A 57,671-nucleotide genomic window follows, 5' to 3' on the forward strand; every position below is an offset into this window, starting at 1 on the left:
TGGCACCGATGGAAAGGTCGTTTTGTTTCCAAAACTGTTTTTCCTGATTACATAGTATGCAAGAATTTCAGTTTAGTTCCTAAATTATTCAATAAAAAACTAAAAATTTAATATATAACTTTTGGTTTTTTATTTCTGATCAAAGGAAAATATTTCGGTTTCAGCTCCTCTTAATGCTACTCCTATAAACGTGTTTCTGTACCTAGCTGTGGCGCTATGCGTGTAGGGAATCCTTCGTCAAATATTGGTTTTCCAAGACTTTCATGCATTCCATCCATTACTTTCGCTAAATTCATTTCTTGTTCTTACTGCGTTACGTTATCAAAAAGAGAAACTTGTTCCTCCCCTTCCTGGATTAAATTCGTTAGAGAAATGTGTATGCTGAAACTGGATGGGCCAGTCTATTTTTGACGTAAAAAAATAGAAAACTGTCTCATATTCGAAATTTGGTCCATTATTATCAAATTCTCCCTTTAGTAAGTCCCCCCAATTTAAACCCCATTTAAATTTAGACAAGTACCTAACTAACCTTGTTTACCATATATTACTTTCAAAAATAGAATTATAGGAGGAATTATCATGCTAATTAAAACATATAGCTCATATATAATTCCGTGTGGTCAATTTAGTAATTACTCTCCACAATATTTATCTAGATTCCCCCCTTTGTATCCATTATCTTATCCAGAGTGTCATTATGGTTATTATAGTAATTGGAATTACGAATACACTGGAACGTTAATACATGATATTCATAATTCTGAATTGGAACGAATGAGTTTGCTGAGCAGTGGATTAGAACATTTAGGGCATGAGATAGATCATACAATGCATCATCCTCCTGTGTGCCACGGTCATACTGGATACCTGACAAATAAGTTTGACTTAGAACTCAAAATTGAAAATGGCGGTTGGGTTACAGCTTGGGCAAATGACATTGCAGAAAAAGATGTATTACAGGGAGTATCCGTATTTAGTGCTAATCCAAGTGCCTTCTTGTACTGGATAAATAACTTAGTAAAGCGTACTATTTCATCATTACAAATTGATGAACAACACAAGTTCACGGCTGAGATGAGGAGAGTAGCTAATGAAATAGCTGCAGATGTTATTAGACGAGCAATTCAAGGGAAAAGTCCATTAGAAACCTTTAAACAATTTGATACATTTGACTTTAAAGCAGGGGCAATAAGATATTCTGGTAGAAATATGTTATGTGGTAATACAGTATCTACTACTTGGGGAATGAAGCCTTATATTGCTCTTAGAGTGCGCTAAATTTATAAGCCTGAAGATAAAAAAAGGGAGAATTGATTCTAACAGTGGAAGCAATGAATGTGTTTGTTCCTATAAACAATATAGAGAATTGATGTTTATATAACTGAAGAAAGAAGGGGCTCAAATTGAGTAACCCCTTCTTTTCTATTTGAATTCTACATGAAATTTAGTGTCAATGATTCCAAAAGCAACTTTACATGGGAACGGATTTTTTTCTGCTGAAGCAGCACGCATACAAGAAAGTGCTCAATATTCCAGTTCTAAAGGTAAGCGGTATACTTGAATACCACCATCATTGTTTTTTACAGATACGATCGGTGTATTTACCCTAGTTGTAGCGAAACCGTCAGTTGTTATCATTGCTACTGCATCATCAGTATGAAAACCGGCACTTAAAACTTCGTAAATCTTTCCATCTTTCTCATTGATAATCATAGGTATATTTAAATAGGGATAGTTATTTATATCATTATGAATAACTTTTCTTGCTGAATTCTTTCTTATCCGATTCCCTTGCATTTTATACACTCCTTTATAGCAATCCAAACGTGATTACTTAAATCTATTCTATTTTACGTCTATTATGTTAGAAAATTGTAATGTCATCTTATTATAAAAAGTATAGGTACATATGACAGCGCTATTTAGCGGATCAATATCAACAACAGTCATATAACTAGAGAGTAAATAACCGTCTTCATAATATGTAATTAATATTTCTTCTTTCCATTCATTTCTTAAAAGCATGTTTAGTTCAGTCATATCTCGTCCTATGTATATAATTTCATCTCTATAATATGTAGTCTGAATGAATATTGAAATAATATGCGGAAATTTAAAAATAAAATTAAGAATAGCTTTTAAATGGGTTGGTTACATTATTGATTGTGGAGGTGAGAAAGATGAACAAAAAACAACAAGGTTACAATAAGGCAACTTCTGGTGCTAGCATCCAAAGCACAAATGCTAGCTATGGTACAGAATTCGCAACTGAAACAAATGTACAAGCAGTAAAACAAGCGAATGCACAAGCAGAGGCAAAGAAAGCACAAGCTTCAGGTGCACAAAGCGCAAATGCTAGTTACGGTACAGAATTTGCAACTGAAACGGATGTGCATGCAGTGAAAAAACAAAATGCACAATCAGCTGCAAAAAAATCACAATCTTCTAGCTCTAATCAATAATGAAGGGAAAACACGTCTCTATCTTAAGAGAAGTGTTTTCTCAGGCTGTGGAGAAAGTCTTCTCTACAGCCTATTTTTGTGTCTGAACAAATACATAATGTATCACTAGCAACTTTAGATGATGAGTTTGCCACAGTTTTAAAAACTGAAGAATTGATTAAAAGTTGTAGTTAGTTGAAACAATACAATCTTAAGGTGTTTGTTTTAATAGTATATGATATACACAGCTAGGAATACTGTCTTACGCCCATCAAACTAAAACGAAAAAAAGCTATTTTTTTGTGGAATATACAGAAAGAATAGATTTTTTCATTTTAGGGGAATTTTGTTTTTTTAGCTTAATAGCGATGTGGTGCTATCCTATATCCATCAAGTTAAGGAAAATGTTATAAAAGTCCCTTCAGATTTTCTGAAGGGGCTTTTATAGATTTCTAGATAGATTGACTACTGATAAGTGTTGTTATGTTAACTTGATGGGCATGTATGGTAACCCCAATAGCAATTATCGTAGGTGCTGCCTTGATCTGGGTGACGTCTTGTTTGTTGTTAATGAAAATAGATAAAGAAGATAGACTAGTAAACAAGCTGTTTTCTACTTTTAAACATAGAATATAATAAATTCTATTTAATATGAGGGGGGAACTTATATTTATGAGAGATGATTGTCGTTTTGAGAACTTCAGAGATTTTGATGATCGTCGTTGTAGACGTGACCGTGACTGCGATTGTGATGAATGTCGTCGCAGACGTAACCGTGACTTCGATTTTGATGATCGTCGTTGTACACGTGACCGTGACTGCGATTGTGATGAATGTCGTCACAGATGTAACCGTGACCGTGACTTCGATTTTGATGATCGTCGTTGTAGACGTGATCTTGACTGCGATTGTGATGAATGTCGTCGCAGACGTAACCGTGATCGTGACTTCGATCGCGATGACCGTTGGGATTGGTAAATCCCTTTGGAAGAGTGCTTTGAGGAAAAGCACTTTTTTTTGTTCAAGAATTTTCTGGTCTTATTTGTTAAGGGAAGATAAGGATAAATAAAAAAAGAGAGCAGAAGCCCTCTTTTGGAATTGGAATTGGTTAATTAAGAGCAAACTGGAATTCCTAATGCTATTAAGGTCAATGCTACCTCAAGAGAAATCTCAAGTCTAGCAACTTCGATTCCAGCTACTGAGAGAACTAAAAAAGGTTGGCCATTTACGAATAGAACACAGTTTAAGTTTTATTGAACAATCAATTGAACTAACAGAAGTTGTAGCTGGAACATATTTTTCCGAAATACGACTAAAGTCAATTCCATTGCCATGTAAATGTAATACATCGTTTGGGATTTTGGAGCTTTTAATGATTGTTTTGTTTTTTGAGTTTTTGGGGATCGCGATGATTTTATTGGTTTTTGAACTTTCGAAAATACCGATAAGTCGATATGTGGGAGATAAGGTGAGCTTATATTAATGAAATCTTTCTTATGATGTGAATTCATATACGTTTCCTCACTTTTTGATAACATATAGTGTAGAATATGTTTTCTACACTATATATGCTTGTTTTTGACAAGGAATTTTAAAAAATGAGTCGTTGTCATATATTTCACGTTTAAATTGCATAGCGAATTCGTATGGATCTTGAGTGAATAAATGGATACTATCCGTAATGTCCATGAAAAATTCATCGATGCTGTATTGGTGGAAATCCTCAAAAGGAGCGTATTGTAAAGTTAATTTTTATAAGTCGTATATATACAATTTATGTGCAATGTTCTTCTAGTGTAAATACCATTAGGGAGGAACTGTGGTAGTAAAATATATGTTACCTATATCCGTAATATATATTATTTCGAATTGGTTATGTTACTATCATATATTCCGACAAAAGAAAGCAAAGACCGTGCGAGCTTCGTCGATGAATTTTAAGAGGTATTAGCCCTTTGATATGGAATTTTCCTTATAGGAGGTGGCATAGCGCTATGTCAGAAGCAGAGATAGTATATACCAGCAGTGAGGTCTATAGTCGTTTAGGAGTAAGTAGTAGCACACTTAGAAAGTATTCGGATGTTTTTGAACGTGAAGGATATGATGTGAGAAAGAATAGTCGAGGGAGAAGGGAATATACAGAGTTTGATGTTGTACTTATTGAACAGTTAGTAGAGTTGAGTAAGCAAGATGGTATGACTTTAGAAAAAGCTGCGAAAATGATTGCAAAGCAGTTTGGAATCCATAATAAGAAAGAGGAATCCCAGGGATCAGATCCAGTTCCTTATCAAATGCAGTATCAATTCCAACAACAATATAGCGCTATGATAGAAGAAATTAATAAGGTGCAGCAAGCAAACCTTTTAGAAATGGAAAAGAGGCTGGGTGATCGTATAGATCAAAAGAACAAATTAATTGAAGAGGATATTAAAGAAAGAAATAAATTAATAAAGGAAGATATGAAAGATCGCAAGGAACGTGAAGAAAGGATAAAAAAGAGGTTAGAGCTAAGAGATGATAATCTTATGAAGATGGTCAGAGAGATTCAAGATGCTAAACGTACTATTGTATCAGCCCAGGAAGAAATAGCGGCGGCAAAAAAGAAACCTTGGTGGAAGTTCTGGGTTTAAGTTTAAATCGATTGTTTTTTATAAAAGTATAACTTTATAAAAATATAAAATTATACTTTTATAAAGTGCAACTATACTGTAACCATTGAATTCCAAGATCTTATATCTTACGTTTAAAGTATTCATTCAATGGTATATCTGCTATATGTGATGTAATTGAAATAGGAAGTAAGGTGAATTTCACCAGTAGATAGGGGTGTTTTTATGGTGATGGACAAAAAAGAGGAAGCGTTAAAAAGAGCGAGAAAAATTCTTAATAATGAAAACTTATTTTAAGAGGAAAAAAGTGACGTGATAATCACACCTTTTTATCAGTGTTTATTTATAATTTCACATACCGTATTAGGAATAGAAGTAACACCTTATGAATGATTTACACTCTATTCCTAAAAATGCTAACTTTTTTAAAGGCAAAGTAATTAGAGGTTTATTGTTTAGATAAAACATATATTTAGAAACAAAATTGCTGAAAACTTTTAAAGAAGTAGATAATGTAGCAATAATTGAAAAGATTGAAGATAAAATTTTTGAAAAAGATAATATGAAAACCCATTTAGCGGAGATTACTATTAATGTTACAGGAAAGAATATCGGATATAGATCAGTTTCAGCTAGTATATTCATTGTTCTAGAAAGTTTATCAATAAAGCTATTCAATATTAATATTAGTATACTTTAAGCATCCAAAACGGGTGCTTTTTCTTTGTTATATAATTACACATTAAACCAGTGAACATTCTAATAAGACAAGCATACGATGGATCGTGATATCGTGGAGGAGTTATCATATGAGGTGAAACTTGGAGTGCCATACTTACTTGTTGAAGAGTACCTAATGGCGGGTACTCTTTTTATTGCACCTTTTGACAAGGACAAGAATATATTGAATTATGGGACAAGTTCTTCGTGTCTCATTCAATACTCATAGGAACCCCCCTTATCACATTAAGAGCATCCTGTGCCGTTGGTGCTCTTTTTTATTGAACAAAATGGACATTTGAATAGATAATGTCTTCCTTAAAATAACCTTAATTAAAACATAGTTTTGATAATATATGGAAAATAAATGGTACAATTTTCTGGTATAACCTAAATAAAATTTATTTTAGAAAAGGGGTAGAAGGGAAATGTTCCAGAAGTTCAAGTTTTATTTAATGAGCATTTTAATTAGTTCAATGTTAGGCGGAATTATTATAGGTGCTAATTTCTTGGTCCATAACATATATAATTTAGTTGCAGGTAAAGAATATCATTTTAATATGTGGTCTTCTATTATTATATTTAGTGTTGTATTTATTTCGGGTTTCTCGTACGCGCTGAAGAAGGGGCCAGATATATTTGTTAATGATTAAACCAATAGCAATTATCGTAGGCGCTGCCGTGATCTGGGTGGCGTCTTGTTTGTTGTTAAGGGATGATAATTGGTGAAATAGACTTGCAATTTGAAGAGTAACTACGAGTATTATTATTCTAAAATGCAAAATATAGACTAGTAAACAAGCTGTTTTTGTTTTTTAGCATAGAATATGATGAATCCTAGAGTTGAGAGGAGGTAATCATATTTATGGGATGTAATTGTAATTTCAGACATTGCAGAGATTGTAATAGATTTTGGGATGATTTAATGTTTTGCAGACGCAGACATAGAGATTGTGATGACCGTCGTTGTAGACGTGACCGTGACTGCGATTGTGATGAATGTCGTCGCAGACGTAATCATGATCGTGACTGTGATCGCGATAATCGTCGAGATTGGTAAAGTCCTTTGAATGAGTGCGTTTCTTTACAGCGCTCTTTTTTTTGTTTATGGGTTTTCTAAATTAATACTTATTAAATAAGAAGAATGTAGTTGCAATTCGATTTAAGGTCTAACAAAACAAACGAACACAGCGAACGAAAATAAAGGTACGCATTAGCTAGGAGGCCAATGCGTAAATAAGTGTATGAGCATGTCCACATACCTTATGGAATGGTAGCCTAGCTCTTTACTTCTGTTGATGCTTCTAAACAGATACATAACTGAGTTAAAGAGGTTTTAGCGACATTTTGGTTCATCCATACACATAAAGCGACTAAATCTTTTGCTTGGTATTTACTGGTTCGTTGCACAAAACCAACATCTCTAGCAAGAGTTTGTAAGATATTTGGGGATAAAAAGCTTTGAATTTCTTGAGCAAATAATTGTAATTCATCAGATACAGAAATAGACATACAAAAACGCCATCCTTTCCTATGATTCTACAGAAAGCATAGCGTATTTTTATATTTGTGAGATAGTTTTAGAGACAAAAATAATAGAAATGGAAAAAAAGAAAGGACAAACGCAATCTATATACGTCTTAATGCAAAATATATATTTCGTTAATATTGCTTATAATTTAATATATAGAATATAAGATGAAAAGTATAAAGATTATCTTTACAAACGGGGTGTATTTAATGTCAGTAAGCAAAATAAAAATTGCAAGAACAGAAAAGGGGCTAACTCAACAAGAATTAGCTGTGCTTGTAAATGTTACTCGACAAACCATTGGTCTTATTGAACTTAATAAATATAATCCATCTTTAAAGCTTTGCATTGATATAGCTAAATCACTCGATAAAACTTTAGATGAATTATTTTGGGAGGGAAAATAGAATGGAAAAACTAAAAAATTTGTTTTCACTCAGTACACATTCAGATGAAAGAATTCAGCAAATTGAAATGAAAATTTGGGCCCAATCTGGAATTGTGGTTTTATTGCTAGCCTTCATAGATTTAATAATAAGGGGCGTATACTTACAAAGACCGTTTCTAGAATGGGCTACAGCTCTTGGTATAATTATCTGTTATATGGTATTCTTCTTTATTAGATCCATTTTAGCTGGTGTTTACGAACTAGAAATCGATAACAAAGAAAAATTAAAACAAACATTAAAAGATAAATTATCTTATACCCTTATTTTATCTTTTACTGGTGTAGCCTACACTACATATAATAATCAATTACCTCAAGACATTGTTGGATGGATGTTAGTATGTTTAAAGTTCATTTTACTTGTTACTATCTTGTTTGGTATTCAATATTTTCTTACTAAATTAGTATGGAATAAATCCAATAAAATTCAATAAGTATAGAAAAAAAGCTTATCTTTTAGCACTTAATGATAAGTTTTTTTATTGTTTTCTCCATCTCTTTTTCGTTTTAGGGGGTATTTTGTTTTGATAGCTTGATAGCGATGTGGCGGGACCCCGTTTATAACTATGTGTTAGTTCTATTCTAGTATTAGGCTCAAAACGTATAAAAAGACACTACTTAAAGTGTCTTTTTATACGTTGACATGTTATTTAAGAAAATGTAGTGATTAATCAGATGCTTCTCGATTAATATTAGTATAACATCAATATAGAAGATTTTAAATGCAATTATACATATATCTTGATTTTTATATATTTATTAGTCTGCTCTAAAACTCAATTACTAAAATTTTCGGTTACCTTATTTTTGTATTTATACTATAATTTAACCGATAAATAGTATTAAAGGAGCTTTTAAAGATATGGAGATGGCAAATTGACATAAACTAATTGAAGAAAAGAAACAAGAACTAATTAAACTTGTAGAGAAGTATGGTTTTACTCATAAGCAAGTTTTGTATTTAAGTCAAGACATTGATATATTAATTAATAATTTTATATAAACAATAAATGCGAATGAAATTACAGTTTATATAGGGGTCTCACCACATGCCCATCAAGCTAAAATTTCGTTTTGGGGTAATTCTGAATTCTTAAGTTGATGGGCATGTATAGTGACCCCTATTACAAAAAAATAAGTAACAATTAATAATCCAATAATCCCACTTATGTAAAAAAAATCCTTTCAGGTTTCCTGGAAGGATTTTTTTTTACACTACACACAAAAAATGAGCTGAATTGTAGATAGGTAAAAATTTTCGTTTAGGGGGGACTTCATAACCTTAGCTTGATAGCGATGTGGCGGTACCCCTATTCTTGCAGGAGTAGAAGCCATGCATATGATAAAAAAAGAACAGATTGATTTACAGAATCAGTCTGTTCAAAATCAAAAACAATTCATTCATCAATTATTTGGATTAACAGCATAAAAAGGATTCCACTAGGAATCCCCATTGTTATTTGGAACGTATCTTTTATTTGCACCAAAACCTCCTTTTTAGATGAAGTTACTTTTTATTTGTTTATGAACTACTTTATTATAAATACAAAATTATTTAGTTTATGTAATAATTATTTACTATATTATTAACTTACTTATCTTACAAAAATGTAAGGTTTTTTTGATTGACACTCGTATATACAAGTAACTATACTTGTTACACAATGTTGTTAAATATATTAAATAGTTTCTTACAATAAGTGTATGACCGTGGATTCTTTTCGAAACAATAGTTTAATTTAGTAAACTATTATTTTTTTGCAATATAGTAACAATACCAACTCAATGTATTACCCTTTAAACTAGGTCATATTTCTTAGAACTTAACTACTCAAATAACATATCTACCAACTTGCAATAAATTTTTAGATTTCAGAATTACCCCAAAACGAAATTTCAGCTTGATGGGCATGTGGTGGGACCCCCATATGAAATGAAAAATCAAGCCGTTATTTTTTGGGTTCAGGCTACCAGTATTTAAACTATTATTCACACTAAAAGAAGTACAAGGAGGAAGGTGTATCTATTAAAATAGTGAGATATACCAAATTAGAAATGAATATTAAATTTAATAAAAAAGTAGTAGCATTCACGGCAGGATTAACGGTATTATCTTCACCATTGGTATCGTTCGCAGAGGAACAACAATCAGTAAACAATAAGCATCCTACAAGCGTTCAAGAACAAGGTAAAACAGACCAACTTCAAACAACAGATGAACAGGCTTTAAAAAGTATTGAAGCTAGTTTTGAAGAGGTAGACGGACGTGGTGGAGGTACTGTCGACAATAAGAAAGTAGACAGTCTTCAACGTTCAGAAGGCATTCATGAAGAAACAGGTACATTAACTGTTCCTAGCAATTCAAACAGAACAAAACGTAGTCTGTCTTCCGCATCACCTAGCACCTCTAGTACAATAAACGGTGTTCCATTCACTGAATGGATTGTTCCAGTAGGTAACGATAATATTCGTCCTCAAAACTACATGAGTCCAAAGTACATTACAATTCATGAGACTGATAATACAAGTGTAGGAGCAGGTGCTAGAAACCACGCTCAATACCTATATAACCAAGCAGTAGGGAATACAGACCGAGCTGCATCATGGCATTTTACAGTAGATGATAAAGAGATTTATCAACACCTACCATTAAACGAGAACGGATGGCACGCTGGAGACGGTGATGGTTCAGGTAATAGGGAATCCATTGCAATTGAAATTGCAGTTAACAGGGATGGTGACTACAATAAGGCAGTAGATAACGCTAAGAAACTTGTAGCGTATTTAATGAAAGAAACGGGTGTACCATTAAATAACATCGTAAAACACCAAAGATGGAGTGGTAAAAACTGTCCTGCTATTATGATAAACAATGGACAATGGGTTCCATTCATAAATGGTGTTGAAGGTTATTATAATAAATTTAATCAACCAACAGACGATATAACAGGAGGTTGGTATGAGTCAGCTATTCGTGATTTGAATAGAAGAGGTATTATGGTAGGAGAAGGAAACGGGGTTTTCGCACCTAATAGAGCGATAACAAGAGCCGAATTTGCTCAATTAATCTCTAAATCTCTAAACTTGCCAGCTGGAGATACTTCATTTAAAGACATAAACGATGCAAACTCAACTTTACGAGAGGGTATTAAACGTACTGCAAGTGCAGGTATCATTGTAGGTAGAGGTGACGGTTATTTTGACCCAAACACACCTATTACAAGAGAAGAATCAGCAATTATTGTAAACAAGGCTTTACAGTATAAAGGTATACGGGGGCCAGTTGCAAACTTACCATTCTCAGACAAAGACCAAATTAGCTATAAAGAAGACGTACAAAGATTGTATGGCTTAGGTATTGTAAAAGGTAAGGGTGACAATCAATACGACCCTAAAGGAACAACAACTCGTGGTGAAACAGCAACATTCATTCTAAACATGCTTCAAGTAATTGAAAATGGTAGTGTTCAAAATGTAATTGGAACGGCTCAAATCAATGGTATTGGGGTAAATGTTCGAAGCGGATCAGGTACAAACTATTCTATTGTTAGAAAGACAAGTAAAGGCGAACAAGTTACAGTATATGAAGAAAAGAACGGCTGGCTAAAAATTGGAACAGGTCAGTGGATTTATTATGACTCTAGTTATATCGACTATAACAGATTATAAAAAACTAATTAGTTAAAAGAACAGGTCATATTTGGATATATAACTTGTTCTCAGGTTGTGAGGAAGACTTTCTTCACAGCCTGTTTTTGTGTCTGGCCCCTTTTTTACCTGCCAATACTGATAAAAAGTGGCAAAGGAGAGATTCATTATGATGGATGCATCGAAAAATCACCGTGATCAGCGTGTATACAATTTAAAAACTAATGTTTTTCTAATAATTAAGTAGGGGTCACCATACATGCCCATCCAACTCATATTTTGAAATACCCCAAAACGAAAAAATGAGCTTTTTTGTTACAAGTTAGCACAAAATTTCGTTCTGGGGGTACTTCAAAACCTTAGCTTGATGGCGATGGGGTAGTACCAACAAAACACAAATTTCGTACGCTATGACAACTTAAAGATTTTATGCTACCCGTAAAAAAATGATTAGTGAGAGCTCATAATCCGTGGGGGAGGGACACCCCCGCGAATTTAAGTTTCACTTTATAAAAAAAGTAAGGATCGACCGGTACCGCTCGTTATTTGACTATTACTTTCCCATCCATTCCTTTCAAGTAGTGGAACCTACATATTAGTTCATATGTACCGGGAGTTTCAGGTTTTACGGTAATTGTTATTTCTTTTCCTGACGGGACTTCGGCGTCAATTCCGAGTTTTTTCACCGTAAAGGTATGTTCTCTATTCCCTTTGTTTTTCAATAGCAACGTTGTCGTTTTCCCAACCGGAACTGTGATGATACTCGGATTAAAGTAATCATCATTCAATTCAACCTCAATAGGCTGTCTCACAGCGTCGGATTCGGCAAATACACGGAGTGAACCTAAAGTAGTCATCACTACAATCATCGCAAGTGAAATGATTAATCCAGTTAATAGCTTTTTCACAGACATTCGTAATCCCTCCTTTCCTAAGCACTAGTGTTTTCAAATTACTAAAATATTATCAATATAAATGGGGTTTAGGCGTGGTTCAAATAGTAATTCTTTCGGCAACTCCTACTAACTAAGTACTAACTGGAATAGGATTTGGGTAAATAAAAAAAGCCTCCACTACTGTGGAAGCTTCTCCAAATGATGTGCAATATCAATATACATATCGGAATAAACCGAATGGATTTCATTACTAGGCGCAGCGTTAGAAGAGAAGTGGACGATTACCATATTTGCTGTCGGATCGATGTAAAGCGTTTGTCCGTAACTGCCTAACACTTCGAAAGCGCCTTGTTCATTATGCGGAATCCACCATTGATTATGATAAGAAATTGAAGCGCCGCTGCCAATTGCGAGCTCGTCTTCTTGTACATTTTTTACACTTTCTGTAATAGAAGAAGGGACGATTTGTTCTCCATTATATTGACCATTATTTAAAAGTAATTGCCCGAATCTCGCCATATCCCTAGCAGTTGCATTTAAACCAGCACTTGCTTGTTCTACTTTTTTTTCATCTGTAACGTAATAAGCGTCTTCTTCCATACCAATTTGAGACCAAATTCTCTCGCTTACATTTTCAGCTAATGATTTGTCAGTGATTGTTCGGATAATCCAAGCGAGTGTTTCACTTGAGCCATTATTGTAAGAAAAAGCGGAACCAGGCGGTGCAGTTTCTTCGGCTTCTAGTAACATATCATAAATTTTCATAGGCCCCTCGTAATTTTTACCTCGGGGCAAGATATTACTAGCTAAATATAGTTGTGCATCTTGATTTTCTAGTCCTAGCTGCATATATCCGTGAGTAGGGTATTCAGCGGAAACTTGCATGTCCAGTAATTGCTGAAGTGTTGCTTTACCAAACGGTGTATTTTTTAATTCTTTTATGTAAGTGTCAGCTGTTTTCTCTACATCAATAAGATTTTCTTCAGCGAGAGATTGTATGATTGCACCAGTAAACACCTTTGCTAATGATGCCATTCCATGAGGATCACTCTCGTTATATCCATTGAAATATCGCTCATAAACAAGTTGGCCATTATGTACAACGACAAAAGCGTCTGTTTTGTTTTCGTCTAAAAGTTTTTTTAGAGGAGTTGTATTTCCAAATCCACGTTGGACAGCAAAATCGTCTAAGTTTTGTAACGCGGTAGGGAAGGGAGCAACTTGGTCAGGATTGTTTTTTACTTCATTAATTAAAGTGAATTCTTTCATATGTGTATACGACCAGCGTAAGTAAGGATCGTCTAACCAGTTTTCTTTTGTGACATTATCTTTAGTGGGGGTCGTTTTATTATTTTTAAAAAAAGTAAACCCAAGTCCTGTAACTACGAATAGTAATACTAGTAACAGTAATAGCAGGGGAGATTTCTTTACATTCATGTATGTACCTCCTTTAGTTTCTATTATAAGTATACGCTCGTCTTGAAAGAAATACAAAATAAGGAAAGTAAACGGGTAAGTTTACTTTCCTTATGAACGTTAAGCAGATATTTGTCTGTCTGTACTTTGTTTCTTGAATTTTTGTTTTCGTCCGTGTAATACATAATAAAGTAATAAAGTGAACGCAACGATAATAGCTGCGATAAAATACATATTATGATAACTTGATTTGGCAGCGACTATACCTAAAATGAAAGAACCAAAGCCAATGCCGCTATCAAAGAACGAGAAGTAAGTAGCTGTCGCAGAACCACGTCGATGGTTTGGAGCGGCAGAAATTGCAATCGTTTGGAAACTTGGAATTAATGTCCCGTATCCTAAACCGATTAACATACCTGAGCCAAGGAACCAAAATGAAGTTTGCGCTTGGCTTAAAATGAACATCCCAATTGTGAAAATAATGATAGCTGGATAAATAAGTACATTTTCACCGAAACGATCAAATATTTTTCCTGTAAATGGACGAGAAATTACAACAACAAGTGCGTATAAAATAAAGAAGTAACTTGCAATTTCGCTTAAACCGAGTTCTTTCGCATAAATAGGAATAAAGGATAAAATGCCACTATAAGAAAAGGCTAAAACAAATCCTGTAAGAGCGATTGGAATAGAAGATGGTTCAATTAAGTCTTTCCATTTCATTTTTTCTCGTTTTTGTTTACTTACTGGTTTTTCATGTGGAATATCGACTAGTAATCCTAATAAAAATGCGAGTAATGAAAATACTGAACAAACGATAAATAGTACAGTAAATGAAAAATGGGAAATAATTGTTAAACCTAAAAAAGGACCAATTACCATCGGTAGACTCATAAATACGCCGTAATAAGCAAGTGCTTCACCGCGTCTATGAGCTGGTGCTACATCAGTTACAATTGTTCCAGTTGCTGTTGTTGCCATTCCGAATCCAATACCATGTAAGAAGCGAAGGGCAAGTAATAAAAATAAACTTTGCGTACCGAAATACATAACAGTAGCGGCTAAAAATAGTGAAAGTGAAATAAATAATATTTTCTTTCTTCCTAAATCATCGAGCCATTTTCCTGTGAATGGTCTACATAAAACAGATGAAATAAGAAAAACAGTTGCAACTAAACCAATTTCCTCAGGTTTTCCTTTTAGGCTGTCTATAACATAGACAGGCAGAGTAGTCATAAGCATGTAAAATGTTAAAAAGAGAAACAGACTACTAAAACAAGTTCCGAGGAAATCCTTCGTCCAAAGTTTTTCACTTTGCATCGTCATCCCTCCATATTAATGATCTAAATTTTTGATAATTTGTTGTAACAATTGAAAAGCCGCATGTAAGTCTTCTTCTTTAATACCTTCTAGCGTCTTTTCTTCAAAAGAATCAACTTCTTCTTGCCATACTGGAATCATTTCTATTGCTGTTTCCGATAAGGAAATGAGCTTCTCACGGCGATCTTTTCCTTCCGTACGAATAATCCAGCCCATCGTTTCCATACGTGTTAACGTACGAGTCATCGTTGGTGATTCAACATTTAAATACTGACATAATTCTGTTTGGGTACAAGATCCACTTTGATTAATGCGGAAAATAACAGCCCATTGCGCACTAAATAATCCTGTTGGAGATACACGTTCATTAAATCTCTTCGTAAACTTACGAGAAGTTTGACTGACAATGTGGAAAAAATGTTGTTTTTCGTCCATGTATTTGGATCCTTTCAAATTAGTTACCTAGCTAACTATATACCTTTTTATTTTAATTGTCTAGTAATAGACATGTTGTTTTATGTGGAAATTTCGTATAGATTTTGTATTGAGAACGTATATTCTACATGATATTCTTTAATTAAGTAAAGAATTTTCTTTCTATTAAAAGAATGGGGGAACTTGTAATGATTAAGCCTGCAACAATGGAGTTTGTTTCACTAGCGAACGGAGAAACGATTGCATATCAAGAAGTTGGAAGGCAAAATGAAGAAATGCTCGTACTCATTCATGGGAATATGACATCGTCACAACACTTTGATTTAGTTATTGAGAAACTACAAAAGCAATATCATATTTACGCAATTGATTTAAGAGGATTTGGACAATCAACGTATAATAAGCCGATTGATTCTTTACAAGACTTTGCAGAAGATGTGAAACTTTTTATAGATAAATTAAATTTGAAGAAATTTTCATTAATGGGATGGTCAATGGGCGGCGGTGTTGCGATGGAGTTTACAGCGAGCCATCCAACTTTTGTAGAAAAGCTAATATTAGTAGAATCGGTAGGGATGAAAGGATACCCGATATTTAAAAAAGATATTAACGGGCAACCAATCGTATCGAGTTTATTAAAAACGAAAGAAGAAATTGCACAAGACCCAGTGCAAATTGCACCCGTACTAGATGCAATAAAAAATATGAATAAATTATATTACCGTACAGTATGGAATCTATTAATATATACACATAATCAACCTGAACCGGATCGTTATGAAAAGTATTTAGATGATATGTTAACGCAGCGCAATTTCGTTGATGTGAACTATTCATTAGTTACATTTAATATTTCAGATGAACATAATGGTGTTGTACGAGGAAATGGACATATTCACCGTATTCAAGCTCCGACACTCGTCATACAAGGTGACCGCGATTATGTCGTACCACAAGTAGTTGGCGAGGAATTAGCGAAACATTTGCCAAATGCGGAGTTGAAGGTGTTAGAAGATTGCGGGCATTCGCCGTTTATTGATTGTTTAGATGTGTTTATACAGCATGTAGAGGATTGGTTAGACAATAAATAATTCTCGAAATATAAAACTTGCATATACTATAGCATTTGTATGTATAAGGGGAGAGAGTCAATGCATAATCCATTTTTAATATATCATTCTCCATATAATCATCACCAATATATAAAATTTATTATTGATCCGATGTATATGCAAGTTTCGCCAGTTGCAGTTCCTTTGCAAGTGCAGCAGTCAACAATAGCTCATTCACATCAATGCTTATATGGGCCTTCATTTTATCCCGCATTAACGGGCAGTAAGACTCCCACCTGAAAAATTTTGGTGTAAAGCAAAGGAGTTAGGCGGGAGATCAACTGCCCGTAAAAGCCCGATTGGTGTGGGCTAATAATCAGTGGGGGATGGAGAAACTCCCCACTGATTAAAGTTTCACTTTATGAAAATCCATATTTTAAGCACTTTCATTACCATGTGAAAGCACAAGTTTGGGAAGGATAAGAAGCTAAAAAGTATATTCTTTTTAGCTTCTTTTTTTATTGGTAATATTCGTACACGCATGTAAAGAAACAGTTTATAATGAAAGTTGGAAAGCGTGAGAAGGAGAGGGAAAAGGATGTCGATGCGTTTTACTTTTTGGATTATGGTTGGGATTGTGGCAATTTCAGGTTTGTCACAAGGCATGCTCTTACCGACCATTGCAATGATTTTTGAACAAGAAGGGGTTAGTTCAAGTATTAACGGTATTCATGCGACGGCATTATACATCGGGATATTATTTATTTCACCGTTTCTTGAAAAACCGATGCAAAAGTTTGGAATGAAACCAATTATCGTAATTGGTGGGTTTCTCGTTATTATTTCATTATTCTTTTTTACACAAACATTTTCATTCTGGGTATGGTTTATTCTTAGATTTCTAGTTGGAGTCGGAGATCATATGCTCCATGTAGGAACGCAAACGTGGATTACGACAACGTCAGATCCTAGTAAAATAGGTAGACAAGTATCTATATACGGTGTATTCTTCGGAATTGGTTTCGCAGTTGGCCCGTATTTAGCAAGCACTGTTCAGTACGGTCTTGCAACACCATTTATCGTATCTACTATACTTTGCTTAATAGGGTGGCTTTTACTACTACCAACGAAAAATGCATTTCCAGCACAAGATGAGGCGAAAACTGAAAGTGAATCATCCTTTTCTCGTTATAAACAAGTCGTTGGATTAGCGTGGATTGCGTTAATTGGTCCGCTTGCATACGGTGTACTTGAAGCGATGTTAAATAGTAATTTGCCAGTATACGCACTTCGCAAAGGATGGTCTGTAGCGGAAGTTTCCTTCTTATTACCAGCATTCGCAGTTGGAGGTATTATTACACAAATCCCGCTCGGTATGTTAAGTGATAAATACGGAAGAGATCGTATTTTAACGTGGATGTTCAGCGTAAGTACTGGCATTTTCCTACTTGCAGCAGTATTTGATCAATATTACTGGATCGTATTTGCCTGTATGCTTATAGCGGGTATGGTCATTGGCTCGTGCTTCTCATTAGGTCTTGGATTCATGACAGATTTATTACCGAGACACTTACTACCAGCAGGTAATATATTATCCGGAATCGCCTTTAGTATAGGAAGTATTATGGGACCTGTATTAGGAGGCGTATTTATAGAAAAAATACAGTATACAAGCTTTTTTATTGCGGTTATGATTATAATGGGTATTCTCGCACTGGTATATATTATTCACATGAAAAATCAATTTGCATCAAGAAAAATAGAAAGTAGGTTAGGGCATGACAAAACAACCTAATAAGAAGAAATTTGAAGTACTAGAAAACGAATCAATTACAGACTGCTTAGCACGTATGGAGCAAGAAGGATACGCACCGTCTCGTCGCATGGAAGAGCCAATCTTTCATGAAGTGAAGAAAGACGGGAAAACAGAAGTTGAACCGTGTGGTAGGAAAATTGTTTTTGAGGGGAAATTGAAATAATCAAATAACAGATTTTCTTTTTGATACAGAACAAGCCATCCAATTCATCCTTTATGAATTGGATGGCTTGTTTTTTTACAATTGATCAGTGAAGGAAAATATATTTTCTGGGAAGAACGAAAAGACATGCCCAATTCTCCTAGATCCTGTTTTCTAGAGTGTAGCTTCATGTAGAAAACTTTGCAACAGAGCCTTTATTTATTGTTTTTGCTAAAACTTATGTACAATTCACAGTGCGAAACAACACATATAAAATGCCACTTCCTTTTTCATTTCTCCTAATTGGCTTCTTTATATGGAGCGCAGAAAATATTGCTACTTTTTTCGTATATTGGTAAAATAAGTTCTTGGGTCTTACTTGTTGTTATCAGTATAATGATTGTCGCTCAACTTAAAGAAATTAGTTACAAAGATTTCGCAATATCTAAAGGGGGTACGGCAACGATTCCCTCTTTTTGGAGCCACTCACAAACGTAAAACAAGAGAGGAGGCTTCTCCTCTCTTGTTTAGATTAACCAGCTACTACAATTGGAACAGGTATATCAAATTCAGTATCTGGAGGATGTTGATTAGAATCTAGTCATAATGTTTTTCTAGCAATCTATCAATTCTGATGGAATCGATAGATTGTTAGAAGGTGGAAAACGATTTTCAGCATATTCCGAAGCAGATGTAATCCTTCCATAATTAAGTGTAAAAACCACAATACACTGTTTTAAAAAATTATTTGTTAGAACTGGTTATAAGTAATAAAACAGAAAAGAGGATCACATGTTAGATAATTTACAGAGAAGTAAAAAGTTTTTTTTATTATGTCTTATTTTTTTAGTGCTTTTAACCGCTTGCGGTAATACAGATGTTAAGACATCTAAAGCTTCAGTAGCACCTGCTCAATCAAATACAGATAAATTATTAAAAGCACCAAATTGGGTAGATAAAAGTCCTATTCAACAGTCTCCTAATTTTAGTGAAGATAAAAAAGTAAAATCGGTTGTGAATTTAATGGCAACGGGTGATAATTTATATCATGACGCAGTAATTAAAGATGGCAAACAAAAAGACGGTTCATATGATTATCACTATATTTATGAAAATATAAAAAAAGCTGTTCAATCAAGTGATCTTGCTATAGTGAATCAGGAGACTCCAATTGCAGGAAATAATCTAAAAGTACAGGGATATCCAACTTTCAATACACCTGAAGAAGTAGGTCAATCTTTAGTGGACACTGGATTCAATATAGTGACGCAAGCGACAAATCATGCTATGGATATGGGTATTAAAGGTGTTATGAATACAAGAGAATACTGGAAGAAATATCCGGATGTTATCCCGTTAGGCATTAATGAGAGTCAAAATGAACGCAATGAAATAAAAACGATTACAAAAAATGGTATTCGTTTTGCGCTACTTAATTATACATACGGTACGAATGGAATTAAAGTTGCAGCAGATAAGTCTTGGGCATTAAATTTAATTGATAAAAAGGCGATCCAAAATGATGTGGAAAAGGCAAAGAATAGCTCTGATATGGTGATTGTTATGGTGCATTGGGGAGTAGAATATACCACTACACCTTCAAAGCAACAAAAAGAAGTTGCTCAATATTTAACAGATTTAGGTGTAGATGTAGTAATTGGAAATCATCCACATGTAATTCAACCAATTGAGTGGAAACAAAATAAAGATGGACATGAAACGCTAATCTATTATTCTCTTGGAAATCTTATTTCTGCTCAAGAAAAATTAGAAACATTGGTTGGAGGACTATCTTATATACAATTCGTCAAGTATGAAGATAAAACTTTTGGTATACGACAAGCGGCACTCGTACCGACAGTAACCGACTATGCTGATGGTAAGAAACAATTTAAAATTCAATTTTTAAAAGATTATTCGGATGAAGATTCTAAAAATCATGGGATTAAAAAATTTGTCGGCCCCGTTTCTTTGAAGGATTTCAAGGAGATTCCTAGAGATGTGTTGGGAAATTGGTATAAAGACTAATAAACAAAAAGGGAATGAGAGATAATTAAAAAATTTATAATTTTAGCATTGGTATTGGCAATGGGATGGAGCCTTGCTGCTTGTAGTGGAAAGCAAACATCTCAGGAAACTACTAATAATAACGATAAAAATAAAAATGAGATAAATGCGAATAAAAAAGATGTTTTACCTATCTCTGATCTTAATGATTGGAGAATTATCCTTGTAAATAGAGAGCATATGTTATCAAAGGAACTAGGAATTGAATTAACAAGTATCACTCAAAATGCTAAGCCAAATATGAAAATCGATAGCAGAATTGCAACTTCCTATCAGGATATGGTAACAGCTGCAAAAAAAGAGGGAATCAACCTTTATTTAAGATCAGGCTATCGAGCTATAAAATTACAACAAACTTATTATGATGCTTCAGTTAAAAGCTATAAATCTCAAGGTTTGTCGGATAAAGAGGCTAGTGCTAAGGCATTGGAATATCTTCAATATCCTGGTGCAAGTGAACATCACACTGGATTAGCGTTAGACATTATTTCAGTTGAATGGCAGAATACGGTGGAAGATTTAAATGCAAAATTTGATACTACCGATGCATTCAAATGGTTAGATAAGAATGCTGCAGAGTATGGGTTTACTCTCCGCTATCCAAAAGATAAAGAGAATATTACTGGCATAAAGTATGAGCCATGGCACTATCGTTATGTTGGAAAAGAAGTTGCTATTTATCTAAAAGAAAATGGGTTAACTTTAGAAGAGTATTGCGAAAAAATTAAGCCTGGCAAGTAAAAATACAATTTGATTCTATTAAAAAGCCAGTGGACATTATTCCCTTCCTCAAAGGAAATAAATTATGCACTGCTACGGGAAAAGGCGGATCTGGAGGATGTGTTAACATTCCTCCTAGTATTGTAAAAACTGTGTATGATAATTTAAGCACGTATGAACCGGTTATCGTGTACTAGTAAATAGCAACCTCGTGTGAAGCGATGTATGTATGAAGAACTTAAATTTATAAAAGAAGCAGTGAAAAAGGATCTGATATTCATATCAGATCCTTTTTCATTCGTAACATATAATACTTGCTTACATCTGCTTAACTAGGCTTTAGAGACTGCCTGCTTTCCAAATGCTACAATATTAACCTCGCCATCTTTTTTTGTTTTGGATGTTCGCTTTTCTTAGCTTGATAGACATGTGCAGAAATACATAGTCATATTAATCCCAGTGATTAAAGTTTCATTTATTGAAGAAAAATGCGAAAGCTTTTTATCCCGCATTAACGGGCAGTAAAACCCCCACCTCAAAACTCAGCAGGAGCAAAGGAGTTAGGAACTGCCCATAAACGCCCAATTGGTGAAGGCTAATAATCAGTGGGGGTGAACAAAACCCCCACTGATTAAAGTTTCACTTTATAAAATATGGAAATGTTAAAACCCCTTTGATAAAATAGCAATATGTAAAAATAATTATTTATTAATTCTTAATGTAATGAATATTCATGTTTAAATATACGAATTTAACTACATGGTTATTGTAATAAAGGGGGAGAAAGATGTTAGATGAATTGTATAATGCTTTTTTAAATGCATCGGGTTTTACAGAAAGCGCGAGGAAACGAGATCAGTATGATAAATTACATGATTATTTAAAAGATCAAGAAAGAGAGTTAAAACGATTCATTCAAGATGTTGAATCAGCGAAGAGAGATTATGAGAGTAAAAGTAATGGCTTAGAAGCTAATAAAATTCCGGCAGTTGAATTTGAACAAAAACGTCATGAAAAGGATGAAGAATTAAATACAGTACTATCCTATTTTAAGAGTGCATTAAGCGATGTTGAATCTGCGATAGGTACAGCTTATGCAAAGTATTTGGAATATAAAGCGAAAGCAGAAGCGGAGAAAGCGTCAGCATACGCTGCAGCGACCAAGGCTTTTGAAGAAAAGAAAAAGGAAATTGAAAATCTTATCCATTAAGCATACAAAGAATGGGGGAATCAACATGAGTGGTAAAGAGGTTGAAATTATAGGAAGTAACACTGCAAGTGCCATTTCTTACGCGCAAAATATTGAAAATGGTATGAAGGATTCTTTAAACCAAGCGAAAAACTTAAAAGCATATGTTACATGTGCGAACTGGAATGGAAAAACGAGAGATGCCTTTTTAAGTTATCTAGATTTAATCATTCAATATAATTCAGAAATGGTAGAGGCATTTGAAGGACATACGAAAGCTTTGAAAGAGTTAGATAAAAGTATTCAAACGTACGGAGATAGACCGGAAGTAAGGACGATAAAACAGTTGTGATGGAGAAATGAGGGATAAAAGAATGGGAAAAGAAATGAATTTTGCACCTGCTGAATTATATGTTCTCGCAGGTGCAGCTGGGGTTACGGATATATTTGGATTGCCAAACCGTGACGTAATTATTTTACTTGATGAAGAATGTGTCACAAAAGCAACTACGAGTTTAAAAGAAAAAGGCTTACTTACAAATGAAAACGGAATAACCCCTGCAGCTTTTCAAATTATTGAACTATTAAAGGAATATGAAAATTGTCATGAATACACGAGAATTAATAATGTATTAATTGGTTTTTTGAGACATGATAAAGATCGAGTGGCTGTATTAACAGAAGTAGAGCCAAATAAAAAATACGAGATCGACTACATACCAAAGCCAGACGTATATTTTTCCTTATTAACGCACATCCCTTTCTTGTTGAGAGAACCGAGGGAAATAGAAGGTACATTTTTCTCAAAGAGAATGACAGAAACAGAACAACAAACATTTGAGGAAAAAGATTTATCAAATAAAGACGTTATAGCGATGGAAACGTATACGAGGCCTCGGAGTAATAGAGGAGGAAAATGGGAATGTTTCTTATATTTCACTGAAGGAGAAGATTTCGTTCAAATAGATGTAGATCGTAATCGATATGACTGGGTGAGCCTCTATGCGGTTAATAAGAAATTGTATGACGTGTTAAAAATGCCGTATAAAAAATTAATTGACCCGAGACAATTCTCGTTAGGAGGTATTGAATAATGCAAGTATCAATGGGAGATGGCGGTTCTAGTGGTGGAGAAGAAGTATTAGTTAATTTTCAAGAACTACTTGATATAGTAATGAAGTTAGAAAACATATATACAATCCATGTAGACGTCATTGGAACGAATATTGAGAGTTTACTAAGCAGTAATTTTTATCAAAAAGGTGAAGCGATGAGAGTAATTGAAAAATATCCTGATATATTACACAAAACACTTGAATTGGCTGAACACTATTCTAGATCGGCGAAAGTTGTAGGAAATGTATGTGTAGAAATGCTTGAAAAGGACGAACAATTACGTGAAAGATTAAGTAAGTTGTAGAAATCACCATACGGCTGGGGGATGAAAACAAAATGGATGTGAAATATAGACCTGAACCATGGCAAGACATGGGAGATGGTATGAATCGAATTACAAAAGATGCACTCATGAAATTACGGGACGCAAATGAATTATTAAAAAGAATTGATGGAAGAATACGAGAATTAGACTCAGATGGTAGTATACATTTTAATCATAGAGATCAATCGCAAAAAATCGGGGAATTACTTGATAGCTATTCGACATTACAAAAATATTGCGGAGAAGCAGGGCGAGTGGTCTCTGAACATATAGATAAACCTTTTTTAATAGAAATGGATAAATTCACTCAAAAAATGAGGGATACATCTATTCTCAGTTTCACAACAAATAACCGAATTGGCTCTACAACAACGACAGTATTACCAGATGCGCACGCGGGTTACGGAAGTGTACCACAAACAATACAGACGAAGAAAGATAAAATAACAGTAGAAGATATTTTTAAAGATTCACCTGCATTTGATAACGTACTTAGAGCGGAATACAAAGAACTAAAAAAACAAAATCCAGATGCAAAACTAGATTATGAAGAATACAAGAAAGTAGTCCCATCCACACGAGGATTTGAATACAAATCGATAGAAGATGAACAGAAAAAACTAGAAATGATACGTGACATAGCAATAGGCGGAGGAATCATCATCGCAACAATCCTTTGCCCACCACTCGGCGCCGCTGCCGCAGTTGTATACGGCGCTGTACAAATAAAAAGTGGTATCGACGGAGAAGACTGGGGAACACACAGGAAATTGAGCCAAGAAGAGCGGGTAGGAAACATCATTTTTGGCGGATTAGATGCAATCCCAGTTGTTGGAGCGGTAGGAAAAGGAGTAAAAGCATTCAAAGGCACGAATGAATTAGCTGATTTAGCAAAATTATTAAAATTCAAAGAAGGAATCCCTGGTTTCAATCCGAATTTGGGTAAAAATGTGGTACAATCGCTTAAGGAAAATAATCTATTAAAAAATTTAAAAATACAAGTTTGGAAAACCGTAGATAAGATTAATGATGCAGACTATTTCATTAAAGGTCTAGTGGCAAAAGGTGTGGACTCCGTATCCCCATTCGTTAAAGGTGTAGAAATACTGCCAGATGGAAGTGTCGTTAGAACTGGAACGAACTATAGCGGAAAATTCCAAGAAGCCCATGATGCCTCTAAGGCGAGTATTCAGAGTAGGATCTCGAATTTGGAGAGTGGTGGGGTTAAGGGTACGGAAAAACTAAAACCTAGACCATTAAAGCCGACTAAAGATAGAGTTTCTTCTAGTAATAAGCAATCAAAGTTATATAAGGGACCAAAACGGTTAACTAACGCACAGCGTGCAAAGTTAATTAAAGATAATTTTGTTAAAGAAACCTCAAGAACAAGAACTTTTACGCCTCAAGATATGCCCGGCAATAAAGAATTTGCGAAGTGGTTTAATAATTTAACATTGGACGAATTTGAATTAGCGTGGGCTGATCAGAAGCTAAGGAGTATTATTGAAAGTAGAATTCGTTATCCGGGAGGGCTACATGAATGGCATTTAGTATCACGAGCACCTACTTTTAAATTGTGGGGAGTAAAAGCGGAAGATATTGCAGAGATGAGAACAATTATAGAAGACGTTCATTTTGTTAATCCAATAGGTAAACATGGTGATATAGGTTCTACTACAGCACATAATGAGTTGTTAAAAATTATTGATAGTTCTCTAGATTATAGTACATTTAAAAGAAGATTAAAAAATTGGGCACATTATAGATTGAAAGGTGGAATAAATTCATTACCTGAAGGCTTAAGATAAGTGATGTTACTATAATTTATATATAGGGGGATTCATTATGGAAAATCCAGGCGTAATGTCTTTATGGATAGGTAATTTTAGAACTAAGCAAAGTCTAAAAGAATATGTTGAAATTAAGTTTGATGAAGTTGGGGACAGAATTCAATCTAAATTCATGAGAGACTTTAATATTGATTTTATTGATTATAACCAAGATTTATTAGAGAGTACCTTGATAGAGGGTTCAACTACATCGTTGACTACCCTTTTAAGTGGTTCCTCTTACGAAGCGGAAATTTTATCACAATTTGTGGAACATTATGGGGAAGAATTGCCAGAAACCTATGATTCTGTTATTAGATTATATGATTTTGAGTACGATGGAGATATAGATGAAGTTAAATTTAAAAGTGGGAATTTAATTTATATGGGGTCAGTTGTATATGAGGAATGGGATGAATAGTTTGTGATTTAGTGAAGGAAACCAATACAATTAGCTATAGTAACTGCCTAAGTATTTATTACTGGACTTATAGGTTATATACTAGAGTGATAAAGCATGTGGTACTAAAATTGTATACACAGTCAGGTAAGGCATGAGAACGAAAAAGAATAGGCTGTTAAAAAGTAAAGACCTCATGATGGTTGTACCATCATAGAGTATTATGTGCAATGATAGAATAGAAAACGAAATACGAGTTTAGGCGAGATGACATTTTACTGTGCGACGAATACAAAGACATGGAATGGGCATAAAACTAACGAACTCGTACAAACTCGTAATTTTTAACGTAGTAGTTGTCACGACATATAAAAGGTGTCATACTGTTTCCATAAAACTTACAAATTTAATGCTACTTAAAAACATATGAACTTAAAGCACTTGATTGTCTATGAAAGGCAACAAGTGCTTTTTTGCGTTTTAGCGTAGAAATTTAACAGAGCACTATAATTTTATTATGTAAACTTTTTCTGTTTTTTCACATAGTGTATACAACTAACAAGGAGGGAAATGTTCACTATTATTTTCATTTCTATTATAACGAATTCTACAATAGAAGACAGAACGTATATTTGGTATAATTGAAACATACTATATGGAATTACGGACATGAGTTTGAAATTCATGTAATAAGGTAAGTACTACATAACAATAAATAATATTTAAAGTTCCAGTACATATAGGATTCAGTTCATGTTATATAAATCAATTGTGAGAAAGGAACAGATGTAATGAATCAAATTTCATTTGAAGATTTATTTGAAGAAGAAAAAGAAAAGGTGGAGGTAGCCGAGATACCCGTACCGTTATCGCCATTGCAAAAAGCTATTTTGGAATTACTTAATTCTGAAGAAATAAGTGCACTTGAGCTATGTGAACGATTAATACGATCTGGTAAAATACCCGATGAAAGATTCACTACGAATAAGCCGAAAGCATATGGGCAAGTATGCTTAATATTAGAGGGTTTTGTTACGGAAGGAAAGCTTATTTTTATCAAAAATGATGAGAAAAGAGATAGGGTATATAAATTGAAAGAAGAAGTTTCTAACGGATAAGATGTACAGTGGGAAATGAATGATTGGTTCCCCGTAACTTTTAATATCTACAAAAAGGGTGTCAATCTTGCTTAGATTGACACCTTTATACTTTTAACATCTTACATATTTACGTTTGAAACCAAGTCTTCCTCTATCAAGTTCTTTCTGAATACTTTCGTGAGCATTTAGCAAACTACTTTTTTGTTGTCACGTTTTACTTCAACTATACCAACTTCTTTTGCAGTCTCGACTGCCTTTTCGTGTAGTGGCACATATGAAATTGCCACAGTGTTTAGAAAATTATTCATAGAGGATTTTGCTTGTTATGGCGAATCATGAATTGTATTTTTCAACATTTCAAGCATATCGGAAATTTTGCTTTCGGAAAATTCATTGTCTTTGCGATTCCCTAAAAGCCAGCAGTAGCAACTCCAGCCTGCAGACATTCTAAGCTCGTCCCCACTTGCAATCCATTTATCAGCAACGTCTTGTGCAATATTTGATTCTGATAAAGTTATTGCTACTACATAATCAGACAGCATATAAAAATACGCCCCATCCATCCAACGATTAAAATCCGATTCACTCATAGCTTTTGGATTTGCAATAATGCCTGCAAAGTACATTGCATCGTAGTTACCTGTGGAATAAAGTTCCTCAGCTAACTCTTTCCATCTAGTTATAATCATGAGAATATTACATTAAGATAAACGGGAAAGAGACAAAATAGATGTATAACTTTCTGCATAGGTTTTTAAAGTGGGAGAATGTAAATAATATTTTATCTTTGGCACTTTCTCTGTAGTGTTATGTTATTATTTGGTAAGGGGATAAATGGAATTTAAAGTTAAACATGTGAGGTTGGTTACAAATGATAAAGAAATTTACTAGAGTAGTATTAACGGCGGTTATGCCAATCGGTCTTATTGCGGGGTGTGGAACTGCTGAAAAAACTGAAGCAGAAGAGCCGAAAGCGGTACAAGCGGAGAAAAAGGATTATACGGATTACTCATATGGTAGCAAAGGTATATTAGTAAGCGGAAAAACGAAAGAACGTCTACAATACGAGGTTGGGTATAGGGATGATAACAAGTTAATTGGGATTGATGAAAATATTGAGGACTGTATTATTTTAGATAATAAAGATGAAGCAGGTTACATTTGGAAACAAATAGAGCGCGGATCTATTATTGAAGTGCAATATGGTAAGGACCGCAAAGACATCGTAGGGGTACAATTAGTAGGAGATCGTAAGCCATACGAAATTAGTGATAAGTTTGATCGAAATACGATAAATGAGATTGTTGGACAAGTTAAAGGTAATTTGTAATAGATGTATTTCGCTAGTATATGATCTATTATTATGAAATGGCGAATCGCATACATAAAAGTTTGGAATCAACGGCATTTTTAATATGAAAATGCCGTTGATTTATTTTGAAAAGTAAATGCTATTCTATAGTCTTGTAGAAAAACACGTATTAAAAAATACACAAATGAATTATTCTTCTTTTAGTTTTGATGATCGCCGTAAGGTCATTGTCCAGAATAAAAGAGCACAAGCACTAACGGATGCACCTAATATACATACTCCGTTCCATCCGTAGCTTGCATAAATGTTTGTGGAAAGAATTGCACCTGTAGCACTGCCGATAGAATAGAAAACCATATAACTAGCAGTGAGCCGACTTCTCGCTTCAGGACGCACTGTGAAAAGTATACTTTGGTTCGTGACATGTACAGCTTGCACAGCTAAATCTAAAAGGATAACACCGGTAACTAGTAGGAATAGAGAATGGTTCATTAATTTAATGAGGAGCCATGAAAGTAATAATAAGGATAAGGCTATGCCGGTAGTTCTTTCTCCCAATCCGCGATCAGCGAGTTGTCCGGCCTTAGTGGCAGCTAATGCACCAGCAACTCCAGCAAGACCAAATGCTCCGATAGCTGTATGTGATAGATTATATGGTGCAGCACTTAGAGGTAAAACTAATGAAGTCCATAAAATACTGAAGGAAGTAAAAATAAGCAATGCTAATATTCCGCGAATACGTAAGATCCTTTCTTCTACAAATAATAAGAGAACAGAACGTAATAATTTACGATAGGTCATAGCTGCTTTTTTATGTTCAAGATTAGGTAAATTACGATATAACAAACCAATTACGAAGAGCATAAGTACAGCAGAGGTAAGATAAACGGAACGCCATCCCGCTAAATCTGTTAATGTTCCGGCAAATGTACGTGCAAGTAGAATTCCTATTACGACACCACTCGTAACGAAACCTACTATTCGCCCACGGTCTTTTGGGTTAGCTAAAATGGATGCGTATGCGACGAGTGTCTGCGTAACAGTCGCAAGAATTCCGACTAAGGCCATACCTATAAAAAGTACGGTACTTGAAGGAGCGACTCCAACCACAATTAAAGCGAAAACGGATAAAAGCATTTGAACAATAATAAGTCTTTTTTGGTTTAACAAATCACCAAGTGGAACTAATAAAAGTAATCCGAGTGCATAACAAACTTGAGTAATCGTAATAACGACACCAATAGTTGAATGGTTGATCTTAAACTCAGCTGATAAAGAATCAAGTAGAGGATGAGCGAAGTATATATTCGCCACAGCCATCCCGCAAGCTATTGAAAATAATAGAGTTATATAGCGGGGCATGATTGTATTGATAGGTAATTGGAACTGATCATTATTCTGAGTAAGAGCAGTTGTCATTTTTTCTTTAACATCCATAATATCATCTCCTTTTGTTTTTAAAATAATGTACCAAACGGTATGTTATTTTGTAAGTAAAATATAATCAAGGATAAGTTAATATGTCAAGTGAATTGTAAAGTGATTTCAGTTTCTTTTGACATATAATTTATAATTTAATCCGATATATAATATACTGATTAGTACATAAAAACGTGATTTATAATTTAGAAAACAGATGAAGAAAGAGGAGGGGTTAGATGGATCGACTACGTGAATTTGATAAAGAAAAAGCTTTGGATGCTGCTATGCAACTTTTTTGGGAGAAAGGATACGCTACTACTTCATTAAGTGATCTAACTGCTAGAATGGAAATACAAAGACCGAGTTAATATGCAGCATTTGGTGATAAAGAAGGGCTGTTTGAAGCTGCACTACGGAGATACACAAATATACATGCGACTAGCATTCGAACAAAACTTCAAAAAGAACAATCTGTAAAAAAGGCCATTCGTACATTTTTTGAAGATATGGTGGAAGAGGAATATAAAAGAGAATCAAATAAAGGCTGTTTTTGTATTAACACAATGGTGGAGCTTTCTCCTCATAATGAAAAATTTGAAGTGTTGACTAGAGAACATCAAATGTATCTTTCAGTTATATTTCAAGAATTGATCGCCAAAGGTATTCAGTCTGGAGAACTGCAAAGTGATGTGAATGCTAAAGCATTAGCACAAACGCTAGTCACTTCATTAATTGGATTAACAGTGTTAATGAAATCTCGTCCAGAACGTTCAGTTGTAGATAATTCGGTATGTATCATATTATCGTTACTAAAATAAATGTAACAGAATTGTATTTCAATCAACTATGTCGATTATAGAAAATTTTATTTATAAACTTTCAACCTTAAAGCACTGAATTGTCTACGAAGGCAACAAGTGCTTTTTGTTTTCGGGTAAATATGAGCAGGTAAATCATAATGGTTGTCTGCAATGTATGAAGATTGTTGGAGACATTTGTAATTAGACATCAGATAAGAGGGGAATGAAAATACTATATAAGCCCCTTCAAAGCCCCTCATAAGCACCTATCAAGTAATAAATCACTAAGAAAAAACAAAACAAAAACAACTACAAGAACAAAAAAGCGCGAAAAAATAAAACCGGGGTAGTAGTAGTAAAAAAAATTGAAATTCGAATGCCAAAACCGTTACCTCATTCTTATATTTATATTGAAGGATTGGAATTTTCCTATTTGCTAGTAAAGAGTGGAGGGAAAACTGATGGCGGTGTACCGTAATGTGCAGGTGAATTTTTGGTAAGATGAATTCATTTTAGATTTAACGCCAGAAGAGCGTTATTTTTACATATATTTGTTAACTGGTACGAAAACGAAGCAATGTGGTATTTACATATTGCCAAAGCGTTTAGCAGAGCTTGAAACTGGTTACAGTATGGAAACTGTTGAGAAGTTATTGAACCGGTTTGTGGAATACGGGAAGATTTTATATGATACGGAAACGAAAGAGTTATTCATTATAAATTGGTTACACTATAATCCTATTTTTAATGCGAACATAGAGAAATGTGTATTACGTGAGCTGAAAACGGTGAAAAGTAAAGAGTTCCTACATAAGTTTTTACGTAAATGTCTTGAAGCAGAATGCAAGATTCCATTATTACTTCAGTATTTTGGTATGCCGGCAGAAGAGGATAATAGTAGTTTACAAGTAGTTGCTGAGGAGGAAGATATAGAAAAGGATACTTCGCATAGTGAAGTTTATAAATTTTACGAACAAAATATAAGTAGTCTATCTCTATATATCGTGAAGGAATTGAAAGAGTGGATACAAAAAGTTTCAGGAGAGACAGTACTAGAGGCACTTAAAATTGCGTTTGAGAATAATAAGGGGACGTTCGCTTATGTGCAGGGGATTTTGAGGAATTGGTGTAGAAAAAAGTGGGGGAATTCTAGTGAAGAAAAGTGTGTAATGGGAAGTTTAGAGAGAAGGAGAAGTGTTTTGAGTAGTGTGTTTTAATTTACATTAATTTAACATAGAATGTATGTTCGTTTTTATTAGTTTTATGCTATACTACAATTAAATAAGGGTATTTTTATAGTAGATAAAAAGATGCGGGGGAACAAAGTTTGACTACAAATACAGCTCAGTTGTTTCAATATATTCATATGACAGAAGAACAGGAACAATTATCATTACGTTATTTAAAAACGAGAGAAGAAGCGATTTTAAATAATATTGAACTAACGACAATTAGAGATCAAAAAAGAAGCGATTTTGCAAATCAGTTTATAAATGATTTTAGGAAAGTATATAAACAAGATCCGGCTTTCTTTCGGTTATTTTATTATTTGTTAGGGGAGCAATTGTTAAATGTTCTTATAATAAGGTTTAAATATGTGGATTTTGCTAATATGAAGATTTATTTAGAAAAAAGTGCACTTCCATTGGATAAACTTGTAGTAATTGCGTGTAAATATTTAACTAATATTTCAAGTTATGTGAATGAGGCGTATGGTTTTCTTAAAGGGCTAACAAAAGAGAACCCGAACTATATAGAGGAACAATTACACACTTTGCCAAATCAGCAGCAATTATCGTTACTTCTCGTAATGTTTGAAGTAGATTATGAGAGATTCCGTACATACAGTTTTTTATTGGACGAGAGATTAGAAGAACATGCTGAATTTATATTGAATTTGAATGGAGAAAAGGAAAAGATTGAAGCAGTTGAAAGATATATAAAAGGTGAAAGTGATAGGGAATTATTTTTAGGTGGAAATTTACCAGAATATATTTGGCGACTATTATTTAGTATTCATCAGTATTCAAATATTGCGAGGCGGTATGTTGAAATATTAGCGAAGAAAAACGTTTGGGGTTTTATGAATCATGCTACGCGTTACGTGTGTCAAGCTCTCAATCAGCCTCAAAACTATAAAAGAACTGGCAGTGTAAATAAGAAAACGTATGATGAAATTCAAAGTTTTTGTAAACAGTTCTGGATTTCTGAGGAAAGATTTTTTGCGCATCGTCTGAGGCAACATGATTTAAATAATGAGGAATTTTGTAAGACGTATGAATATGAAATGCTATGCTTCATGGCGGAAGAAAACTCTGAATTTGTTCAACGTACTTTGCAATATGTAAGTAAAATTAATTATCTCATTATCGCACGAACGTTAACTGAAAAAGGACATGAGTTAAATAGAGGGAAAATGCGAGAAGAATTTTTTGTCGCTGCTTTGCAAATTAAATTGTCTACAATACGTGACACATATCGTGATTATTTATTAGGGAAAGTGTCACTTGATGATATGAAGCAAATACTTAAAAATCTGAAATTTAGAAGTATGTATTGGGGTATGCCAGTGTTAGAGGTTGTACTCCTTTGGGATATAGATGATGTAGCGAAGAGGGAAGCTGTACTTACACTACAATTCGGAGATGATGATAGTGTTAATTTATACGAACTTCTTTACGAATGTTCTGTCAGAGGGATAGAACCGAAACAAGTATTAGAAGATCTTCTTTCGTATGGGTTAAGTAAGGAAAAGCTTATCGCTTATGCAGTTGAACAAGCTGCATGCTACAGTGAAGAGAGAAATAAGGAGAAGGAAGCGCTTGTTCATGTCATTGTAAAAGAACAAGCGTACATCATTGAACGATTTGATGAGTATTCTGCTGTGGCCAAAGCGTATATTTTAGAAGAGTTAGCAAGGGATAATATGATTAAAATGCGTCCAATTTTAATCAAAAACTTAGGGGATTCATCTAAAAAAATGCGTGAGTCTGTAGTGAAAATTCTTTCAAAAGATGTAGGAGCTGCGGCAGATGTAGCAGCTGAACTTCATAATAAAAAGAAAATTGTTCGTGAAAATGTGATGAAAATACTAATAGAGTATAAGATTGAAAAATATATACAACTTGTACAGGAAGCTTTACAAGAAAAGAAGAATGCTTCTTTTGTTGAGAAATTTGCTCCGTTACTTGAAGTGGATGGAGATTCAGAAAATATAGAAGAACTTTGCAGTCGTATAGTAACGGAACAAAAAAGAAATTCATTTGTGCAATGGATTGGGAACGAACCACAAATTCGTCTTCGTAATTTAGATGAAATAGCAGATGCAACAATTCCGTTAGCCTATTTACAACAGTATATTTCAGATTCTGTCATTGAGAAGAAAGATGCGGCTGAAGTAATTAGTACTATTTTGAATGAACAAGACTTGAAGGAATATGTACAAGAAATATATCAAGTATGGATTTCTCAAGATGCAGATGTGAAGAAACGTGGTATTCTTTCGTTATATGGCATGTATAGTGATGATAAAATGGTCGGTATACTTAAAAAGAAAATTGATGAATGGGTGCTTGATATGAGAGGAAAGATTGCAGCAGATGCTGTTCGGGCTCTAGGGTTGTCCTCATCTAAGCTTGCACTTGTGTCTATTCATGCGATGGCATTTAAATATAAGCATAAGTTAGTGCGTAATGCGGCAAAAGAAGCACTAAGTCTTGCTGCGAAAACACGTGGTATAACAGAAGAAGAGTTGGAAGATCAACTGGCACCAGATCTTGGCTTCAATATAAGTGGTGAGAAGGAGATTGATTTTGGGAATAGATGTTTTACTGCTATTTTAACTTCTGAGTCAAAAATTGAATTAGAGACAGAAGAAGGAAAACGTATGAAGTCACTTCCAAAGCCGAATGCAAAAGATGATATAGAAAAAGCTGAAGAGGCTAAGAAAGAGTTAGCCGTATTAAAGAAAGAACTTCGAAGTGCCCTTTCCATGCAGAAACAACGTTTGGAAGACGCTCTATCACGAAAACGCTACTGGTCATATGATACGTGGAAATCGGTATTTTTGGAAAATCCAATTATGAAGCAATTTGCTATTTCGCTTGTTTGGGGTGAATATACGGAAGGAACGTTGCGGAAAATGTTCCGTTACGTGGAGGATGGTTCGTTTTATTCAATGATAGGAGAGAATCATGAACTTTCACCTGGAAATGTTATTGGTTTAATTCATCCGTTAGAATTATCAGGAGCGGAAAAGGAGCTATGGAAAAAGAAACTGACAAATTCCGGAATTGTGCAGCCATTTCTACAAATTGAACGGCCAGTGTTTGTAGTAGAGGAAAATGATAAGATTGATGTTGAGAGATTTGGCGGTATTTTATTAAATGGTCGCTCGTTATTTGGTAAGATGACCAAACTTGGATGGACTCGCGGATCGGTTCAAGATGGCGGTGTTTATTATACATTTTATAAAGAAGATACTCGCACTGGATTAGGGGCGCAACTATCATTTAGCGGGGCGCCGATTGGATATGAAGGTGAAGAAGATGTATGTGTATTTGAGATTCAATTTTATAAAGCGGGTACAGTGAACCGTGGTTCATATGAATATGACGAAATTGATGATGAGAGACGCATTGTACCAAAACAAGTAGATAAGCGCTTCTTTAGTGAAGTATTATATGATGTGCAATTAGCGACCGAGTCAAATCTTGGTCATAATGAAAGCTGGCGTAACAAACGTTAAGAATTCCCCCTTCATTTGTAGGAAAATGAAGGGGGTTTTTCAAGTTTTTAAAAGGTTCTTCCTTAAATAGAAGCGAATAGTTTGAGAAAGGAGGGGTTATATGGAAGTCGTTATAAAGAAGAAACGAACTAGAGGTAAGAAAATTTTTATTTGGTCTAGTAGTATCGTTCTTTTGTTAGTTATTTGTACAGTGATTTTTTTGAACATATATACGCTTAGATCTGTGCCAAAGATAGATGGAACGATAAAGCTAGAGGATTTACAACATGCTGTTACGGTAAAGCGAGATAGTAAAGGGGTACCGCATATTAAAGCGGAAAATGCACATGATTTATATTTTTCACAAGGGTATGTACAAGCGCAAGATCGTTTGTTTCAAATGGATTTAAGTAGAAGGCAAGCTTCTGGGATGTTGAGTGAAGTTGTAGGGGAAGCAGCTGTTGATCGAGATAAGTTGTTTCGAACGCTCGGTTTACGGCGAGCGGCCGAAGCGTCCGTTAGTCAATATGATGGGGAAGCGAAATATGCCCTGCAGTCATTTGCTGATGGGGTGAACGCTTTTATACGCGAGGCAAAAGAGGAAAAGAGATTGCCGGTTGAGTTTACTATATTAGGTTATGAGCCTACTGAGTGGTCAATCGTGGATTCTTTAACGATTGGAAAGTATATGGCGTTTGATTTAGGCGGACATTGGCACGGACAGGCGTTTCGATATTGGGCACTGAAAAATCTACCTAAAGAGCAAGCAAATGAGCTATTTCCTACATATCCGAAAGATGCGCCTAGATTGCTAGCTGAACTGAAAAATACAAATGTGAATGTAGCACAAAGTTTTGCAAAAGCGATCATTCCACCAGAGTTTAATGGTAGTAATAACTGGGTCATAAGCGGTGAGAAGAGTGCGTCTGGTAAGCCGATTTTAGCGGATGATCCTCATTTATCTCTTGCGACGCCTTCTATTTGGTATCAATCACAACTTGAAATGAAAGATTTACATGTGAGTGGCGTTATTTTTGCGGGAGTGCCAGGTGTTATATTAGGTCACAATGACAAAATAGCATGGGGCGTTACGAATACAGGTCCTGATGTGCAAGATTTATATATTGAGAAGAAAAATCCTAATAATGAAAATGAATTTTTGTATAACGATAAGTGGGAAAAAGCTACAGTTGTTGATGAATCTATTAAAGTAAAAGGCGGGAAAACAATTCCGTATAACGTTACAGTTACGAGGCATGGTCCAGTCATTTCAGAGTTTGCGGATAAAGGAAAAGAGAAAACGAAAACAGTATTCGCTTTGAAATGGACTGCTTTGGAACCTTCCGCTGAATTAAAGGCTGTATTAAATATGAATAAAGCGAAAGATTGGAATGAGTTTGAAACTGCACTTCAAGATTTTCATACACCAACTCAAAACTTTGTGTTTGCATCAAACGACGGCACAATTGCTTATAAAGCGAATGGAAATATACCGATACGTAAAAAAGGTGATGGTAGTTTGCCAGTGCCAGGATGGACAGATGAATATGAATGGGAAGGGTATATCCCATTTGATCAGCTTCCGAAAGTAATAAATCCAAAACAAGGGTTTATTTCAACTGCAAATAATAAAATTGTTGATGATAATTATCCGTACCATATTAGTAATACGTGGGCGCAACCGTACAGGCAAATGCGTATTCAAGAGTTTTTGCAAGAGAAGGATAAGTATACGGTAAAAGATTTAGAAGAGTTACAGATGGATCAAAAAAATTTATACGGGAAAGAGTTTACTCCTATATTTTTAAAGGAGTTAAATAAGACATCTTTATCAGATGTAGAGAAAGAGGGAGTAAAAGAATTATCGAAGTGGAATTTTTACGATAGTAAAGATGAAGCGGCACCATTAATTTTCCATTTGTTAATGAAAGAGATTTCGAATACGTTATTTTCAAAAGAAATACCGAAAGATGTGATGGAGTTATTTGAAGGGAAGTCACAAGTTGTTGATGAATTGATTCGAAAAGAAGCAGCAGGAGAAAATAGCGCTTGGTTTACGAAGTACGGAGGCTTCACAAAAGTTGTGCATACATCGTATGAGAATGTAATGAAGAAATTACAGAAGGAATATGGACCAGATGTTGCGGAGTGGAAGTGGGGCGATTACCATCAACTTGCTTTTACACACCCAATTTCAAAATCGTCTAGTATGTTAGCACTACTTGCATTTAATCGTGAAAAACCAGTTCCAATTGGCGGAAGCCAAGTTACCGTTCAAGCAGCGAGTTACGGAGATAACGGTATTGTCAATCACGGAGCTTCTTGGCGATTCGTTATTGATACGAAAGATATGTCAAACGGTTATCATATCGTAGGACCAGGACAATCGGGACATTTTAGAAGTGATTGGTATCATGATCAAATAGATGATTGGGTGAACGGTGAGTATCATACGACTACTTTGAATACAGATGGAATTGAAGGGAAAGTATTAACTTTACAGCCGCGATAATGTTAGAAGGGATTCTTACTATATGTAAGGGTCTCTTATTTATAATGGTGACAAAATTTGACCCAACTAAGTTACTAGAAGGAAGACAATGATTTCAATCGTGAGAAGATAAGAAAAAAGAGCGGAAAGCCGCGCCTTTTTTATTTATCTTACTATTTTTAGGGGAATTATAGGGATAATACTTTTATTAATGAAAATTTCATTTAATTTTTTCTGGAATATATGTGAAACGTTGTATAAAATAATCAAGAAAGCCAAAAATTATAGGGGGAAACTTGTGAAGAAAAGTAAGAGTTTAGTAAGTATTTTAGGAGTGTGTATCATGTTGTTTTCTTTTTGTTTCCAAGGAAATGTACAGGCAGATGTAAATACTGTTCAATCTGGAAAAATAAAATCAGGAAACGTAACGGTATGGGAAGTAGGAAATGTAGCGAAAGTGTTAGCTGATGCAGAACGCTTGAATTTAAATACGGTGAATGTACCTATTCAAGTAGATATTCCGGATGTGAATTCGGCTAATATGGTAATTAATCAGGCGCAAAAGAAACAAGCTATTATTTTAATTCAAGAATTATTAAAGCGTAATATACAAGTTATAGTGGAACCATTCCCGTTTATTCAGCAAGGAAATATTGGAGAGACGGAATGGAACCCGAGTAATATTAACGATTTCTTCTGGAATTGGAAAACGGTTGTTTTACAAGATATTTTTGATTCCATTACTAGTAAATACAATGTGTATGGACTCAAGATTGCTTCTAATTTCGTGAATATGGAATATGCAGAAGGATACTGGAGCGATACAATTGATTTTGTTCGTAAACAGTATAAAGGAAATGTTTTGTATCAAATGAACTGGTGGTTAACAGCAAGTTGGGATCCATCTTATGAAGCGAAGTTTCTAGCAAAAATAAATCGCCCGTATTTAAAAAAGGTGGACATCGTAAGTATTGATAGTTGGTTTGAAGTTTCAGGCGAAAGAAATCCATCATACGAAGAAGTAAAACAAAGTTTATTTGCGACGACAGTATACAATCGTGGTCAAAATGTCGTGCAGCAACTTGAGAAATTACATAAAACAACAGGAAAGCCAGTGTATTTTGGTGGATTTAACGTTCCAGCACGTGAACTTGGCTTGCAAAATCCGTGGAACCCAGATGTTACGAATGTTTTTTCAAAAGATGTACAACTTAACGGGTGGCGTGCTTACCGAGATGTATTAGAACCTAAGCCGTATTTTAAAGGTTTTTCAATTTGGTTTATTGGCTCTAATGATAGTAATCATTCATATCAAATACATAGTAAAGAAGCAGAGGCAGTTATTAACGGTTGGTACCGAAAATAAATTTTTGAAAATAGGCAAGTTTTTAAGTATAGTACATATATTTTAGTGAAAGGCCTTTCACCATCTTATCACCTAGGGGGCAATCATAATGAAATTTTTGTCTTACCTTACAGTAATTTTGGTGATTCTTGGCGGTTTGAATTGGTTGTTTGTAGCGTTAGATTACAACGTAGTTGAGAAATGGTTTGGTTCTATGCCGGCGCTTGTGGACACTATTTATTGGCTCTTTGGTCTTTCTGCTATTTATCAAATTTTTGATCGGTTCTTTACGAGTAAGTAGCTATTATCCTTTATTACTAGAGTGTTAAGTACGATTATGTACTTAACACTTTTTTGTATGTTTATGAAATAATGAAATGTATATGCAAGCGATTCCATCGCGTCTTACGCCGTAATAACGGAAAACAAATTGACCGTGTATTGTATATAGGTTATAATTCAGAAAGTTTAAAAAATAATAAAAATGAGAAATAGGGAGGTTATCTGGGTGATGGAGAGAGTGTATAATTTTTCAGCAGGTCCATCTATACTTCCTTTGCCAGTTTTAGAGAAAGTGCAAAAGGAGCTTGTAAATTATAACGGGACAGGCATGTCTGTTATGGAAATGAGCCATAGATCTTCTTATTTCCAAAGTATTATTGATGAAGCAAGCAGCTTACTTCGTGAATTAATGAACATTCCTGATGATTATGAAGTTTTATTTTTACAAGGTGGTGCGTCATTACAGTTCTCTATGATACCACTAAATTTAATGAGTACGTATAAAAAAGCTGGGTACGTACTGACAGGCTCATGGTCTAAAAAGGCGCAGCAAGAAACCGGAAAAGTAGGGGAAGCGCAAGTGATTGCTTCTTCTGAAAAGGAGAAGTTTACTACGATTCCTAAAATGGATGATTTACGAAGTGATGAAAAACTAGATTATGTACATATAACAACAAATAATACAATTGAGGGGACAAAGTATGTGGATATACCACATTTAGAAACAGTGCCGCTTGTTGCGGATATGTCCTCAAATATTTTATCAGAACAATATGATGTTACGAAGTTTGGCCTCATATATGCGGGTGCGCAAAAGAATTTAGGGCCAGCGGGCTTAACGATTGTAATTATAAAAAGAGATTTAATTGGCCGTGCAAATAGTGCTTGTCCTACAATGTTAAACTATGAAACTTACAGTAAAAATAACTCCCTATATAATACACCGCCAACCTTTAGTATTTATGTAGCAAAACTTGTACTAGAGTGGTTGAAAGAACAAGGCGGGGTATCTGCGATGGAAGAACAAAATAGAATGAAATCTTCACTTCTTTACAATTTTTTAGATGAATCTAAATTGTTTACTTCACCAGTTGATCCCACGTATCGATCACTTATGAATATTCCATTTACAACACCGTCAGAAGAGCTTAACAATCAGTTTTTACAAAAAGCGAAAGAACGTGGTTTCATTACGCTAAAGGGACATCGCTCAGTAGGTGGTATGCGCGCTAGTATTTATAATGCGATGCCAGCCGAAGGTGTTGGGCAATTAGTAGCTTATATGAAGGAATTTGAGCTTGAAAATAGATAGGGAGATGGGGATATGTTTCGTGTTCAGACGTTAAATCAAATTGCAGAAAAAGGTTTGCAAGTGCTTAGCGGAGAGCGTTATGAAGTAGGGGATAGAATGGAATACCCAGATGGCATTTTACTTCGCAGCTATTCTTTACATCAAGAAGAGTTTTCAAAAGACTTAAAGGCGATTGCAAGAGCTGGTGCCGGTGTAAATAATATTCCTGTTGAGCGTTGTACGGAAAAAGGAATTGTAGTATTTAATACGCCAGGGGCTAATGCGAATGCAGTGAAGGAACTTATTATCGCAAGTCTTATTATGTCTTCACGTAACATTATTAATGGAGTAAGCTGGACGAAAAATCTAGAGGGTGAAGAAGTACCTCAGCTTGTTGAATCAGGGAAAAAACAATTTGTTGGATCAGAAATTGCAGGGAAACGTTTAGGTGTTATCGGCCTTGGCGCAATTGGTGCTTTAGTGGCAAATGATGCACTAGCTTTAGGAATGGACGTTGTCGGATATGATCCTTACATTTCAGTAGAAACAGCATGGCGTCTTTCTACACAAGTACAAAGAGCATTTAGTTTAGATGAAATTTTTGCAACATGTGATTATATTACACTGCATATTCCTCTTACGAATCAAACGAAGGGAATTATTGGTGAACACGCTGTAGAGAAGATGAAAAAAGGTATGCGTCTATTCAATTTCTCAAGAGGAGAACTTGTAGATGAAAATGCTCTTCAAAAAGCGTTAGAAGAAGATATTATTACACATTACGTAACGGACTTCCCGAATGAAAATGTTATAAAGATGAAAAATGTAACAGCGACGCCTCACCTTGGTGCATCTACATCTGAATCGGAAGAAAATTGTGCGGTCATGGCAGCACGTCAATTACGTGAATATTTAGAGACAGGAAATATTCGTAATTCAGTAAACTATCCAAACGTAGAACTTCCGTATATCGGAAAGAAACGTATTACAATTATGCATCAAAATGTTCCGAACATGGTAGGACAAATTACAGGATGTTTAGCAGAACATCATATTAATATTGCGGATATGATTAATCGTAGTAAACATTCTTGGGCATACACAATGATTGATATTGATAACGGAATTGATGATATAATAAAAGAGAATATTGTGGAAAATATAAGCAAAATTACAGGTGTTGTAGCCGTTCGAATGATTGTGTAAAGGAGAGAGAAACTTGGCAAAAATCCGACCGTTTCGGGCCATTCGTCCAGTAGAAGAAAAAGCAGCGGAAGTCGCAGCTTTACCGTATGACGTATTAAATAGTGAAGAAGCAAGAGAGGTTGTAAAAGGAAATCCATATTCTTTCTTACACGTTGACAAAGCAGAAATTGATTTAGACCCGGCGCTTTCACCATACGATGATCGCGTATATGAAAAAGCGGGTGAAAATTTAAAGCAATTTATACAAGAAGAAGTGTTCGTTCAAGATGAAGAGTCAGCGCTTTACATTTATGAACTGACGATGCAAGGAAGAACTCAGTCAGGTCTTGTTGTTTGTACATCGATTGACGAGTATGAAGATGATACAATTAAAAAACATGAAAGAACGCGTCATGAAAAAGAACTAGATCGCATTCGTCACGTAGATGTGTGTGATGCAAATACGGGGCCAATCTTTTTAACGTATCGTACAAAAGAAGAAGTGAAACGTTTCATTGCAAGCTGGAAAGAAGAACATGCGCCAATCTTTACATTTACAGCAGAAGATGGTGTGGAGCATGTTGCGTGGAAGATTGCAGATGAAGAAGTAATTACGACTTTAGTAAATGCATTTGAAGATATTCCTAATCTTTATATTGCAGATGGACATCATCGTTCAGCATCAGCTGCAAAAGTAGGGCTAATGCGAAGAGAACAAATTCCGAATTACACAGGGGAAGAGGAATTCAATTTCTTCCTATCAGTTTTATTCCCTCATGATGAATTATCCATTTGGGATTATAACCGAGTTGTGAAAGATTTAAACGGCTTATCAAAAGAACAGTTTTTAAAGCAAATTGCACAATACTTTTATGTAGAAGAAGCATCTGTTTCTCCGTATAAACCAAATGAGCCACAAACATTTGGAATGTATGTAAACGAGAAATGGTATAAGCTCACAGTGAAAGAGGAAACATTTGATGCGAATGATCTTGTTAGACGTTTAGATGTATCTATTTTACAAGATCATTTATTAAGTCAGGTGCTTGAAATACATGATCCGCGCTCTGATTCACGCATTGATTTCGTCGGTGGAATCCGCGGGCTAGAAGAACTAGAACGTCTTGTGAATAATGGTGAATATAAAGCAGCATTCGCGTTATATCCGACATCAATGGAAGATTTATTAGCAATCGCAGACGCTGGAGAAGTCATGCCGCCAAAATCAACGTGGTTTGAACCGAAACTTCGCAGTGGATTGTTTGTACATTCGTTAAAATAAACTTCTTTAGTTTGAAAAACCGAAATGATTTTTAGTTTCGGTTTTTCTTATTTTAAAAGTGTTTTTGAGGAGGGGTATGGATGGAATTGCAAGTAGGCGAAAAAATCACCTTTGAACGAACTTTTACAAAAGAAGATGTTGTTTTATTTACGAAAGTATCTAAAGATGAAGGCGTTCACCATGTTACACCAGATGAGCAGGGGAGATTTGTTGTACAAGGGCTGTTAACATCAACATTGCCTACAAAAATTGGTGGTGATTATAACGTGTTAGCTCGCAAGATGGATTTTGAATTTTTACGTCCTGTTTTTAGCGGTGATACGATTCGTTGTGATGTAACAATTGAACAATTTGAACCGGATGAGAAAAATCGCACAAAAATCATTGCGATGTTTACATGTATAAATCAACTTGAAAAAGAGGTATTGAAGGGGAGTTTTTCTGGGATTATTCTTTAATTATTAGGAAAAGGGATTAAATGAAAAGATGTAATCATTCAATGGGGGAATTGGAAACAAAAATACACCTAGTTAATAGGTGTATTTTTTAGACTTGAAAACCACATATGTATTGGAGATTTCTCTCGGGTACAGTGTATCACAATAGAAATCATGTATATACATAATATTCGTTACATCGAATGGTTTTCTTGTAAATATATAGAAACAGTAATCTAAATAGATTTTAATTTTGTTAACTTACACACCTGTACCATGTTCAGAATTAGCAGGGGCGCCGCCATAATCTCCAACGCTTTCTAATTGAGGAGCAGGGAAATGTGTATGCCCTTCTTGCTTAGGAGCCCCACCGGTGTCACCGATGTTTAATGCAGGAGCGCCTCCAGTATGTCCGTCAGATAAAGAAGGTGCTGGTGGGGAAGGGAAGTGAGTATGTCCAGCTTGGCTTGTGAAACCTGCATTTAATCCAAATGCAGCAATACCTGTAAATGCAATACCTAAAGCGATTTTACCAATTGTTTTTTTCATTTCTTTAACCCTCTTTCATTCGATTTTTTTGCTACTGTACTATTAAAGAAGTAGGAACTTGCTTTCTCGTGTTGTTGTTTGTTATAAAACGCTAGAGCTAGTTTTTCAAGATACTCAGAAACATAGATATATAAAGATTCTTTATTGAAGTATTCAATTCCTTCTAAAACAATCGGTTCAATTTGGTCTAATTCATTTTGCTTCGTGAATGCTTCTAATATAGCAAAGTGATGTCTGTGCTCTTCATTACCGAGTTTAGATACAAGTTGCTTACCTGTTTCGATGTATTCGTTTGCTTTGTCTATCAGCCCTAATTTTTCATGTTCTTGTGCAAGTAAGAATATAGCCTTATAGTGAGAAGGGATTTTTTCAACGACTTGCGTCAAGTGACGAATCGCTTCTTCAGATAGATTCTGGCTTGCATATAAATGTCCTAGATTACCGCGTACATACAGTTGTAATGATTCTTCATTTAATTTCTGAAGAATATCTAACGCTTTGTTATAGTTTTCCTCAGCTTGTTCAAAATGGCCAACGTCTACATAAGAAGCACCAAGTACACTTAAACAGGAAGAAATATTTCTTTCACATCCGTGTTGAGTTTCAAAAATTTCTAATGCTTTCGAAGCATTTACAATCGCAAAACTTGGTTGTTGTTGGTGGCAATGATAAGCTGCATAGCGGTAATAGAAATCAGCCTGTTCGATCTGACTATGTCCTGATAAAAGTGCCTGTGCTTTTAAGAAATATTCTTCTGCTTCTTGATAATGATTAATTGCTGCAAAATGAATCGCTTTATAATAATGATATAGATAAGATAAGTGTTTATCTTCCGTTTTTTCCTGGTCTTCTATGATTTGAAAACTATCTTTCGTGATCGATAGACCATCTGTCAGAGCGGTATGTCGGAACTGGAGTAATGCGTAATATAAATGATAGAGTGGAATTGTTTCGGTTTCTTTCAAAAGCATTTCTTCATGTTCTTTTTTAGCTTCTTGAAACTGAATTTGTGCTTCCTTAACGTTTTGCGTTAAGATTGCATGGTACCAAGCTTCTAAATGTTTTGTTGTATATGTATGTCCCTTTAATGAAATGTTCATATTAGCCCCCTTGTATATTTTTCTATATAATTGTAACTATAATGGTAACACAATCAAAAGTAATTATATGGAATTTTTCATTGATAAATAATATTCTGAATTTTTTGTATAAATAATCCTGTCAGTCCTTGTGTTTTTATGGTGCTGTCCATTTTTTAGGGAGAAAGGGACCATAATTGACTATAGAATCTTAATAAAATGATGTCATATGCACAGTACTAAAATAAAAGTTGAGAAAGTATGCATGAAGTGTGAATAGGATGAGAAGATAAAACCCCTAGCTGCATAGCTAGGGGTTTTATGTTAAATAGTCTCACCGTGAGCGTCTAGTTTCGGAGCAGGAGTATCCCCAATGTTATAGGTAGGAGCCCATGAATCTCCATGTGAATCTAATTTCGGAGCAGGAAGATCCCCATGTCCCTCTAATTTAGGAGCAGGAAGATCAGCATGGCTCTCTAGTTTAGGAGCATGGGAATCCCCATGTCCCTCTAATTTTGGGGCAGGAGTATCCCCATGTGCAGCCTTTACAACGCCGCCATCCCCAATATTACACCAAAAAGACCAAAGCTAAATACCGATAAGCCTACAACAGCTGTACTAATTTTTCTTTTCAATCTATCTCTCTCCTTTTGTATTGTTTTTTTCATTTTGTCTAAACGTGGTAGATAAAATGAAATGAATCGTAAAAAATTACCAATTATATTACGATATACGAATAATTCTGTGTAATATTTTGTAAAACATCCTTGAAATTTGAATTTATAAAAATAAAATTCGACATGGTTCATTTTTCAATTAGTTGAATAGATTTTGATTGAGTTTTTATAAAGCTATTCGCTAACTTTAGGACCGAAAGCAGCTCTTAATTTCTTTATACCGTGCTCATAAGGTTATTTTAGCTTTGAATTAAATTAACTATTATAATTCGAGAATTTAGTCCTCTTGCTGTATATTTAAAAATTACAGTATGCATCATTGCATGAGAATAGCAATCAAAAAATAAAATCATCATGAATGGAGAGGTTACATATGGGTATGAAAAAATTAATTTTAGCAGGTGCTTTAGGGATCGCAGCATTATCAGGAACGAATTTACCAGGATTAGAAGTAACAAAAGCGAGTGCAGCTTCTATTGAATCAAATTTCTCAACGTTAGAAGGACGAGTAGTAGAAGTAGATAACGGTGTAATTGTTGTAAAAACTAAGCAATATGAAGAACCTGTTAGTGTGTATATGGATTCACTTTCAAATGTGAAAGTAGGGGATGAAGTAAAAGCTACTGGATCTATGATGCGTAATTTTACAGAATATATGGTTGCAACCGCAGTTGAAAATACATCAAACAAGTTAGGTATGCACATGAAAGAAGACGGTTCGCCTGATTATGTAATTGGGGAAGTATCAAAAGTAGGAACGATGGAAGATGAGGGAGACGGCGCTACTAAATATGTCGTAGTTGAGTATCCATCGCTAAACGGGAAGAAAGTTATTATTGATGTTTTCTTAACAAAGGGACAAGTATTTAATACGGGTGAGAAAGTGAAGATTGATATGAAGTATGTGGGCTGGGGTGGAAGTTCTATTAACTGGAACACAGTTGATCATATCGAAAAAGTTCATGAAGCAAAGAACAACATTGAAAATAATGATGATGTATGGATTTGGTCTTAATTAGACGCCTGTAAATAACAAATGTATCATGCAGTACCCAGCAAATGATCATGTGTATGACAATTTGCTGGGTACTTTTTTGTTTGATGTTTTTTTGAGAATAACGGATTTCCGATTAGAATATGATGTTAACACTGGAGCGAAGGTGAAAAAATACAATAATGAAAGAGGTGTTTAAGGGTGGAGCGAGATGAGGTTTATTTACGAGCTAAAAAAAGGGTGGAGAATTTAAAAGCGTTTTACATTCATTTAACGGTCTATATACTAGTTAACTTAATGCTTTTTTTTATAAATATAAGCTCTGATTCAAGTGAATTATGGTTTTTATATCCACTGGGAGGTTGGGGAATCGGTATCGTTATACACGGTTTGACAACTTTTCCATTTGGGATATTCGGAAAAGAGTGGGAAGAACGAAAGATTAAAAAATATATGGAGAAAGATAAGTAAATTTATTTCTGGAATGTATGAATATAAAATCTCATATAAATCTCTGTGATCAAATGCTTGATGCGAAGTCTATTCTATGGCTGCGCATATTTGTTTTTTATTCGAAGTTTGCGCGAGTCAGTGTACATATTCATTTTTAAGAGTGAATTGCGTGTGAAATCAAAACTTTATTTGTAGTACATAATAAATAATGTTATTGTACCGTGTTACTTACATGTAAATTTAGAATAAAGTTTGATCAAAATCTTATATTAAAATAAAAAACAAACCACTGTTCGATTTGAATATTCCACGATATAATGGTGAGAGTTTATACTTGAAGAAATATTTACATAAGAAGTGAGGTACTGTATGAAGAAAAGAACGACAGACATTATTTTTATTATTATTGGTGCATTCCTTTTTGCATTAGGTGTGAATTTGTTTGTTATCCCGAACGAGTTTGGTGAAGGCGGGGTAACGGGTATCACGATTATTACCTACTATTTATTTGAATGGTCACCAGGCTTAGTCAACTTAATTCTAAACGCGTTTTTGTTAATAGCTGGCTATAAATTTTTGAATAAGATAACAACAATTTATACGATCATTGCTGTAGTTACTAACTCGCTATTCCTTCATTTGACAGAAGGCTGGACTATTGCTTCGGATGAAATGCTGGTAAATGCCATTTTCGGAGGAATATTTATAGGATGCGGGATTGGTCTAATCATTCGTGTTGGCGGAACAACAGCAGGTACTACCATTTTAGCAAGGATGACACATAAGTATTTAGGCTGGAGCATTAGTTATGGTCTATTGTTCTTCGATTTAATAGTTGCTTTTTCATCTTATTTCATCATTGGTGCAGAAAAGCTGATGCTGACAATTATTATGTTATATGTAGGAACGAAAGTGATGGAATTTGTAATTGAAGGTTTGAATCCGAAAAAGGCCATTACGATTATTTCTGATAACCCGGATGAAATTGCCAAAAAGGTGACTACCTTAATGGACAGAGGGGTTACCGTGTACTCAGGTCATGGTTATTATACAAAAACCCCGAAGGACATTCTTTACATTGTTATCAATAAGCAAGAAGTAATAAAGTTAAAACGGATTGTTCAAACTACGGATCCGGCTGCTTTCATCGCTATACACGATGTTCGTGATGTGTTTGGGGAAGGGTTTGTTGATATTTCTAAGGCTTAATAAGAGTTAGAATTAGTTTTTAAAAAGGCAGAAAATGAGCAATATTTTTTATTGAAATAATCTTAATGCGAAAATATGAGAATCTATTTTGATCACTTAATTATCAAGACCTAAATTTTAAAAAAACAAATAAATTCAAGGACATTATATATTTTATATGACTAATATGTAATGTCCTTTCTTATTCCACAATGATACCCGTTTGTTGACGATTAATTTTCATTATGCGTTTTGTGCCGAGTCCAATGCTTTTTTTAATTCGTCCGGTTTTTGAGTGCCGATTACCACTGTGTTATATTTCAACTTTAACTCTATACCTTTCTTTCCATTCATGTTATAGGCCGTTTCACCCTTAAGGTTAAAACGAATTCCCCATCCTCCGAATCTTTTTAGTGGACTGTAAGTAATGCTTTCATAGTGACGTATATTTTTGAAAAGGTACTGTTTATATTGAAAATGAAAAGGAACAAAACGAACATAAAGACCTTTTTCACGGACTTCTATAATCAGTTTCAATACCCCAAGCATTAATACAGGAAAGGCAATCCCAAAAAACAACCACAAAGCAATTAACACACCATTGGGAGCTGGTTTATCTCCAAACGGGGTATCAAGGATAATTTGTTGAATGAATCCATACCACATCAGTGCTGCAATCCCCAATATGAGTATCCATACCCAAATTTGTTGTGGTCGCTGAACCTCACGAAAGATAATACGTTCTTGTTGTTTCATTAATAATTGTCACCTCCTAAATGATTTATTACAGGGAATCCTTTTTGATCCAGTAATATGTATCCTTTGTTGTTATTCTCTAAGAGAATCTCTTGTACTCTCATAGCACTTCACCCCTAAAAAAATTAACGCTCAGTCTAAAGACCTCACAACGCTTTCCGTTATGAGATACGTTAGCTACCTAAATCATACAAACTTTTCCGAATTCAGTATACATATAGAGTTTTATTTTTATTATCTGTATAAGTAATCTAATGTTTATAAGAAAAGAGGATATACGCTCATATATTGAACGTAATATCCTCTTCTTAGTTTAGTCTATTTAAAATCTATTTCAAAATGGATTCTTTTTATTTATCGTAAAATATTGGCTTGTAGGTATTATTAATGAACCTTTATTCCAAAGCTACATTATCATACGATCTGTTGTACTGTATTGCGGTTCTAATGCGTAGTATCTTTGATAACCTCAATAATTTCACTTAATGGATTTTAAAATTTGGCTAACTGCCGTGAAAAAATTAATGCTGGAATTGTTTTTCTTTTTCTTGCAAAAAATCCAATTGTTTCTTAATGTAAGGATGTAGAAGGATGAACAAGAGAGGGTTTAATGAAGATGATACATATTTTATTAGCTGATGATGACAAGCATATTAGAGAGTTATTACATTACCATTTACAAAAAGAGGGTTTTAAAGTTTTTGAGGCTGAAGATGGAAAGGTAGCTCAAGGGATATTAGAGAAAGAAAATATTCACCTTGCGATAGTGGATATTATGATGCCGTTTATTGATGGCTATACGTTGTGTGAAGAAATCAGGAAGTATCATGATATACCTGTAATTTTATTAACTGCAAAAGATCAGTTAGTTGATAAAGAAAAAGGGTTCATATCTGGCACGGATGATTATATTGTAAAGCCATTTGAACCAGCTGAAGTGATTTTCCGTATGAAAGCATTATTGCGCCGTTATCAAATGCTGAGTGCTGATATTATTACGCTGCACGGGACGACAATTGATCGAAAAGGGTTTGAAGTGAAGTGTAACGGTCAGACGATTTTATTACCACTGAAGGAATTTGAATTATTATCGCAACTTGCTAGTTATCCTGGAAGAACATTCTCGAGAGAAGAATTAATTGAATTAGTATGGGGAATGGATTTTGAAGGGGATGAACGAACAGTCGATGTTCATGTGAAGCGACTGAGAGATCGTTTTTCAAAACGAACAGATGATTTTCAGATTACAACAGTACGTGGACTTGGTTATAAGTTGGAGTTGAAATAAGATGAAATCATTGTATTCTAGATTTGTTTTTATGACGGTCGGGATTATGCTACTTAGTAGTATTATCGGTTTTTTATTAACAAATGTGTACTATCAAGTGAAGTTAAAACCGTACAATAGTGAAAAGATTTTAATGTATGCTGAGGAAGTAAAATCATTATATGAAAAGCAAAGTGAAGAGAATAAAGAGGCATACTTACAGTCAATTGCGAAATTAGGATATGAAATTTATATTGTAGATGACCAAAAGAATGGAAAGCGCATCGGGAATGCGTTTCGTAAGATAACAATTAGTGATGCTACAGTTCATAAAGTACTGCAAGGTGAAACGTATAATGGTGTTTCCACATATCCAACCCGCCTGTTTATTACAGGATTTTTCGATAATGAATTAATTAATAGTGTAGGTGTCCCGTTAAAACATGGTGATAAACAATACGCTTTATTCATTCGTCCTGACATTCAGCAACAATTTGGTGAGATGAGAATTTTTCTAGCGGTGTTACTTGGTTTCATCGTTGTATTAAGTATCATTTTTATAGCGATTGCAGCAGGGTATATTGTGCGTCCTATTCGAACATTTACGAAAGCTACCAAAAAGATTGCAAGTGGTGAATATGATATTGAATTAGATGAAAATCGAAAAGATGAGATTGGTACACTAGCGACTAATTTTCAAAAGATGACAAAGAGTATTAAAGAATTAGATCAAATGAGACAAGAGTTCGTTTCTAACGTTTCTCATGAATTTCAATCACCGCTTTCTTCGATACAAGGTTTTTCGAAAACATTACAATCGGAGAATATGAGTGAAGAGGAAAGAAAACGTTACTTGAAAATTATTGAGGGAGAAAGTAAGCGGATGTCTAGTTTATGTAAACAGTTACTTACGCTCGCTTCATTAGATAAAGAAGAGAAAGTTCTACAAATTAAAGAGTTTCACTTACAAAAGCAAATTAAAGACGTCATTTTTATGCTTGAATGGAAATGGCGTGAAAAAGATATCGCCGTTGAATTTGATGTACCTAATATCACTATACAAGGTGATGAAAACTTACTTCATCAAGTATGGAGTAATATTTTTACGAATAGCATTAAGTTTTCAAACGATGGCGGGACCGTTGAATTTGTTGTAGAAGAATTAGAATCTAGTATTGTCATTTCTATATCAGATAACGGAATTGGTATGGAAAAAGAAGAAATGGATCGTATATTTGATCGTTTTTACAAAGTAGACACAGCAAGGGCAAGAAACGTAGAAGGTAGCGGTTTAGGATTATCTATCGTACAGAAAATTGTTGAACTGCATAATGGAACCGTTTCGGTATATAGTACGAAAGGGGAAGGGACCACTGTTCGGGTGGAGCTTCCGAAATAAATGAAAAAGAAGACAATTTCACAATGGAAATTGTCTTCTTTTTTGTTATAAAGCCGCACCTTTCCCACGTTCTTCCTTAAACCGAACCCCAAAAGTATCCGCTGTAATTTCATCAGCTTTCGGCAATGAACGTAATTTTGGATGAAGTAGCCATACGAGAGAAATAAATAAAATACCGATGCTAGCGAGCGCGAAAATGAGTTGGCTACTAAATACATTTGCAGTGTATCCACCAATTAAAGAGCCGAACGGCATAGCAATTGTGCCCATACTTCGCATGACTGAGTTGATACGTCCAAGATATTGATTTGGAATTGCAATTTGACTAATTGTCGCAAATAATACGTTGATCGCACCAATTGGTATCCAAGCTAGGCCGAATAAGAAAATAGATAGCCATTGAAACGGTACAAACGTAGAGAGAAACCAAAAGAAAGCGCCAGCTGCAAAGCTAATAATGGAGACACGACCAACATTACGTTTACCAACCCATGAACTTAATAGTGCTCCAATTAAACTGCCAGCTGATATAGTGGCTAAAAAGAAACCATATAATTTCACGCCACCTAAAGAGTCTGCAAAAGAAGGTAGTATTGCCATCGTCATACCGATAGAAAAATTAGCGACAACTGAACCGATTAAGAAAACGCCCATTAAAGAACGAAAGACGATTGAAAAGCCTTCTTTTAATTCAGAGAAATATTGTTTAGTTGAAAGTGATGTGCCTGTTTCGGTTTGTTTCGGCATTTTTAATGAAAAGAACAAAAGCGCAGTAATAGCAAATGTAAAGGAGTCGATCACATATAAAGTAATTGCGCCAAATAGTGCTACTAATATTCCAGAAAGAGTCGTACAAATTAAATCGATGCCTTGATAAGCAAATGAGAAGAGTGAATTTCCTTTTAATAATTGTGTTTTATGCAGTAGAAGTGGTAAAGCTTTTGACTGTGCGGGATAGGCGAATTGCTCGATAAAGGCGACGATGGGCATAATGATGAGTAGTAGTTGAACTGTTAGTAGGTCGAAGTAGTGTGTAATTGGAATGATTAATATAAGAATACATTGCAGGACTTGTGTGATGACAAGGGTGTTTTTGATTGACCATCTATCAACGAATGGACCAGTAAGAAACTGAAGTGCAGAAGGTAATAATGTAAGAAAACCTGCTAGTCCAGAATAAAAAGGATTACCACTCAGCTTATATACGAGCCACATCGCTGCTACATAATACAAACTATCTCCTATGTTTGTGAAAATTCTCCCTAAAAATAATAAGAGGAAATTCCGGTTTTTTAATACGTCCACTTTATCTACTCCTTTATAATAAATTTATTCGGTAAAATAAAATTGACCGTTGTTGTAAAAAAAAATCGAATTACAATTTTTCTTCTTTTTTCACAAAGCGTTGCATTGCTCTTTCGTCGATTTGTAGCGCAGTAGTAGAAATGTAATATGATTTACTATTTGGATCTTTATCCGCATCTTTTGTGATCTCGTTTAATTCAGCCATCACTTCATAAAACTTTTTCACCCACACTTGAAATTGTTCTGGCGTGGCATCAAACTCCCAGCAGGATGAAACGTAATTCCACTCAGCAGGGTCTTCACTTATTTTTCGTAATGTAAAAGCTTCTTCAGGTGCAGCAAGAATATGGCTTTTCGTTCTTTCCGTCATTTGTAAAAAGATTTGGCGACCTGATTCGCTTAATATTTCTAAATGAGGTAATAGATCTGCGGCAGGAGTGAAGCCTTTAGCAACAGATTGATAAAACTTTTGAACGATGCCATTTTTCTCTTCTGTATATACGATTTCTATAAAACCATTTTTCTCTAATTCTTTTAAATGATAATGAATTTTCGCCCTTGAAATGCCGAATTTTTCAGATAGTAGTTGTCCTGTATAAGGACGTTCGCATAGACGCATCATCATTTCGACTCGTAGTGGATCGCTTATTGCTTTTAGTTGGCTATAAGTAGTTAGTGTTAACATGGGCTTCAAAATGATCAACTCCTCAAATTAAATTACTCGGTCAATATTATTTGACTGAATTGTATCAAGGAATCTAATTATTTTCAATACTTTCTGAAAATTTAATCTTTCTCTTGTAATCTTCTGTTCATATTCCGTTCATATTTCTTTTTTATTATAAGTGCATAGAAAGTAAGAGGAAGGAGCGAGCAAAATGTTTTTAGCTCTGCGTGAATTAAAACAATCAAAATTAAGATATGGATTAATCGGACTTATTATGGTGTTATTATCATTTTTAGTCCTTGTCATTTCAGGATTAGCAAATGGATTATCATATGATAATGCTTCATCGATTCAAAATATGGAGGCAAATAAGTTTGTATTAGCAGATGATGCGGAAAATAAATTACTTCGTTCACAAATTAAGCAAGATGATGTAGATAACGTAGTAAATCAAGTAGGCGAGAAAGAGGCCGTTCCGTTTCGTGTAAAAATTTCAACTTATGAAAAGAAAGATAGTTCGAAAAAAGTTGATGTCGCTATTTTCTCAAGTGAACGTGATTCGTTTTTAGAACCGAAAATTGTAAAAGGTGAGAAATTGGGTACAGCAAACAACGAAATGGTTGCTGATGAATCAATTAAAGAAAAAGGAATCGATATTGGGGATACAATTATCGATCCTGTTTCAAAGAAAGAATTTAAAATCGTAGGATTTACGAAAGATCAAATGTTTAGCCATACACCAGTCGTTTATGTAAATGAAGCCGTATGGGGCGCTATCTCACAACCAAACCAAAAAGATTATAGTGCAATTGCGCTTAATACAGATAAAGAAATTAAAAATGCACATGTTATCGACAAAAAAGAAGTATTACAAAGTATTCCAGGATTTAAAGAAGAGCAAGGAACATTAACGATGATCATTGCGTTCTTACTTGTTATCGCTGCGTTACTAATCGGTGTATTCTTCTACGTAATTACGTTGCAAAAAACACAGCAATTAGGTGTACTAAAAGCAATCGGTACGAAAAATTCTTATTTAGCAAATAGCTTAGTCGTACAGGCGTTATTCTTATCAGTCGTTGCGATGATAATCAGTATTGTTCTTGTACAAGGATTAGAACAGATTTTACCAGCGGGTATGCCGTTCTTATTAACAACACCGATGATTGCACAATATGCCGCAATCTTTATCGTAATTAGTATTTTAGGAACACTTATTTCGTTATATCAAGTATTAAAAGTTGATGCATTAGAAGCAATTGGAGGCGGGATGTAATGACTTCATTATTAAAATTAGACAAAGTAAGTAAAGTGTACGGAGAAGGGAATACAGAAGTAACAGCCCTTCATCCGATGTCGCTTGATGTGAAAGCTGGAGAGTTTATTGGAATCGTTGGTCCTTCTGGATCAGGGAAAAGTACGTTATTATCAATCGCGGGTGCTTTACTATCACCGTCAAAAGGGGATATTTACATTCGTGAGCAAAATATTACGAAGTTATCAGAAAAGGAAATGACAGACATTCGTTTGAAAAAAATCGGCTTCATTTTCCAGTTCGCAAATCTTGTTCCATATTTAAATGTAAAAGAACAACTGCTTTACATTGCAAAGCTAAAAAAAGAAAACAAACAAGAATCTGAAAAGCGTGCGGATCACTTATTAGCGGCATTTGGATTAGGAGAAAGAAAAAATCATTATCCAAATCAACTATCTGGTGGGGAAAAACAAAGGGTAGCAATCACGCGTGCTTTCATGAACAACCCAGATTTAATATTAGCTGATGAACCAACTGCAAGCTTAGACTCAAAACGTGCTCGTGAAGTCGTTGAAATGATGAAACGTGAAGTGAAAGAAAGTCAAAAAGCAGCAATTATGATTACACATGATGAAAGAATGCTTGATGTATGTGATCGTATATTGACGCTTAGAGATGGGAAATTGGTATGATGAAAAAGGAACTCTTACGATTGTAAGAGTTCCTTTTTCTATTTAAATTAAAGAGGCTTTATTTATTTTGTCATGCATTAACAAGAGGAAGAGGGTGGTATACTTTGTGGAAAACGGAATAGATTTTCAGGGTCATATTTTGCTTTTATTTTCCGAAGTTTAGCAAAGTTTGATCCGTAATATTCTTGTCCGAAATTTTCGATGTTTTGATCTGGAACATTAACATAAGAACCAGTTACATAAGGTTTTATTAATTGGCGTACTCTTTCAACTGATGCTAGATTTGCAGCCTCTTCGGACTTATCTTTCCAACTAGCAGTCCATTCCGTATAAAATAATGGGCTACGCCAAAAGAAAGCTGTTTTATTGCTAGGTACTTTACTTATAGCACCTCCCCAATTAATAAAAAAGAAATTAGCTTCTGTTCCAGTAGCTTCTTCTAAAAATTGTTTCATAATTGAAATAGGCTCTTCCGGCCAAAGGTTAAGTGCCCAAGCCGAAGAAAACTTAACGCTCTGATCAGATCGACCAGGGATTGGCTCATCTGGATCTAAGAAATCTATAGCGGCTGGGTAAGGTAATTCTTCTATAACAATTTGTGTTGGAGTTCCAGCACTTGTTAAAGGTTCTAATAAGTTTATAAGCTCGTTTTTTGAACCTAAAAAAATACCTTCTGCATGACAAAGTCCATTTATTTTGCTGTAAATTTCAAGTAGGCATCCTAATCGTGAGTCTACAAAAGGAGCCCATTCTTGCCAGACTTTGAAAACAGTTTCTAACTGATCCCATGGCCAAATGATATTGAAGACTGTGGCAGTATTAGGGGCACGGTGAAGCTTCAATATATATTCAGTATTGTATCCGAAATTTCCACCACCACCACCTCTAGAAGCCCATAATAAATCTTTATTGCAACATAGATCTGCTTGAATGATTCGGCCTGTTGCATCTACTGTTTCCAAAGCAATAAGATTATCACTTATTAGACCGATTGTTCGTGAGACTACTCCAAATCCACCGCCCATTGTAATGCCACCGATTCCAACTGTTGGACTATCTCCAAATGGTGACATAAAACCTTCTCTAGCTAGTCCTTTTACAAGTGGGCCGACGTGAATTCCAGTTTGAACGGTTGCTATACCATTCTTTTTATCTAAACTAACTTTGTTCATATCACTTACATCGATAACAATGCCGCTATTTACTACAGAAAGATTTTTATCTAGCGCATGCCGACCGCTTCTGACACGTAAGGGAACATGATTTTCGCGAGCCCATTTAATGGCGTTACTGACATCATATGAACTTTGTGCAAAAACAAAGACGAGGGGGAAGACATCAACGTAAGGATTCCAATTCTTAATAGCTTCTATATAACCGGGGTCTCCTTTGTAAATTACCCGTCCTGTGAGTTTTGTTGAACCCATGTATTTCACTCCTTATAAATATTTATAGATGTCGTTCGAATGTAGCAATGGAACATGGTCATGTAGTAATTAGAAGAATAAAGACTGTATGAGAGGGAGGATGAAAATATCCTGTAGGCACTAGTAGAGGTTGAATGTGTGGCAGTCTAGATGATTTGGAAAATTTTATT

53 protein-coding genes and 10 pseudogenes are annotated in these 57,671 nt (G+C 34.7%); 44 read left to right on the forward strand and 19 right to left on the reverse strand.

Annotated elements, in window-relative coordinates; all coding sequences use genetic code 11:
* Positions 1–129 precede the first annotated feature (129 nt).
* A pseudogene (locus ACFWDE_RS14300) lies at positions 130–401 on the reverse strand (hypothetical protein); the annotation flags it as partial.
* Positions 402–579: 178 nt separating this feature from the next.
* On the opposite strand from ACFWDE_RS14300, the gene ACFWDE_RS14305 reads away from it, so the two are divergent.
* A complete protein-coding gene (locus ACFWDE_RS14305) occupies positions 580–1,278 on the forward strand; it encodes a hypothetical protein (RefSeq protein WP_377892974.1) in 699 nt (232 codons plus the stop codon).
* A 144-nt stretch (positions 1,279–1,422) separates the two neighbouring features.
* Here ACFWDE_RS14305 and ACFWDE_RS14310 read toward each other — a convergent pair.
* Together ACFWDE_RS14310 and ACFWDE_RS14315 are read right to left on the reverse strand one after the other, a co-directional pair.
* Positions 1,423–1,797 (reverse strand): annotated as a pseudogene (locus ACFWDE_RS14310) (hypothetical protein).
* 48 nt (positions 1,798–1,845) lie between these two features.
* Positions 1,846–2,040, reverse strand: coding sequence for a YolD-like family protein (locus tag ACFWDE_RS14315; RefSeq protein ID WP_377892976.1), 195 nt, complete (start codon positions 2,038–2,040; stop codon positions 1,846–1,848).
* 140 nt (positions 2,041–2,180) lie between these two features.
* Here ACFWDE_RS14315 and ACFWDE_RS14320 point away from each other — a divergent pair, with 140 nt between their 5' ends.
* On the forward strand, positions 2,181–2,462 hold the full coding sequence (locus ACFWDE_RS14320) for a gamma-type small acid-soluble spore protein (RefSeq protein WP_002151834.1): 282 nt from the start codon (positions 2,181–2,183) through the stop codon (positions 2,460–2,462).
* A gap of 651 nt (positions 2,463–3,113) precedes the next feature.
* Positions 3,114–3,419, forward strand: a complete 306-nt coding sequence (locus tag ACFWDE_RS14325) for a hypothetical protein (protein WP_377892978.1) — start codon at positions 3,114–3,116, stop codon at positions 3,417–3,419.
* Positions 3,420–3,553: 134 nt separating this feature from the next.
* Here the strand turns inward: ACFWDE_RS14325 and ACFWDE_RS14330 are convergent.
* Together ACFWDE_RS14330 and ACFWDE_RS14335 are read right to left on the reverse strand one after the other, a co-directional pair.
* Positions 3,554–3,685, reverse strand: a pseudogene (locus tag ACFWDE_RS14330) (DUF3956 family protein); the annotation flags it as partial.
* 363 nt (positions 3,686–4,048) lie between these two features.
* A pseudogene (locus ACFWDE_RS14335) lies at positions 4,049–4,193 on the reverse strand (Y-family DNA polymerase); the annotation flags it as partial.
* Between the two features lie 242 nt (positions 4,194–4,435).
* Here ACFWDE_RS14335 and ACFWDE_RS14340 point away from each other — a divergent pair.
* The 4 genes from ACFWDE_RS14340 to ACFWDE_RS14355 all read left to right on the forward strand — a co-directional run bounded on the left by ACFWDE_RS14340 (position 4,436) and on the right by ACFWDE_RS14355 (position 6,830).
* Entirely contained in the window at positions 4,436–5,071 is a 636-nt protein-coding gene (locus ACFWDE_RS14340; RefSeq protein ID WP_377892980.1) for a DUF3967 domain-containing protein, read from the forward strand.
* A gap of 445 nt (positions 5,072–5,516) precedes the next feature.
* Positions 5,517–5,750: a hypothetical protein gene (locus ACFWDE_RS14345; protein WP_377893037.1), complete on the forward strand. Its 234-nt coding sequence runs from the start codon at positions 5,517–5,519 to the stop codon at positions 5,748–5,750.
* Between the two features lie 448 nt (positions 5,751–6,198).
* Positions 6,199–6,423 (forward strand): hypothetical protein, encoded by a 225-nt coding sequence (locus tag ACFWDE_RS14350; RefSeq protein WP_000486589.1) that lies wholly within the window; start codon positions 6,199–6,201, stop codon positions 6,421–6,423.
* 212 nt (positions 6,424–6,635) lie between these two features.
* Positions 6,636–6,830, forward strand: coding sequence for a hypothetical protein (locus ACFWDE_RS14355; RefSeq protein ID WP_080017270.1), 195 nt, complete (start codon positions 6,636–6,638; stop codon positions 6,828–6,830).
* A 227-nt stretch (positions 6,831–7,057) separates the two neighbouring features.
* Here the strand turns inward: ACFWDE_RS14355 and ACFWDE_RS14360 are convergent.
* A pseudogene (locus ACFWDE_RS14360) lies at positions 7,058–7,282 on the reverse strand (IS4 family transposase); the annotation flags it as partial.
* A gap of 228 nt (positions 7,283–7,510) precedes the next feature.
* On the opposite strand from ACFWDE_RS14360, the gene ACFWDE_RS14365 reads away from it, so the two are divergent.
* The 5 genes and pseudogenes from ACFWDE_RS14365 to ACFWDE_RS14385 all read left to right on the forward strand — a co-directional run bounded on the left by ACFWDE_RS14365 (position 7,511) and on the right by ACFWDE_RS14385 (position 11,418).
* On the forward strand, positions 7,511–7,708 hold the full coding sequence (locus tag ACFWDE_RS14365) for a helix-turn-helix transcriptional regulator (RefSeq protein WP_377892982.1): 198 nt from the start codon (positions 7,511–7,513) through the stop codon (positions 7,706–7,708).
* A gap of 1 nt (position 7,709) precedes the next feature.
* Positions 7,710–8,183, forward strand: a complete 474-nt coding sequence (locus ACFWDE_RS14370; RefSeq protein WP_377892984.1) for a DUF6773 family protein — start codon at positions 7,710–7,712, stop codon at positions 8,181–8,183.
* A gap of 479 nt (positions 8,184–8,662) precedes the next feature.
* Entirely contained in the window at positions 8,663–8,752 is a 90-nt protein-coding gene (locus ACFWDE_RS14375) for a Spo0E family sporulation regulatory protein-aspartic acid phosphatase (protein ID WP_377893039.1), read from the forward strand.
* 303 nt (positions 8,753–9,055) lie between these two features.
* Positions 9,056–9,178: pseudogene (locus tag ACFWDE_RS14380) on the forward strand (IS6 family transposase); the annotation flags it as partial.
* Positions 9,179–9,804: 626 nt separating this feature from the next.
* Positions 9,805–11,418: an S-layer homology domain-containing protein gene (locus ACFWDE_RS14385; protein ID WP_377893040.1), complete on the forward strand. Its 1,614-nt coding sequence runs from the start codon at positions 9,805–9,807 to the stop codon at positions 11,416–11,418.
* Between the two features lie 521 nt (positions 11,419–11,939).
* Here the strand turns inward: ACFWDE_RS14385 and ACFWDE_RS14390 are convergent.
* The 4 genes from ACFWDE_RS14390 to ACFWDE_RS14405 form a co-directional block, all read right to left on the reverse strand.
* Positions 11,940–12,311 (reverse strand): cupredoxin domain-containing protein, encoded by a 372-nt coding sequence (locus ACFWDE_RS14390; protein ID WP_204209355.1) that lies wholly within the window; start codon positions 12,309–12,311, stop codon positions 11,940–11,942.
* Positions 12,312–12,470: 159 nt separating this feature from the next.
* Entirely contained in the window at positions 12,471–13,730 is a 1,260-nt protein-coding gene (locus ACFWDE_RS14395) for a serine hydrolase domain-containing protein (RefSeq protein WP_377892985.1), read from the reverse strand.
* 99 nt (positions 13,731–13,829) lie between these two features.
* Positions 13,830–15,029 (reverse strand): MFS transporter, encoded by a 1,200-nt coding sequence (locus tag ACFWDE_RS14400; protein WP_002146688.1) that lies wholly within the window; start codon positions 15,027–15,029, stop codon positions 13,830–13,832.
* Positions 15,030–15,044: 15 nt separating this feature from the next.
* Positions 15,045–15,464, reverse strand: coding sequence for a MarR family winged helix-turn-helix transcriptional regulator (locus ACFWDE_RS14405; RefSeq protein WP_377892987.1), 420 nt, complete (start codon positions 15,462–15,464; stop codon positions 15,045–15,047).
* Between the two features lie 188 nt (positions 15,465–15,652).
* Between ACFWDE_RS14405 and phaZ the strand changes: the two genes are divergently transcribed.
* The 14 genes and pseudogenes from phaZ (at position 15,653) to ACFWDE_RS14475 (ending at position 27,238) form a co-directional block, all read left to right on the forward strand.
* Positions 15,653–16,555 (forward strand): intracellular short-chain-length polyhydroxyalkanoate depolymerase, encoded by a 903-nt coding sequence (gene phaZ / locus ACFWDE_RS14410; protein ID WP_377892988.1) that lies wholly within the window; start codon positions 15,653–15,655, stop codon positions 16,553–16,555.
* A gap of 60 nt (positions 16,556–16,615) precedes the next feature.
* Positions 16,616–16,816, forward strand: a complete 201-nt coding sequence (locus ACFWDE_RS14415) for a hypothetical protein (protein WP_377892990.1) — start codon at positions 16,616–16,618, stop codon at positions 16,814–16,816.
* Between the two features lie 298 nt (positions 16,817–17,114).
* Positions 17,115–18,311, forward strand: coding sequence for an MFS transporter (locus tag ACFWDE_RS14420; protein ID WP_377892992.1), 1,197 nt, complete (start codon positions 17,115–17,117; stop codon positions 18,309–18,311).
* Positions 18,295–18,495: an NETI motif-containing protein gene (locus ACFWDE_RS14425; RefSeq protein WP_193659074.1), complete on the forward strand. Its 201-nt coding sequence runs from the start codon at positions 18,295–18,297 to the stop codon at positions 18,493–18,495. The genes ACFWDE_RS14420 and ACFWDE_RS14425 overlap by 17 nt, the downstream gene beginning before the upstream one ends.
* Before the next feature lie 185 nt (positions 18,496–18,680).
* Positions 18,681–18,972, forward strand: a pseudogene (locus ACFWDE_RS14430) (DUF817 family protein); the annotation flags it as partial.
* Between the two features lie 294 nt (positions 18,973–19,266).
* A complete protein-coding gene (locus tag ACFWDE_RS14435) occupies positions 19,267–20,502 on the forward strand; it encodes a CapA family protein (RefSeq protein WP_377892994.1) in 1,236 nt (411 codons plus the stop codon).
* A 48-nt stretch (positions 20,503–20,550) separates the two neighbouring features.
* The gene (locus tag ACFWDE_RS14440; RefSeq protein WP_377892996.1) at positions 20,551–21,282 is read left to right on the forward strand and encodes a M15 family metallopeptidase; all 732 of its coding nucleotides are present in this window, start codon (positions 20,551–20,553) and stop codon (positions 21,280–21,282) included.
* Positions 21,283–22,048: 766 nt separating this feature from the next.
* The gene (locus ACFWDE_RS14445) at positions 22,049–22,471 is read left to right on the forward strand and encodes a hypothetical protein (RefSeq protein WP_377892998.1); all 423 of its coding nucleotides are present in this window, start codon (positions 22,049–22,051) and stop codon (positions 22,469–22,471) included.
* 25 nt (positions 22,472–22,496) lie between these two features.
* A complete protein-coding gene (locus ACFWDE_RS14450; RefSeq protein ID WP_070170403.1) occupies positions 22,497–22,802 on the forward strand; it encodes a WXG100 family type VII secretion target in 306 nt (101 codons plus the stop codon).
* Between the two features lie 22 nt (positions 22,803–22,824).
* Positions 22,825–23,544 (forward strand): DUF5081 family protein, encoded by a 720-nt coding sequence (locus ACFWDE_RS14455; protein WP_377893000.1) that lies wholly within the window; start codon positions 22,825–22,827, stop codon positions 23,542–23,544.
* Positions 23,544–23,870: an MFS transporter gene (locus ACFWDE_RS14460; protein ID WP_377893001.1), complete on the forward strand. Its 327-nt coding sequence runs from the start codon at positions 23,544–23,546 to the stop codon at positions 23,868–23,870. The genes ACFWDE_RS14455 and ACFWDE_RS14460 overlap by 1 nt, the downstream gene beginning before the upstream one ends.
* Positions 23,871–23,902: 32 nt before the next feature.
* Positions 23,903–25,699, forward strand: coding sequence for a hypothetical protein (locus tag ACFWDE_RS14465; RefSeq protein WP_377893002.1), 1,797 nt, complete (start codon positions 23,903–23,905; stop codon positions 25,697–25,699).
* Between the two features lie 37 nt (positions 25,700–25,736).
* Positions 25,737–26,141 carry an immunity 22 family protein gene (locus ACFWDE_RS14470; RefSeq protein ID WP_000431156.1) on the forward strand — a complete coding sequence of 135 codons (405 nt, stop codon included), beginning with the start codon at positions 25,737–25,739 and terminating at the stop codon, positions 26,139–26,141.
* Positions 26,142–26,911: 770 nt separating this feature from the next.
* Positions 26,912–27,238, forward strand: a complete 327-nt coding sequence (locus ACFWDE_RS14475) for a DUF3895 domain-containing protein (protein ID WP_367964813.1) — start codon at positions 26,912–26,914, stop codon at positions 27,236–27,238.
* A gap of 93 nt (positions 27,239–27,331) precedes the next feature.
* Here the strand turns inward: ACFWDE_RS14475 and ACFWDE_RS14480 are convergent.
* A pseudogene (locus ACFWDE_RS14480) lies at positions 27,332–27,909 on the reverse strand (DNA alkylation repair protein).
* Between the two features lie 182 nt (positions 27,910–28,091).
* Here ACFWDE_RS14480 and ACFWDE_RS14485 point away from each other — a divergent pair.
* Positions 28,092–28,550 (forward strand): hypothetical protein, encoded by a 459-nt coding sequence (locus ACFWDE_RS14485; protein WP_377893004.1) that lies wholly within the window; start codon positions 28,092–28,094, stop codon positions 28,548–28,550.
* 171 nt (positions 28,551–28,721) lie between these two features.
* Here the strand turns inward: ACFWDE_RS14485 and ACFWDE_RS14490 are convergent, their stop codons facing one another.
* Entirely contained in the window at positions 28,722–29,969 is a 1,248-nt protein-coding gene (locus ACFWDE_RS14490; RefSeq protein WP_377893005.1) for an MFS transporter, read from the reverse strand.
* 221 nt (positions 29,970–30,190) lie between these two features.
* Between ACFWDE_RS14490 and ACFWDE_RS14495 the strand changes: the two are divergent.
* The 10 genes and pseudogenes from ACFWDE_RS14495 to ACFWDE_RS14540 all read left to right on the forward strand — a co-directional run bounded on the left by ACFWDE_RS14495 (position 30,191) and on the right by ACFWDE_RS14540 (position 43,814).
* Positions 30,191–30,772: pseudogene (locus ACFWDE_RS14495) on the forward strand (TetR/AcrR family transcriptional regulator).
* Between the two features lie 491 nt (positions 30,773–31,263).
* Positions 31,264–31,971 carry a DnaD domain-containing protein gene (locus ACFWDE_RS14500; RefSeq protein ID WP_377893042.1) on the forward strand — a complete coding sequence of 236 codons (708 nt, stop codon included), beginning with the start codon at positions 31,264–31,266 and terminating at the stop codon, positions 31,969–31,971.
* A gap of 110 nt (positions 31,972–32,081) precedes the next feature.
* Positions 32,082–35,501, forward strand: a complete 3,420-nt coding sequence (locus ACFWDE_RS14505; RefSeq protein ID WP_377893006.1) for a DUF4132 domain-containing protein — start codon at positions 32,082–32,084, stop codon at positions 35,499–35,501.
* A 100-nt stretch (positions 35,502–35,601) separates the two neighbouring features.
* The gene (locus ACFWDE_RS14510) at positions 35,602–37,992 is read left to right on the forward strand and encodes a penicillin acylase family protein (protein ID WP_377893008.1); all 2,391 of its coding nucleotides are present in this window, start codon (positions 35,602–35,604) and stop codon (positions 37,990–37,992) included.
* A 277-nt stretch (positions 37,993–38,269) separates the two neighbouring features.
* The gene (locus ACFWDE_RS14515) at positions 38,270–39,337 is read left to right on the forward strand and encodes a glycoside hydrolase family 113 (protein WP_377893010.1); all 1,068 of its coding nucleotides are present in this window, start codon (positions 38,270–38,272) and stop codon (positions 39,335–39,337) included.
* Positions 39,338–39,425: 88 nt separating this feature from the next.
* A complete protein-coding gene (locus ACFWDE_RS14520) occupies positions 39,426–39,617 on the forward strand; it encodes a DUF378 domain-containing protein (protein ID WP_002084566.1) in 192 nt (63 codons plus the stop codon).
* Between the two features lie 210 nt (positions 39,618–39,827).
* Positions 39,828–40,910, forward strand: a complete 1,083-nt coding sequence (gene serC, locus ACFWDE_RS14525; protein WP_377893011.1) for a 3-phosphoserine/phosphohydroxythreonine transaminase — start codon at positions 39,828–39,830, stop codon at positions 40,908–40,910.
* A 12-nt stretch (positions 40,911–40,922) separates the two neighbouring features.
* Positions 40,923–42,095 (forward strand): 3-phosphoglycerate dehydrogenase family protein, encoded by a 1,173-nt coding sequence (locus ACFWDE_RS14530; protein ID WP_377893012.1) that lies wholly within the window; start codon positions 40,923–40,925, stop codon positions 42,093–42,095.
* A gap of 13 nt (positions 42,096–42,108) precedes the next feature.
* On the forward strand, positions 42,109–43,356 hold the full coding sequence (locus tag ACFWDE_RS14535) for a DUF1015 domain-containing protein (RefSeq protein WP_377893014.1): 1,248 nt from the start codon (positions 42,109–42,111) through the stop codon (positions 43,354–43,356).
* Between the two features lie 80 nt (positions 43,357–43,436).
* Complete coding sequence (locus ACFWDE_RS14540) at positions 43,437–43,814, forward strand: hotdog family protein (RefSeq protein WP_377893016.1); 378 nt, start codon at positions 43,437–43,439, stop codon at positions 43,812–43,814.
* A 240-nt stretch (positions 43,815–44,054) separates the two neighbouring features.
* Here ACFWDE_RS14540 and ACFWDE_RS14545 read toward each other — a convergent pair whose 3' ends face one another.
* The 3 genes and pseudogenes from ACFWDE_RS14545 to ACFWDE_RS14555 form a co-directional block, all read right to left on the reverse strand.
* A complete protein-coding gene (locus ACFWDE_RS14545) occupies positions 44,055–44,342 on the reverse strand; it encodes a hypothetical protein (protein WP_078214105.1) in 288 nt (95 codons plus the stop codon).
* Complete coding sequence (locus tag ACFWDE_RS14550) at positions 44,339–45,442, reverse strand: tetratricopeptide repeat protein (protein WP_377893018.1); 1,104 nt, start codon at positions 45,440–45,442, stop codon at positions 44,339–44,341. The genes ACFWDE_RS14545 and ACFWDE_RS14550 overlap by 4 nt, the downstream gene beginning before the upstream one ends.
* Positions 45,443–45,745: 303 nt before the next feature.
* A pseudogene (locus ACFWDE_RS14555) lies at positions 45,746–46,056 on the reverse strand (hypothetical protein).
* Positions 46,057–46,471: 415 nt separating this feature from the next.
* Between ACFWDE_RS14555 and ACFWDE_RS14560 the strand changes: the two are divergent.
* The 3 genes from ACFWDE_RS14560 (at position 46,472) to ACFWDE_RS14570 (ending at position 48,754) form a co-directional block, all read left to right on the forward strand.
* Positions 46,472–47,113 carry a hypothetical protein gene (locus ACFWDE_RS14560; protein WP_377893020.1) on the forward strand — a complete coding sequence of 214 codons (642 nt, stop codon included), beginning with the start codon at positions 46,472–46,474 and terminating at the stop codon, positions 47,111–47,113.
* A 180-nt stretch (positions 47,114–47,293) separates the two neighbouring features.
* On the forward strand, positions 47,294–47,563 hold the full coding sequence (locus ACFWDE_RS14565) for a 2TM domain-containing protein (protein WP_377893021.1): 270 nt from the start codon (positions 47,294–47,296) through the stop codon (positions 47,561–47,563).
* 351 nt (positions 47,564–47,914) lie between these two features.
* Positions 47,915–48,754 (forward strand): YitT family protein, encoded by an 840-nt coding sequence (locus tag ACFWDE_RS14570; protein WP_377893023.1) that lies wholly within the window; start codon positions 47,915–47,917, stop codon positions 48,752–48,754.
* Positions 48,755–48,976: 222 nt separating this feature from the next.
* Here ACFWDE_RS14570 and ACFWDE_RS14575 read toward each other — a convergent pair whose 3' ends face one another.
* The gene (locus ACFWDE_RS14575; RefSeq protein WP_377893024.1) at positions 48,977–49,489 is read right to left on the reverse strand and encodes a DUF6141 family protein; all 513 of its coding nucleotides are present in this window, start codon (positions 49,487–49,489) and stop codon (positions 48,977–48,979) included.
* Positions 49,490–50,099: 610 nt separating this feature from the next.
* Here ACFWDE_RS14575 and ACFWDE_RS14580 point away from each other — a divergent pair.
* Together ACFWDE_RS14580 and ACFWDE_RS14585 are read left to right on the forward strand one after the other, a co-directional pair.
* Positions 50,100–50,777, forward strand: a complete 678-nt coding sequence (locus ACFWDE_RS14580; protein ID WP_002066188.1) for a response regulator transcription factor — start codon at positions 50,100–50,102, stop codon at positions 50,775–50,777.
* A 1-nt stretch (position 50,778) separates the two neighbouring features.
* Positions 50,779–52,155: a sensor histidine kinase gene (locus ACFWDE_RS14585; protein WP_016095800.1), complete on the forward strand. Its 1,377-nt coding sequence runs from the start codon at positions 50,779–50,781 to the stop codon at positions 52,153–52,155.
* A gap of 45 nt (positions 52,156–52,200) precedes the next feature.
* Here ACFWDE_RS14585 and ACFWDE_RS14590 read toward each other — a convergent pair whose 3' ends face one another.
* Together ACFWDE_RS14590 and ACFWDE_RS14595 are read right to left on the reverse strand one after the other, a co-directional pair.
* Positions 52,201–53,460 (reverse strand): MFS transporter, encoded by a 1,260-nt coding sequence (locus ACFWDE_RS14590; RefSeq protein ID WP_377893026.1) that lies wholly within the window; start codon positions 53,458–53,460, stop codon positions 52,201–52,203.
* Between the two features lie 70 nt (positions 53,461–53,530).
* Complete coding sequence (locus ACFWDE_RS14595) at positions 53,531–54,154, reverse strand: ArsR/SmtB family transcription factor (RefSeq protein WP_377893027.1); 624 nt, start codon at positions 54,152–54,154, stop codon at positions 53,531–53,533.
* 184 nt (positions 54,155–54,338) lie between these two features.
* On the opposite strand from ACFWDE_RS14595, the gene ACFWDE_RS14600 reads away from it, so the two are divergent.
* The gene (locus tag ACFWDE_RS14600) at positions 54,339–55,403 is read left to right on the forward strand and encodes an ABC transporter permease (RefSeq protein ID WP_377893028.1); all 1,065 of its coding nucleotides are present in this window, start codon (positions 54,339–54,341) and stop codon (positions 55,401–55,403) included.
* The gene (locus ACFWDE_RS14605; protein WP_002066196.1) at positions 55,403–56,074 is read left to right on the forward strand and encodes an ABC transporter ATP-binding protein; all 672 of its coding nucleotides are present in this window, start codon (positions 55,403–55,405) and stop codon (positions 56,072–56,074) included. The genes ACFWDE_RS14600 and ACFWDE_RS14605 overlap by 1 nt, the downstream gene beginning before the upstream one ends.
* 77 nt (positions 56,075–56,151) lie before the next feature.
* Here the strand turns inward: ACFWDE_RS14605 and ACFWDE_RS14610 are convergent, their stop codons facing one another.
* Entirely contained in the window at positions 56,152–57,501 is a 1,350-nt protein-coding gene (locus ACFWDE_RS14610; RefSeq protein WP_377893030.1) for an FAD-binding oxidoreductase, read from the reverse strand.
* Between the last annotated feature and the right edge of the window lie 170 nt (positions 57,502–57,671).

The sequence above is a fragment of the Bacillus sp. NPDC060175 genome (assembly GCF_042728695.1).
Lineage (GTDB): Bacteria > Bacillota > Bacilli > Bacillales > Bacillaceae_G > Bacillus_A.

What these genes read in the sequence shown, in the direction of transcription:
- ACFWDE_RS14450 (WP_070170403.1), top strand. Translation starts at nt 22,497, where the DNA reads ATGAGTGGTAAAGAGGTTGAAATTATAGGAAGTAACACTGCAAGTGCC.
- ACFWDE_RS14355 (WP_080017270.1), top strand. Translation starts at nt 6,636, where the DNA reads ATGGGATGTAATTGTAATTTCAGACATTGCAGAGATTGTAATAGATTT.
- ACFWDE_RS14510 (WP_377893008.1), top strand. Translation starts at nt 35,602, where the DNA reads ATGGAAGTCGTTATAAAGAAGAAACGAACTAGAGGTAAGAAAATTTTT.
- ACFWDE_RS14315 (WP_377892976.1), bottom strand. Translation starts at nt 2,040, where the DNA reads ATGACTGAACTAAACATGCTTTTAAGAAATGAATGGAAAGAAGAAATA.
- ACFWDE_RS14475 (WP_367964813.1), top strand. Translation starts at nt 26,912, where the DNA reads ATGAATCAAATTTCATTTGAAGATTTATTTGAAGAAGAAAAAGAAAAG.
- ACFWDE_RS14530 (WP_377893012.1), top strand. Translation starts at nt 40,923, where the DNA reads ATGTTTCGTGTTCAGACGTTAAATCAAATTGCAGAAAAAGGTTTGCAA.
- ACFWDE_RS14485 (WP_377893004.1), top strand. Translation starts at nt 28,092, where the DNA reads ATGATAAAGAAATTTACTAGAGTAGTATTAACGGCGGTTATGCCAATC.
- ACFWDE_RS14605 (WP_002066196.1), top strand. Translation starts at nt 55,403, where the DNA reads ATGACTTCATTATTAAAATTAGACAAAGTAAGTAAAGTGTACGGAGAA.
- ACFWDE_RS14435 (WP_377892994.1), top strand. Translation starts at nt 19,267, where the DNA reads ATGTTAGATAATTTACAGAGAAGTAAAAAGTTTTTTTTATTATGTCTT.
- ACFWDE_RS14610 (WP_377893030.1), bottom strand. Translation starts at nt 57,501, where the DNA reads ATGGGTTCAACAAAACTCACAGGACGGGTAATTTACAAAGGAGACCCC.
- ACFWDE_RS14460 (WP_377893001.1), top strand. Translation starts at nt 23,544, where the DNA reads ATGCAAGTATCAATGGGAGATGGCGGTTCTAGTGGTGGAGAAGAAGTA.
- ACFWDE_RS14520 (WP_002084566.1), top strand. Translation starts at nt 39,426, where the DNA reads ATGAAATTTTTGTCTTACCTTACAGTAATTTTGGTGATTCTTGGCGGT.
- ACFWDE_RS14445 (WP_377892998.1), top strand. Translation starts at nt 22,049, where the DNA reads ATGTTAGATGAATTGTATAATGCTTTTTTAAATGCATCGGGTTTTACA.
- ACFWDE_RS14395 (WP_377892985.1), bottom strand. Translation starts at nt 13,730, where the DNA reads ATGAATGTAAAGAAATCTCCCCTGCTATTACTGTTACTAGTATTACTA.
- ACFWDE_RS14320 (WP_002151834.1), top strand. Translation starts at nt 2,181, where the DNA reads ATGAACAAAAAACAACAAGGTTACAATAAGGCAACTTCTGGTGCTAGC.
- phaZ (WP_377892988.1), top strand. Translation starts at nt 15,653, where the DNA reads ATGATTAAGCCTGCAACAATGGAGTTTGTTTCACTAGCGAACGGAGAA.
- ACFWDE_RS14370 (WP_377892984.1), top strand. Translation starts at nt 7,710, where the DNA reads ATGGAAAAACTAAAAAATTTGTTTTCACTCAGTACACATTCAGATGAA.
- serC (WP_377893011.1), top strand. Translation starts at nt 39,828, where the DNA reads ATGGAGAGAGTGTATAATTTTTCAGCAGGTCCATCTATACTTCCTTTG.
- ACFWDE_RS14580 (WP_002066188.1), top strand. Translation starts at nt 50,100, where the DNA reads ATGAAGATGATACATATTTTATTAGCTGATGATGACAAGCATATTAGA.
- ACFWDE_RS14400 (WP_002146688.1), bottom strand. Translation starts at nt 15,029, where the DNA reads ATGCAAAGTGAAAAACTTTGGACGAAGGATTTCCTCGGAACTTGTTTT.
- ACFWDE_RS14570 (WP_377893023.1), top strand. Translation starts at nt 47,915, where the DNA reads ATGAAGAAAAGAACGACAGACATTATTTTTATTATTATTGGTGCATTC.
- ACFWDE_RS14455 (WP_377893000.1), top strand. Translation starts at nt 22,825, where the DNA reads ATGGGAAAAGAAATGAATTTTGCACCTGCTGAATTATATGTTCTCGCA.
- ACFWDE_RS14305 (WP_377892974.1), top strand. Translation starts at nt 580, where the DNA reads ATGCTAATTAAAACATATAGCTCATATATAATTCCGTGTGGTCAATTT.
- ACFWDE_RS14545 (WP_078214105.1), bottom strand. Translation starts at nt 44,342, where the DNA reads ATGAAAAAAACAATTGGTAAAATCGCTTTAGGTATTGCATTTACAGGT.
- ACFWDE_RS14340 (WP_377892980.1), top strand. Translation starts at nt 4,436, where the DNA reads ATGTCAGAAGCAGAGATAGTATATACCAGCAGTGAGGTCTATAGTCGT.
- ACFWDE_RS14405 (WP_377892987.1), bottom strand. Translation starts at nt 15,464, where the DNA reads ATGGACGAAAAACAACATTTTTTCCACATTGTCAGTCAAACTTCTCGT.
- ACFWDE_RS14420 (WP_377892992.1), top strand. Translation starts at nt 17,115, where the DNA reads ATGTCGATGCGTTTTACTTTTTGGATTATGGTTGGGATTGTGGCAATT.
- ACFWDE_RS14465 (WP_377893002.1), top strand. Translation starts at nt 23,903, where the DNA reads ATGGATGTGAAATATAGACCTGAACCATGGCAAGACATGGGAGATGGT.
- ACFWDE_RS14575 (WP_377893024.1), bottom strand. Translation starts at nt 49,489, where the DNA reads ATGAAACAACAAGAACGTATTATCTTTCGTGAGGTTCAGCGACCACAA.
- ACFWDE_RS14365 (WP_377892982.1), top strand. Translation starts at nt 7,511, where the DNA reads ATGTCAGTAAGCAAAATAAAAATTGCAAGAACAGAAAAGGGGCTAACT.
- ACFWDE_RS14425 (WP_193659074.1), top strand. Translation starts at nt 18,295, where the DNA reads ATGACAAAACAACCTAATAAGAAGAAATTTGAAGTACTAGAAAACGAA.
- ACFWDE_RS14490 (WP_377893005.1), bottom strand. Translation starts at nt 29,969, where the DNA reads ATGGATGTTAAAGAAAAAATGACAACTGCTCTTACTCAGAATAATGAT.
- ACFWDE_RS14325 (WP_377892978.1), top strand. Translation starts at nt 3,114, where the DNA reads ATGAGAGATGATTGTCGTTTTGAGAACTTCAGAGATTTTGATGATCGT.
- ACFWDE_RS14600 (WP_377893028.1), top strand. Translation starts at nt 54,339, where the DNA reads ATGTTTTTAGCTCTGCGTGAATTAAAACAATCAAAATTAAGATATGGA.
- ACFWDE_RS14550 (WP_377893018.1), bottom strand. Translation starts at nt 45,442, where the DNA reads ATGAACATTTCATTAAAGGGACATACATATACAACAAAACATTTAGAA.
- ACFWDE_RS14585 (WP_016095800.1), top strand. Translation starts at nt 50,779, where the DNA reads ATGAAATCATTGTATTCTAGATTTGTTTTTATGACGGTCGGGATTATG.
- ACFWDE_RS14470 (WP_000431156.1), top strand. Translation starts at nt 25,737, where the DNA reads ATGGAAAATCCAGGCGTAATGTCTTTATGGATAGGTAATTTTAGAACT.
- ACFWDE_RS14390 (WP_204209355.1), bottom strand. Translation starts at nt 12,311, where the DNA reads ATGTCTGTGAAAAAGCTATTAACTGGATTAATCATTTCACTTGCGATG.
- ACFWDE_RS14385 (WP_377893040.1), top strand. Translation starts at nt 9,805, where the DNA reads ATGAATATTAAATTTAATAAAAAAGTAGTAGCATTCACGGCAGGATTA.
- ACFWDE_RS14560 (WP_377893020.1), top strand. Translation starts at nt 46,472, where the DNA reads ATGGGTATGAAAAAATTAATTTTAGCAGGTGCTTTAGGGATCGCAGCA.
- ACFWDE_RS14350 (WP_000486589.1), top strand. Translation starts at nt 6,199, where the DNA reads ATGTTCCAGAAGTTCAAGTTTTATTTAATGAGCATTTTAATTAGTTCA.
- ACFWDE_RS14415 (WP_377892990.1), top strand. Translation starts at nt 16,616, where the DNA reads ATGCATAATCCATTTTTAATATATCATTCTCCATATAATCATCACCAA.
- ACFWDE_RS14540 (WP_377893016.1), top strand. Translation starts at nt 43,437, where the DNA reads ATGGAATTGCAAGTAGGCGAAAAAATCACCTTTGAACGAACTTTTACA.